Origin of the sequence: Paenibacillus sp. FSL K6-3182 (genome assembly GCF_037976325.1) — a bacterium.
Lineage (GTDB): Bacteria > Bacillota > Bacilli > Paenibacillales > Paenibacillaceae > Pristimantibacillus.
On record NZ_CP150265.1, the window covers coordinates 3,336,832 to 3,394,502 of the forward strand.

The 57,671-nt window shown below is 44.4% G+C and carries 56 protein-coding genes (2 of these 56 only partly in view); all 56 read left to right on the top strand.

The window, feature by feature from the left end; all coding sequences use genetic code 11:
• On the top strand, positions 1-242 hold the 3' portion of the coding sequence (locus MHH56_RS14475; protein ID WP_076269158.1) for a response regulator. 121 nt of this gene lie to the left of the window's left edge; 242 of the gene's 363 nt are visible here — the last part of the coding sequence; the start codon falls outside the window, past its left edge; the stop codon is at positions 240-242.
• A 57-nt stretch (positions 243-299) separates the two neighbouring features.
• On the top strand, positions 300-899 hold the full coding sequence (locus MHH56_RS14480) for a flagellar biosynthetic protein FliO (RefSeq protein WP_339208925.1): 600 nt from the start codon (positions 300-302) through the stop codon (positions 897-899).
• Positions 889-1,644 (top strand): flagellar type III secretion system pore protein FliP, encoded by a 756-nt coding sequence (fliP, locus tag MHH56_RS14485; RefSeq protein ID WP_339209596.1) that lies wholly within the window; start codon positions 889-891, stop codon positions 1,642-1,644. Before MHH56_RS14480 ends, fliP begins: the two co-directional genes overlap by 11 nt.
• A 22-nt stretch (positions 1,645-1,666) precedes the next feature.
• Positions 1,667-1,936 carry a flagellar biosynthesis protein FliQ gene (fliQ, locus tag MHH56_RS14490; protein WP_054028974.1) on the top strand — a complete coding sequence of 90 codons (270 nt, stop codon included), beginning with the start codon at positions 1,667-1,669 and terminating at the stop codon, positions 1,934-1,936.
• An 11-nt stretch (positions 1,937-1,947) separates the two neighbouring features.
• Complete coding sequence (fliR, locus tag MHH56_RS14495; protein WP_339208927.1) at positions 1,948-2,745, top strand: flagellar biosynthetic protein FliR; 798 nt, start codon at positions 1,948-1,950, stop codon at positions 2,743-2,745.
• A 13-nt stretch (positions 2,746-2,758) separates the two neighbouring features.
• Positions 2,759-3,853, top strand: coding sequence for a flagellar biosynthesis protein FlhB (flhB, locus tag MHH56_RS14500; protein ID WP_076269161.1), 1,095 nt, complete (start codon positions 2,759-2,761; stop codon positions 3,851-3,853).
• Positions 3,854-3,875: 22 nt separating this feature from the next.
• On the top strand, positions 3,876-5,906 hold the full coding sequence (gene flhA / locus MHH56_RS14505) for a flagellar biosynthesis protein FlhA (RefSeq protein ID WP_339208929.1): 2,031 nt from the start codon (positions 3,876-3,878) through the stop codon (positions 5,904-5,906).
• Positions 5,903-7,123, top strand: a complete 1,221-nt coding sequence (gene flhF / locus MHH56_RS14510) for a flagellar biosynthesis protein FlhF (protein WP_339208930.1) — start codon at positions 5,903-5,905, stop codon at positions 7,121-7,123. The genes flhA and flhF overlap by 4 nt, the downstream gene beginning before the upstream one ends.
• The gene (locus MHH56_RS14515) at positions 7,120-7,989 is read left to right on the top strand and encodes a MinD/ParA family protein (protein WP_339208931.1); all 870 of its coding nucleotides are present in this window, start codon (positions 7,120-7,122) and stop codon (positions 7,987-7,989) included. Before flhF ends, MHH56_RS14515 begins: the two co-directional genes overlap by 4 nt.
• Positions 7,990-8,015: 26 nt before the next feature.
• Positions 8,016-9,377, top strand: coding sequence for a chemotaxis response regulator protein-glutamate methylesterase (locus MHH56_RS14520; protein WP_339208933.1), 1,362 nt, complete (start codon positions 8,016-8,018; stop codon positions 9,375-9,377).
• Positions 9,378-9,421: 44 nt separating this feature from the next.
• Positions 9,422-11,506: a chemotaxis protein CheA gene (locus MHH56_RS14525; RefSeq protein WP_339208934.1), complete on the top strand. Its 2,085-nt coding sequence runs from the start codon at positions 9,422-9,424 to the stop codon at positions 11,504-11,506.
• A 13-nt stretch (positions 11,507-11,519) separates the two neighbouring features.
• Positions 11,520-11,981, top strand: coding sequence for a chemotaxis protein CheW (locus tag MHH56_RS14530; protein WP_076269167.1), 462 nt, complete (start codon positions 11,520-11,522; stop codon positions 11,979-11,981).
• A gap of 3 nt (positions 11,982-11,984) precedes the next feature.
• Positions 11,985-12,605 (top strand): chemotaxis protein CheC, encoded by a 621-nt coding sequence (locus MHH56_RS14535; protein ID WP_339208935.1) that lies wholly within the window; start codon positions 11,985-11,987, stop codon positions 12,603-12,605.
• Entirely contained in the window at positions 12,602-13,096 is a 495-nt protein-coding gene (locus MHH56_RS14540; protein WP_339208937.1) for a chemotaxis protein CheD, read from the top strand. Before MHH56_RS14535 ends, MHH56_RS14540 begins: the two co-directional genes overlap by 4 nt.
• Position 13,097: 1 nt before the next feature.
• A complete protein-coding gene (locus tag MHH56_RS14545; RefSeq protein ID WP_339208938.1) occupies positions 13,098-13,535 on the top strand; it encodes a hypothetical protein in 438 nt (145 codons plus the stop codon).
• Positions 13,536-13,539: 4 nt separating this feature from the next.
• Entirely contained in the window at positions 13,540-14,325 is a 786-nt protein-coding gene (locus tag MHH56_RS14550; RefSeq protein ID WP_339208940.1) for a FliA/WhiG family RNA polymerase sigma factor, read from the top strand.
• Positions 14,326-14,339: 14 nt separating this feature from the next.
• Entirely contained in the window at positions 14,340-15,746 is a 1,407-nt protein-coding gene (locus MHH56_RS14555) for a FapA family protein (protein WP_339208942.1), read from the top strand.
• 39 nt (positions 15,747-15,785) lie between these two features.
• Positions 15,786-16,112 carry a hypothetical protein gene (locus tag MHH56_RS14560; RefSeq protein WP_339208944.1) on the top strand — a complete coding sequence of 109 codons (327 nt, stop codon included), beginning with the start codon at positions 15,786-15,788 and terminating at the stop codon, positions 16,110-16,112.
• Positions 16,113-16,147: 35 nt separating this feature from the next.
• Positions 16,148-16,714, top strand: coding sequence for a hypothetical protein (locus MHH56_RS14565; protein ID WP_339208946.1), 567 nt, complete (start codon positions 16,148-16,150; stop codon positions 16,712-16,714).
• Positions 16,707-17,282, top strand: coding sequence for a hypothetical protein (locus MHH56_RS14570; protein ID WP_339208947.1), 576 nt, complete (start codon positions 16,707-16,709; stop codon positions 17,280-17,282). Before MHH56_RS14565 ends, MHH56_RS14570 begins: the two co-directional genes overlap by 8 nt.
• Before the next feature lie 183 nt (positions 17,283-17,465).
• On the top strand, positions 17,466-18,164 hold the full coding sequence (rpsB, locus tag MHH56_RS14575; protein ID WP_054028957.1) for a 30S ribosomal protein S2: 699 nt from the start codon (positions 17,466-17,468) through the stop codon (positions 18,162-18,164).
• A gap of 120 nt (positions 18,165-18,284) precedes the next feature.
• Positions 18,285-18,959, top strand: coding sequence for a translation elongation factor Ts (tsf, locus tag MHH56_RS14580; protein WP_339208950.1), 675 nt, complete (start codon positions 18,285-18,287; stop codon positions 18,957-18,959).
• 103 nt (positions 18,960-19,062) lie between these two features.
• Positions 19,063-19,791 (top strand): UMP kinase, encoded by a 729-nt coding sequence (pyrH, locus tag MHH56_RS14585; protein ID WP_053377774.1) that lies wholly within the window; start codon positions 19,063-19,065, stop codon positions 19,789-19,791.
• Positions 19,791-20,345 (top strand): ribosome recycling factor, encoded by a 555-nt coding sequence (gene frr / locus MHH56_RS14590; RefSeq protein WP_339208952.1) that lies wholly within the window; start codon positions 19,791-19,793, stop codon positions 20,343-20,345. The genes pyrH and frr overlap by 1 nt, the downstream gene beginning before the upstream one ends.
• Positions 20,346-20,406: 61 nt before the next feature.
• Entirely contained in the window at positions 20,407-21,171 is a 765-nt protein-coding gene (locus MHH56_RS14595) for an isoprenyl transferase (RefSeq protein WP_076269177.1), read from the top strand.
• 27 nt (positions 21,172-21,198) lie between these two features.
• Positions 21,199-21,993, top strand: a complete 795-nt coding sequence (locus tag MHH56_RS14600; protein WP_339208953.1) for a phosphatidate cytidylyltransferase — start codon at positions 21,199-21,201, stop codon at positions 21,991-21,993.
• Positions 21,994-22,009: 16 nt separating this feature from the next.
• Complete coding sequence (locus MHH56_RS14605; protein WP_339208954.1) at positions 22,010-23,149, top strand: 1-deoxy-D-xylulose-5-phosphate reductoisomerase; 1,140 nt, start codon at positions 22,010-22,012, stop codon at positions 23,147-23,149.
• Between the two features lie 88 nt (positions 23,150-23,237).
• Positions 23,238-24,512, top strand: coding sequence for an RIP metalloprotease RseP (gene rseP, locus MHH56_RS14610; RefSeq protein WP_076269180.1), 1,275 nt, complete (start codon positions 23,238-23,240; stop codon positions 24,510-24,512).
• A gap of 10 nt (positions 24,513-24,522) precedes the next feature.
• A complete protein-coding gene (gene proS, locus MHH56_RS14615; RefSeq protein ID WP_339208955.1) occupies positions 24,523-25,971 on the top strand; it encodes a proline--tRNA ligase in 1,449 nt (482 codons plus the stop codon).
• Positions 25,972-26,014: 43 nt separating this feature from the next.
• On the top strand, positions 26,015-30,322 hold the full coding sequence (locus MHH56_RS14620; protein ID WP_339208957.1) for a PolC-type DNA polymerase III: 4,308 nt from the start codon (positions 26,015-26,017) through the stop codon (positions 30,320-30,322).
• A gap of 169 nt (positions 30,323-30,491) precedes the next feature.
• On the top strand, positions 30,492-30,953 hold the full coding sequence (gene rimP, locus MHH56_RS14625; protein WP_339208958.1) for a ribosome maturation factor RimP: 462 nt from the start codon (positions 30,492-30,494) through the stop codon (positions 30,951-30,953).
• A 38-nt stretch (positions 30,954-30,991) separates the two neighbouring features.
• Entirely contained in the window at positions 30,992-32,089 is a 1,098-nt protein-coding gene (nusA, locus tag MHH56_RS14630; protein ID WP_054028947.1) for a transcription termination factor NusA, read from the top strand.
• Between the two features lie 54 nt (positions 32,090-32,143).
• A complete protein-coding gene (locus MHH56_RS14635; RefSeq protein ID WP_076269184.1) occupies positions 32,144-32,458 on the top strand; it encodes a YlxR family protein in 315 nt (104 codons plus the stop codon).
• Positions 32,445-32,777 (top strand): ribosomal L7Ae/L30e/S12e/Gadd45 family protein, encoded by a 333-nt coding sequence (locus MHH56_RS14640; RefSeq protein WP_054028945.1) that lies wholly within the window; start codon positions 32,445-32,447, stop codon positions 32,775-32,777. The genes MHH56_RS14635 and MHH56_RS14640 overlap by 14 nt, the downstream gene beginning before the upstream one ends.
• Positions 32,767-35,400 (top strand): translation initiation factor IF-2, encoded by a 2,634-nt coding sequence (gene infB / locus MHH56_RS14645; protein ID WP_339208959.1) that lies wholly within the window; start codon positions 32,767-32,769, stop codon positions 35,398-35,400. Before MHH56_RS14640 ends, infB begins: the two co-directional genes overlap by 11 nt.
• A gap of 7 nt (positions 35,401-35,407) precedes the next feature.
• On the top strand, positions 35,408-35,764 hold the full coding sequence (rbfA, locus tag MHH56_RS14650; RefSeq protein ID WP_054028943.1) for a 30S ribosome-binding factor RbfA: 357 nt from the start codon (positions 35,408-35,410) through the stop codon (positions 35,762-35,764).
• On the top strand, positions 35,761-36,750 hold the full coding sequence (locus MHH56_RS14655) for a bifunctional oligoribonuclease/PAP phosphatase NrnA (protein WP_339208960.1): 990 nt from the start codon (positions 35,761-35,763) through the stop codon (positions 36,748-36,750). Before rbfA ends, MHH56_RS14655 begins: the two co-directional genes overlap by 4 nt.
• A 3-nt stretch (positions 36,751-36,753) precedes the next feature.
• Complete coding sequence (gene truB / locus MHH56_RS14660) at positions 36,754-37,668, top strand: tRNA pseudouridine(55) synthase TruB (protein ID WP_339208961.1); 915 nt, start codon at positions 36,754-36,756, stop codon at positions 37,666-37,668.
• 44 nt (positions 37,669-37,712) lie between these two features.
• Positions 37,713-38,660, top strand: coding sequence for a bifunctional riboflavin kinase/FAD synthetase (locus MHH56_RS14665; RefSeq protein WP_339208962.1), 948 nt, complete (start codon positions 37,713-37,715; stop codon positions 38,658-38,660).
• 213 nt (positions 38,661-38,873) lie between these two features.
• A complete protein-coding gene (gene rpsO, locus MHH56_RS14670; RefSeq protein WP_053375765.1) occupies positions 38,874-39,143 on the top strand; it encodes a 30S ribosomal protein S15 in 270 nt (89 codons plus the stop codon).
• A 152-nt stretch (positions 39,144-39,295) separates the two neighbouring features.
• On the top strand, positions 39,296-41,395 hold the full coding sequence (gene pnp / locus MHH56_RS14675; protein ID WP_076269189.1) for a polyribonucleotide nucleotidyltransferase: 2,100 nt from the start codon (positions 39,296-39,298) through the stop codon (positions 41,393-41,395).
• Positions 41,396-41,597: 202 nt separating this feature from the next.
• The gene (locus MHH56_RS14680; RefSeq protein WP_339208963.1) at positions 41,598-42,593 is read left to right on the top strand and encodes a polysaccharide deacetylase family protein; all 996 of its coding nucleotides are present in this window, start codon (positions 41,598-41,600) and stop codon (positions 42,591-42,593) included.
• 123 nt (positions 42,594-42,716) lie between these two features.
• Positions 42,717-43,985: a pitrilysin family protein gene (locus MHH56_RS14685; protein ID WP_339208964.1), complete on the top strand. Its 1,269-nt coding sequence runs from the start codon at positions 42,717-42,719 to the stop codon at positions 43,983-43,985.
• Positions 43,966-44,409 (top strand): dUTP diphosphatase, encoded by a 444-nt coding sequence (dut, locus tag MHH56_RS14690; RefSeq protein ID WP_339208965.1) that lies wholly within the window; start codon positions 43,966-43,968, stop codon positions 44,407-44,409. Before MHH56_RS14685 ends, dut begins: the two co-directional genes overlap by 20 nt.
• A gap of 128 nt (positions 44,410-44,537) precedes the next feature.
• Positions 44,538-45,437 (top strand): dipicolinate synthase subunit DpsA, encoded by a 900-nt coding sequence (dpsA, locus tag MHH56_RS14695; protein WP_339208966.1) that lies wholly within the window; start codon positions 44,538-44,540, stop codon positions 45,435-45,437.
• Positions 45,434-46,024, top strand: a complete 591-nt coding sequence (locus MHH56_RS14700; protein WP_339208967.1) for a dipicolinate synthase subunit B — start codon at positions 45,434-45,436, stop codon at positions 46,022-46,024. The genes dpsA and MHH56_RS14700 overlap by 4 nt, the downstream gene beginning before the upstream one ends.
• A gap of 28 nt (positions 46,025-46,052) precedes the next feature.
• Entirely contained in the window at positions 46,053-47,087 is a 1,035-nt protein-coding gene (gene asd / locus MHH56_RS14705; RefSeq protein WP_339208968.1) for an aspartate-semialdehyde dehydrogenase, read from the top strand.
• Between the two features lie 62 nt (positions 47,088-47,149).
• Positions 47,150-48,364: an aspartate kinase gene (gene dapG / locus MHH56_RS14710; RefSeq protein ID WP_339208970.1), complete on the top strand. Its 1,215-nt coding sequence runs from the start codon at positions 47,150-47,152 to the stop codon at positions 48,362-48,364.
• Between the two features lie 25 nt (positions 48,365-48,389).
• Positions 48,390-49,265 carry a 4-hydroxy-tetrahydrodipicolinate synthase gene (gene dapA / locus MHH56_RS14715; RefSeq protein ID WP_076269197.1) on the top strand — a complete coding sequence of 292 codons (876 nt, stop codon included), beginning with the start codon at positions 48,390-48,392 and terminating at the stop codon, positions 49,263-49,265.
• A gap of 433 nt (positions 49,266-49,698) precedes the next feature.
• Entirely contained in the window at positions 49,699-51,378 is a 1,680-nt protein-coding gene (locus MHH56_RS14720; RefSeq protein ID WP_053375776.1) for a ribonuclease J, read from the top strand.
• A gap of 198 nt (positions 51,379-51,576) precedes the next feature.
• Positions 51,577-52,332, top strand: coding sequence for a ClpP family protease (locus tag MHH56_RS14725; protein WP_339208971.1), 756 nt, complete (start codon positions 51,577-51,579; stop codon positions 52,330-52,332).
• Entirely contained in the window at positions 52,329-52,541 is a 213-nt protein-coding gene (locus tag MHH56_RS14730) for a YlzJ-like family protein (protein WP_339208972.1), read from the top strand. The genes MHH56_RS14725 and MHH56_RS14730 overlap by 4 nt, the downstream gene beginning before the upstream one ends.
• Positions 52,542-52,622: 81 nt before the next feature.
• The gene (locus tag MHH56_RS14735; RefSeq protein WP_339208973.1) at positions 52,623-55,298 is read left to right on the top strand and encodes a DNA translocase FtsK; all 2,676 of its coding nucleotides are present in this window, start codon (positions 52,623-52,625) and stop codon (positions 55,296-55,298) included.
• Between the two features lie 118 nt (positions 55,299-55,416).
• A complete protein-coding gene (gene sleB, locus MHH56_RS14740; protein ID WP_076269200.1) occupies positions 55,417-56,202 on the top strand; it encodes a spore cortex-lytic enzyme in 786 nt (261 codons plus the stop codon).
• Positions 56,203-56,349: 147 nt separating this feature from the next.
• A complete protein-coding gene (locus MHH56_RS14745; protein ID WP_339208974.1) occupies positions 56,350-57,624 on the top strand; it encodes a pitrilysin family protein in 1,275 nt (424 codons plus the stop codon).
• Positions 57,625-57,627: 3 nt separating this feature from the next.
• Positions 57,628-57,671, top strand: partial view of a pitrilysin family protein gene (locus MHH56_RS14750; RefSeq protein ID WP_339208975.1) — the start only. Its footprint extends 1,243 nt past the window's final position; 44 of the gene's 1,287 nt are visible here — the first part of the coding sequence; it begins with the start codon at positions 57,628-57,630; the stop codon falls past the right edge of the window.

Sequence of the window (57,671 nt, forward strand, 5' to 3'; positions counted from 1 at the left end):
AGAAGTACAAGGAATTGAAACCAGATTTGACAACAATGGATATTACGATGCCTGAGATGGACGGAATCTCCGCTCTGAAAGAAATTAAAAAAATTGATAGCAATGCTAAAGTAATTATGTGTTCAGCAATGGGTCAGCAAGCAATGGTAATTGATGCGATTCAAGCAGGCGCAAAGGACTTCATCGTCAAACCGTTCCAAGCTGATCGTGTAATTGAAGCGATCAAGAAAACACTCGGATAACGGTTAGACATTATGTTTAACATAGCTTCGCGCATTTCAATGGTGTCTGCTCTTGGGATGGCGATTTGGCCACAATTTGCGGCTGCTGCGGCACAAGGCGGCAGCAGCGCAAACGATGAAGGACAAATGATGTTTACCGGAACAAATGATCTAGCGGGAAACATGATTTGGGTTATCGTATCGCTTGCCATCGTTATCGTATTAATTATTTTAGTCATTAAATGGTTGTCGCAGCGCAATCGCATGTGGGGAACGAATCGATCGCTTCGTTCACTCGGCGGTATTGCGCTAGGACAGAATAACTCGTTACAGGTCGTCGAGATTGCAGGTCGGATTTATATCGTTGGCGTCGGCGAGAACATAACTCTAATTGACAAGCTAGATGATCCTGAGCAAGCAAGTGCTGTTATTTCAGCGCTGGAGCGTCAACAGGAATCGGCTCGGTCAAAGGATTTAGTCTCACAAATACTTAAGAAGTTCAAAGATCGCAACAATCCGAATGGCTCTGATCCTACGAACGAGCAGTGGAACAAGACGTCTTCCTTTCAGGATTTGTTGCAAAGTAAGCTTAGTCAGCAAGCTGACCGCAAGCAGCAATTGGAATCGTTATTGCATGAATCTAAATCAAATGAACGGTTGATGGATGATGAAAAATAAGTGGTGGATATCAATCGTTGTTGTTCAATTGCTTGCGATGTTATTACATAATCAAGCATTTGCCGAGCCGTTACCCGACGTATCCATCAATATTGGCAACGGAAGCGGTGACACGCCCGATACTAGCGCATTATCCATTCTTCTATTAATTACAGTACTAAGTATCGCACCAGCGATTATGGTGCTAATGACAAGCTTTACTAGGATCGTTATCGTTCTGGGCTTTGTAAGAACATCGCTTGGAACACAGCAAATGCCACCCAATCAAGTGTTGATTGGACTGGCAATGTTCCTAACCTTCTTTATCATGGCTCCAACGTTCTCACAAGTAAATGATGTTGCATTGCAGCCTTATTTAAAAGGTCAAATCTCTCAAACAGAAGCCTTTAAAGAAGCCTCAATCCCGATGAAAGAGTTTATGTTCTCTCATACAAGGGAAAAGGACTTAATGCTTTTTATGAATTATACGAAAACAGAGAAGCCAGCTTCAGTTGAAGACATTCCGATCACAGTAATAATACCTGCATATGCCATAAGCGAGCTGAAAACAGCTTTTATAATGGGGTTTATGATATTCATTCCGTTTCTAGTCATCGATATGATTGTCGCAAGCACATTGATGGCAATGGGGATGATGATGCTGCCTCCTGTTATGATTTCCTTGCCGTTTAAGATACTGCTATTTGTATTAGTAGATGGATGGTATTTGATCGTAAAATCTTTGTTATTAAGTTTCAACACGTGATACTAGCAGGGAGGGACTTTTGATGAGTACTGATTTCATAATCGGGTTGGCCAGCCAGGCCGTATTCGTTGTTTTGAAAGCCAGTGCACCAATGCTCGTTCTTGCTTTGGTCGTAGGGTTACTAGTCAGCATATTTCAAGCAACAACACAGATTCAGGAGCAGACGCTGGCATTTGTTCCGAAAATTGTAGCGGTTTTCGTGTCCATCATCATTTTTGGCCCATGGATTCTAAATACGGTTATCGACTTCACTTACAATCTGCTGAACAATCTTCATAATTACATCGGTTAGGTTGTGAGTGTATGAACGCGATCGTACAGGGTTTCCCTATTTTTTTGTTAATCTTTTGTCGAATAACTGCGTTTTTCGTCGTAGCGCCTGTTTTTTCGTCGCGAGGCGTGCCGAATGTTTTCAAAATTGGGCTCGGATTTTTTATCTCGTTTATCGTTTTCTTAACGTACGGCGTGAAGCAGACGATGGTTCCGGACGCTGAATATATTTTGGTTCTGGTTCGAGAAATATTGGTCGGCGTACTGCTTGGGTATGTAGTCTACTTGTTCTTCACGGTCGTTCAGACCGCGGGAGCCTTAATGGATATGCAGGTTGGTTTTGCAATGGCAAATATCGTAGATCCCCATACAGGTACGTCAGCCCCATTGCTCGGAAATTTTAAATACATGATGATCTTAGTTGTTTTCTTAATGATGAACGGTCATCATTTTTTATTAACAGGCCTTATGGACAGTTATGAATGGATGCCTTTGTCCAATGATTTATTTAGCCGAATAATGAGCGGCAGCATTACTGATTTTTTAACAAGAACATTCGCAAACACGTTTTTGCTGGCCATCCAAGTGTCAGCGCCGTTAGTAGTAGCGATGTTTCTGACGGATGTTGGCTTAGGCTTCTTAACCAAAACCGCTCCTCAGTTCAATGTTTTTGTAATCGGGATACCTCTAAAGCTAATTATAGGCATGATTTTGCTAGTGTTGTTAATGCCAAGTCTTGCTGGCATATTCGAAAGATTGTTTTCCATCATGTTTGATGCTTTGGAGCAGTTATTCGGTATCGTGCAAGGACCGCCGCCTGACGTGAAATAGGAGGAAGCTTCCCATGCGAAATTACCGTCTAGAGCTTGATTTGCAGCTTTTCAGTCAAGAGAAGACTGAGGAAGCAACTCCGAAGAAAAAGGATGAAGCAAGAAAAAAGGGTCAAATTGCGAGATCGGCTGATTTACCGGGTTCATTAATATTAATTTTTGTTTTTATGAGCTTCATTATGATGGGCAATTATTTCAAGACACATATCATGATGCTCTTCGGCAATCTGTTTGAAGACTGGCTGTTGATGGATGTTACGACAGGCAACATTATGTCGCTATTCAATGATGTGGCAATTGAAATGCTGCTAATCTTACTGCCAATCTTTGCGGTAACCGTTCTTGTCGGTGTCCTCGGCAACGTTGTACAGTACGGTTTTTTGCTAACCGGTGATCCTCTAAAAATGAAATTAAGCAAATTGAACCCGATCAACGGCTTTAAGCAAATTTTTTCAGCTAAAACAGTAGTCGAATTTTTGAAAAGTGTTTTAAAACTGCTTATTGTAGCAGTGCTTGTATATATGACCATATCCAAAGAATGGAACCGTATATTAGTGCTTGCTAGCTTGCCAATCCAACAAATATTTAGTTTTACCGCGGGTTTAACGATAAAACTAGGTATAGAAATTGGTGTGGTGCTCGCTGTACTCGCATTAGCAGATTTTTTCTATCAGCGTTATGAGCATAACAAAAGTTTGAGAATGTCTAAGCAGGATATTAAGGATGAATACAAAAAATCTGAGGGTGACCCGATCATTAAGAGCCGCATTCGTGAGCGTCAACGCAAAATGGCCATGCAGCGTATGATGCAAGAGGTTCCTAAAGCGGATGTCATCATTACCAACCCTACACACTTCGCTATTGCATTGAAATATGATGCAACCAAAATGGAAGCGCCAAGAATCATCGCCAAAGGGATGGATCATGTAGCGCTTCGCATTAGAGAAATAGCGAAAGAAAACGGTGTTGTGACAATGGAAAATAAACCGCTTGCCAGAGCGCTTTATGAACGAGCGGAGATTGGGGATGTCATACCTCCAGATCTGTTCCAAGCTGTGGCTGAGGTGCTCGCATATGTATATAAGATGAAAGGCCGATTGAAATCATAACACTACGGGAGGTGGAGGCGTCATGAAAGCAAAGGACTTTGTAATACTATTTGGCGTAATTGGAATTGTACTCATGATGATAATCCCGATCCCAGTCCTACTACTCGATGTACTCATCATTTTAAACATTTCGATAGCATTGATGATATTACTTATTGCAATGAATACAAAGGAAGCTCTTGATTTCTCTATATTTCCGGCAATTCTACTAATCACTACCTTATTCCGACTTGCGCTTAACGTTTCTACTACTAGAAATATTTTGTCACATGCGGAAGCAGGGGAAGTCGTAGCTACGTTTGGCAGCTGGGTTGGCGGTGGAGAAATTGCAATTGGATTTATCGTCTTCCTCATTCTCGTAGTCGTGCAGTTCATCGTTATTACGAAAGGTTCTGAACGGGTAGCGGAAGTTGCAGCACGATTCACGCTCGACGCGATGCCGGGTAAACAAATGAGTATTGATGCAGATTTGAATGCTGGTTTGATTAATGAACATCAAGCGAAAGCACGTCGTTCCAAAATCGAACGTGAAGCGGACTTTTACGGGGCAATGGATGGTGCCAGCAAGTTTGTAAAGGGTGATGCAATTGCTTCCATTATCATTCTAGTCATCAACTTAGTTGGCGGATTTATCATTGGTATGGCGATTCATGGCTTGAGCTTTGGCGAGTCGCTTTCGACGTTCTCGATCCTTACGATAGGTGATGGTCTCGTCAGTCAAATACCTGCATTGCTTATTTCCACAGCTGCTGGTCTTATTGTAACTAGAGCGGCATCAGAGGGGAACTTGGCAGAGGATGTAACCGCTCAGCTATTCAAATACCCGAAGCTGCTATTTATTGCAGCTGGAACAATCGCTTTGCTAGGCCTTACACCTATCGGTCCATTAAGGACTTGGCCATTCGCTATTATGCTAGCCTTTGGCGGCTGGTATATGCAGAAAGCTATACATAAGCAACAAGAGCAAGAGGAAATGCTTGTCGAAGAACAGCAAATCGAAGAGGTTCGCAGTCCAGAGAGTGTAATTAGCCTCTTGCAGGTCGATCCGATTGAATTTGAGTTTGGTTATGGTCTTATCCCGCTTGCGGATACGCAGCAGGGAGGAGATTTGCTTGATCGAATCATCATGATACGTAGGCAATGTGCGCTGGAGCTTGGGCTCGTCGTTCCAGTCATCCGAATAAGGGATAACATTCAACTAAAGCCAAATGAGTATGTCATCAAAATTAAAGGCAACACCGTTGCTCGCGGCGATTTGCTGCTTAATCATTATTTGGCCATGAGCCCTGGATTTGAGGACGATTCGGTCGTTGGTATTGAAACAACAGAGCCAGCCTTCGGATTGCCTGCGATTTGGATTGACGAGCAAATGAAGGAACGTGCCGAACTTTCCGGCTATACAGTCGTTGACCCGCCTTCTGTCGTTGCTACGCATTTAACTGAGATTATTAAACGACACGCACATGAGCTGATTGGACGTCAAGAAACGAAGCAGCTCGTAGAAAATGTAAAAGAGTCTTATCCTGCGCTTATTGATGAACTTATACCGTCTATTCTTACTATTGGCGACGTACAAAAAGTGTTGTCGAAGCTTCTAAGAGAAAAGGTGTCTATACGAGATCTAGTTACCATCTTTGAAGCATTAGCGGATCATGGAAACTATACGAAAGACCCTGATATATTGACAGAGTATGTACGTCAGTCGCTATCAAGACAAATTACACAGCAGTTTTCATCTGGTAGCGATACGTTACGAGTGATAACAGTAGGACCGCAGCTTGAGAAAAAAATTGCTGAATCTGTGCAGCAATCGGATCAAGGCAGCTATATTGCACTAGATCCTGTTTCCACTCAACAAATTTACCAGAAGCTCAATGAGCATGTAAATCGTCAGATTCAAGCGGGCCAACAGCCTGTTGTACTCGCATCACCTACCATTCGAATGTATTTGAGACAAATTGTGGAGAGAACGATGCAGGATGTACCCGTTCTTTCTTATAGTGAACTTGAACCAAATATTGAAGTTCAGAGTGTCGGGGTGGTGAATCTATGAGAGTAAAACGATATGTCGTCAGTGCATTGCCAGAAGCGGTCTCTCTGATTCGAAGCGAGCTTGGGAAAGATGCAGTTATATTGAATACGAAGGAAATTAAAGTAGGCGGCTTTATGGGGATGTTTCGTAAGAAAAAGATGGAGGTTATCGCCGCTATCGAATCGAATCAATCGAATCCCCAAGCAAAACCTCAGCGAAACCCGGATCCTCAAGTGGATGCGGTCGTTGAGCAAATTTTGCAAACGGCGCAGCGAACAGCAACGGCTGTAATGGAACCGCCAAGCGTTCAAGCAATTTCTTCAGTACCGATTGCAGAGCCTCAGAAGGACAAAATAGAACGAGAGCAATTCATCATCGATGAGATTCGAGATTTAAGAGAATACATGTTAAAACTCTCGAAACAGCAAAACAATCTTATTTCTATGTCAGAGCACTTGATTGCACTGAGAGAACATTTGATAGAACAAGAAATGGAATTGCAATGGATCGAGCGTTTGATACAAGCTATTTCTGACAAAGAATCCGAAGGAAAAATCGTTTTTTCAAAGGAACAAATATGGGAGCATGCGGCAGAGCTGCTGCAAGAGTGGCTGCAACCCTACAGTGGCAGCAGTATCAGCAGTCATGTAAGAGTGGTTCATTTTGTTGGTCCAACCGGAGTTGGCAAGACGACGACTATTGCGAAGCTTGCAGCTGAACAAACAATCAAGCAGGGCAGAAAAGTGGGGTTCATTACTTCGGACACCTACCGAATTGCAGCTGTGGATCAGCTAAGGACCTATGCCAACATCTTGAACGTGCCGCTAGAGGTCGTTTTCTCGCAGATGGATTTGCCCCGTGCTTTCAAGCAGCTTGAAGAGCGAGAGCTCATTTATATGGATACAGCTGGGAGAAACTTCCGTAGTGAGCTTCATGTATCTGAGGTCAACAGCTTGCTTCAAACGACCGAGGCTAACGAAACGGTGCTTGTGCTTAGCATGACTGGCAAGACGAAGGATATGTCGGCAGTAGCCAATCATTTTTGCAAATACGGCGTTCGAAAAGTGTTGTTTACAAAGCTTGATGAAACTTCGGTTTACGGAGCAATATTCAATCTCATTATGAATTTTGAATTGCTTCCTACCTATATGGCGAGTGGGCAGACCGTTCCAGACGATATAGAGAAGTTTCAAGTGGATTCATACGTTAAACAGCTGCTCGGGAGCAATAGTTTATGATGGATCAAGCTGAAGCATTACGTAATTTAGTCAAGCAGCAGGAGCTTCAAGATGAAGGCCGCACGACTCGTGTAGTGACGGTAACGAGCGGTAAGGGCGGAGTTGGAAAGTCGAATTTCAGCTTGAATTTTGCATTAGCGCTCCAACGATTGGGTAAAAAAGTGCTCGTTTTTGATGCAGATATCGGAATGGCCAACATTGATGTGCTTATGGGCGTTTCGTCCACGTACAATTTGTATCATCTGCTCAAGCAGGAGAAAACAATTTGGGAAATCGTGCAGGAAGGTCCGGAAGGGCTGAACTTTATTGCAGGTGGATCTGGTTTTAGAGATTTGATGGATTTGTCTACAGAGCAGCTTGACCGTTTCGCTGATGAGATTAGCAAGCTGCATGGCAGGTATGATGTGATCTTGTTTGATACTGGCGCAGGCCTATCGAAGGAAACGGTTAAATTTATAACTGCAGCGCAAGAAACAATCGTTGTGACAACGCCTGAACCTACTTCAATTACAGATGCTTACGCCTTAATTAAAATGGTTAAAGCGATGGAGGTGGATGTTCACTTCAAATTAATTGTCAATCGAGCCGCTGATTTCCGTGAAGGAAAACAAACCGCTGATAAAATTAGCATGGTTGCACACAGGTTTCTTCAATCCGATTTGCCTCATCTTGGTATTTTGCCGGATGACCCAAATGTGTCAAAAGCTGTGAAGCGTCAAGTGCCCTTTACTGTAGCCTATCCTGGAAGCGAAGCATCCGTTGCTATTGACCGGATCGCAAAGCAATTTCTTGAAATACCACAGAATACTGCAATTAACGGCGGTGTCAAAGGATTTCTGCATAAAATGTTCAGACTCTCAAGATAATCCTTTGGAAGTGAGGAGGAAATGGAATGGTTCCTTATCGCGTACTAGTTGTAGATGATTCCGCATTTATGCGAAAGATCATTAGTGATTTAATCATTCAGGATTCACAGTTCAAGATCGTAGCAACAGCTAAAAACGGTCATGAAGCAATAGAAGCGGTTCGTGAATGGAAACCGGATGTCGTTACCTTAGATCTTGAAATGCCGTTAATGAACGGAATTGACGCATTGCAGATTATTATGAAGGATCATCCAACTCCTGTCATTATGCTCTCGGGTATAAGTGAAGACAATACAAGAGAAACGATTAAAGCACTGCAATTTGGTGCATTCGACTTCATTAGAAAACCTTCAGCAACGATCTCTAATGATATTCGACAAGTTGGAGAGGTTCTGCTTGAGAAATTGCGTATCGCAGTATTAACGAAGCGTTATCAGCCAGTAATTACGATCGCAGAGAAACAAGAAACAAAAGCAGAAGATAGCAGCTTGCCAAAAGCGAAAAAAGAAGTAGTTTCGAACAACATTTTACACCATGAGGAGCTGCCGTTTGAAGCCTTGTCTACTCCTGCTAAAGATCGGAACAAATTGCCGTTCAAGAAAACGGAAGATAAACAAGGGCAACAGCGCTCGGTTCCCCCTTTACATAATAAGCTTACAAGCAATATGCAAGATGAAGCAAAGCCTAACGATGCCAAATCTAAGATTGCACCTCGCAAATCAGTCGAAAAGGTACCGCAGGCTGAACCTAAATCTCATTTTTCTGAGCCACCTTCAACAAAAAAAACAAAGACAGTTCAGACAGCTTCTACCTTTAAACATATCGTAGCCATTGGAACTTCGACAGGCGGTCCTAGAGCTTTGCATGAGGTAATTACTTCTTTGCCAGCTGATTTCCCAGCACCGGTGCTTATTGTTCAGCATATGCCTCCCAAGTTCACCAAATCGTTAGCACAGCGGCTGGACAGCTTTAGCGAGATTCATGTCGTAGAAGCAGAGCAGGGAGAGAAAGTAGTTGCTGGCGTTGCCTATATCGCACCTGGCGGCTATCATATGGAGCTTGTCAAAGATGCTTCCAGCTACTCGATTGCGCTCACTGAACAGCCGCAGCGCAACGGACATCGTCCTTCTGTAGATGTATTGTTTGAATCCTTGGCTGAATATCGCGAACTGAAGCGTCATGCGGTCATAATGACAGGCATGGGCAGTGATGGGGCGAAGGGAATGAAGCTGTTATCCGAATGTGGAATTGAAACGACCATAGCAGAAGCAGAAGAGACCTGTGTCGTTTATGGAATGCCGAGATCGGCTGTTGAAGCTGGATGTGTGAGTAAAGTATTGCCACTGCAGCATATTGCATCGCAACTGAAGCAAGCAGTGCTGAAATAGATAGGCTAGAATGGCTTCACCATACTAACAGGAGGTGCTAGGAAATGGATATGAATGCCTATTTATCGATGTTTATCGATGAATCTAATGATCACCTGCAATCCTTGAATGAAAATTTGCTTCGTCTGGAAAGCGAGCCTGAGGAGCTTAGTATCGTTCAAAATATATTCCGTTCAGCGCATACGCTCAAAGGAATGTCAGCTACGATGGGTTTTGAAGATTTAGCAGCGCTGACGCATGAAATGGAAAATGTGCTTGACCTCGTTCGCAACAGCAAGTTAAAAATGGACAGCTTTATTTTTGACACTTTGTTTAAAGGGTTAGATGCGCTTGAAGCAATGGTTCAGGATATTGTGGACGGCGGTACAGGGAAAGCGGACGTTACCTCGATCGTTGAATCGCTGCAAATCATCTTGAAAAGTGATTATAGCGCAAGCAAAGCGACTCAGGCTCCAACCGTAGCGGCTAATGCACCAAGTGCTGCAGAATCAAGCGCATCAGGAGCGATGCTGCTTGACGAGTTTCAATCTTCGATTTTGCTTCAGTCGATAGAAACAGGACATAACGTTTTTCATATTCAAATCGCTATTCGCGATAATTGCTTGCTAAAAGCCGTTCGTGCTTATATGGTATTTGATTTGCTAGAGCGCAATGGTGAAGTTATTAAATCAGATCCATCCGTTCAAGACATTGAACAAGAAAAATTCAATTTCACTTTTACGGTATTTACGATTTCACGCTTGCAGCAGGAAGATCTTCAAGCGCAGCTGCTTAATATTTCAGAAATTGAATCCGCGGTTGTAACTGCTTTGGATGCAGAGTCATTAGCCGTGCTTGGCCAATCTAACGCAGCTGCGGCAGTAGAGGTTGTCGAAGTTGCTGAAACGGCTGCGCCGCAATCCGAAGCGGCAGTTACATCTGTTGAAGCAGCAAAAGGACAAGCTCGATCGGCACCTGCTGCTAGCACACCAGCTAATGTGTCGAAGACGATTCGTGTAGACATTGAGAGGCTCGATACGCTCATGAACTTGTTTAGCGAATTGCTTATTGACCGAGTTAGGCTGGAACAGCTCTCTAGTGAAATCAAACGCAGTGATTTGACTGAAACTGTGGAACATATGGCGCGCGTAAGCTCTGATCTTCAAAGTATTGTACTTAAGCTTCGCATGGTACCTGTGGATTCGGTATTCAATCGTTTCCCTCGTATGATTAGAGATTTAGCTAAATCGCTAGACAAAAAAATCGATCTTGTTATTACGGGAGCCGATACGGAACTTGACCGTACGGTTATCGACGAAATTGGAGATCCGCTTGTTCATCTATTGCGCAACTCGGTTGATCATGGAATCGAAACGGTGGAAGAGAGAATTGCAGCAGGCAAGCCAGAAACCGGTACGATTTTCTTGCGCGCGTTTCATAGCGGAAATCATGTCTTCATTGAAGTGGAAGAGGATGGCCGTGGCATACACCATGAACGAGTACTAAAAACAGCGATTAAAAATGGCGTCGTCACGGCTGACGAAGCAAAACTGCTGACGCCGGATGAAATTAATATGCTTATTTTTGCGGCAGGCTTCAGCACTGCAGATAAAATTTCGGACATATCCGGACGCGGTGTTGGTCTAGACGTCGTTCGATCAAAAATTACTTCTCTAGGCGGAAACGTAACGATAGATTCTGCATTTGGTAGAGGAACGAAGTTTTCTGTTCAATTGCCACTTACGCTATCCATTATTTCCGCAATGCTGATCAAGCTGGGATCGGAGAAGTATGCTATCCCATTGTCTTCGATCGTTGAGACAGGCATTATCCGCAAAGAACAAATTCTTCAAGTGCATGGCAACAAAATGATTGAGTTCAGAAATACCATCATACCTCTAGTATCGCTAAGCAAAGTGCTTGACTCTCCTGATTTTAATGAGAATGACGAGCTTGAAACGGAAATTGTAGTCGTTCGAAAAGGCGAGAAGTGGGCAGCTGTAATGGTCGATGAATTTATTGGTCAAAGTGAAATCGTGCTAAAAACGCTGGGCAAATATTTAACGAATATTAAAGCAATTTCCGGCGCAACGATACTTGGCGATGGTTATGTCGCATTGATAATCGATCCGAATGCACTTATCAAATAGGGAGGTTTTTACGATGGGAGAAGAATTAAAGGTTATCGTGTTTGCACTAGGCAGCGAAGAGTATGGAATTGAAGTAGACAAGGTCCGTACGATTGAAAGATTGTCTCCAATTACACGCGTTCCGAAAACAGCTACTTTTATTAAAGGGGTTATTAATCTTCGCGGTGTGGTCGTTCCTGTCATTGACCTAAGAGGCAGATTCAATCTAACGGAAACGGCAACTACAGAAAACTCAAGAATCATTGTTGTTTCAGTGGCTGACATCGAAGTTGGATTCATCGTAGATTCGGCGAATGATGTCATCGACATCGATACAGATACGATTGATTTGCCGCCCGAAATTGTTGGAGGCATTAAAGCTAAATACTTAAGAGGCATTGCAAAGCTTGGTGAAGGTCGACTTCTCATCATGCTGAACTTGTCCGAAGTGCTCAACAAGAATGAAATTATTCAACTTGAGCAGCTTGAGGTATAACTTGTGAACCTTTTTAACCGCTTTGAAGCATTTGAATTAGATGTATTGAAAGAAGTCGGCAATATTGGAGCAGGCAATGCTGCTACTGCATTATCCCGTTTGTTAGATAAGCCAGTTGATATGGCGGTGCCGAAGGTAAGTTTGCTTCCATTTGAAGAAGTTGCAGAGCGTGTTGGCGGTTCCGAAAAAATCGTCATTGCTGTTTTTCTTCGAGTGGAAGGAGAAGCTCCCGGCAACATGTTTTTTATCATTGAAGAAGATTCGGCAAGGCGATTGTTGCGTCAGCTGCTTTCCTTAAATATTGAAGAGCAGGACGGTTATTCAGAAATGGAGCTGTCTGCTCTTTGTGAGATTGGCAATATTTTAGCAGGCTCTTATTTATCTTCATTAGCTGATTTCACTCATTTAGCAATGGCCCCCTCCGTACCCGCTATAGCAGTAGATATGGCAGGTGCCGTGCTTAGCTACGGTTTAATGCAATACGGAGAAATGGGGGACTCGGCCCTACTTATTGAAACGACCTTTTTGGAGGATTGTCAGTCGCTTGAAGGACATTTTTTCCTCATTCCAGATCCAGAGTCGTTTGAGAAAATTTTTAGGGCTTTGGGAGTCGTTAGCGAATGATACAACAAAATTTGGTCAAAGTCGGCATGGCAGATTTAAATATTGCAACGGATGGGGCGATACTCAAAACGACCGGCTTAGGTTCATGTGTTGGACTTACTTTGTATGATCCAACGCGAAAAATAGCCGGTATGGCACATGTCATGCTGCCATCTTCAGACATTGCCCGTGAGACCAAAATGAATCTAGCTAAATATGCAGATACCGCCATACCCGAGCTGCTTGATCGAATGATAGCAGCAGGTGCACACATTGAACGCATGAAAGCTAAGATGGCTGGTGGAGCTCAAATGTTTGCTATGTCTGGACACAGTGATTCGCTAAGAATTGGCCCGCGCAATGTTGAATCCTGTACAGAAATGCTTAGAAGATTCAAAATTCCGATTATTTCTCAAGATACGGGCGGGAATTTTGGTAGAACGATAGAGTTTGACAGTACTAGCGGAATGCTTTCCATAAGAAGTGTGCAATTTGGAACAAAGGAGATTTAAAATGTTCGGAACATGGCGATGGAATGTCGTATTTGGAATTTTCGGCACCGTGCTTACGGTAGCTTTCTCAATCGGTAACAATCCGATTACTGTTATGCTGCTTAGAAGTATGTATGCTTTCATCGCTTTTTTTGTTCTTGCGTATGGAGTACGGGCAATATTGGCATACATCCTTCAACCGCCAGCACTAATAGGCTCGGAAATTGAAGATGAAGAAGGAAAAGGCAGTCAGCTAGATTTACAGACACCTGACGAATCAGAAGATATCAATCAATTGTTGAAATCACAGATTAAAGATGGTGCCGGCAAGCAGCCAATGGAAACTCAGAAAAATGATGCAAGCGATTTTCGTCCGTTAAATCCTCCGCAATTGTTAAATACAAAAAATACACAGCCTGAAGAATTGGTTAAAGCCATTCGTCACCTGACAGGAGAGTGAGTCGATGATTGAGCAGAAGACCCCTCATTTGACAAACTTGCAGATGTGGCAAGCCTGGAGAGAACAAGGCGATTTGGAAGCGAAAAAGACGTTGATTGAACAATATTTGCCGCTGGTTGATTATGTAACGAATCGAATGGCCATTGGACTCCCGAAAAACGTCATTAGAGATGACCTTGCAAGCAATGGCGTAATGGGTCTTATTGATGCAATTGAAAAATTTGATTACGGCCGCGGCTTGCAGTTTGAAACGTATGCGTCATGGCGCATTCGCGGCGCTATTATAGATGGCTTAAGACAAGGTGACTGGGTCCCGCGTTCTGTGCGAGAAAAGGCCAAACGAGTAGAAGAGGCATATCAGCATTTAGAGCAGCAGTACTTGCGTTCTGTGACAGATGCAGAAATTAGCCGCTATCTTGATGTAACGGAGAAAGAATTCATTAATATGCTGCAAGATATTGCGGTAACAACGGTCTGTTCATTGGAGGACCCGATTCGTGAAGAGGAATCGGAGACAAGAATGTCTTTGCTAGTGGACGATAAGGCGAAAAACCCGGATCATAAGGTTCATGAGTTTTATTTGAAAGAATCATTGGTTAAAGGGATTGAAAAACTTACGGAAAAGGAACGAACAGTCGTTTCTCTCTTCTATTATGAGGAATTATCATTAAGTGAAATTGCTGAAGTAATGTCACTATCACCGTCGAGAATATCCCAGCTCCATTCTAAAGCGATTTTGAGGCTGCGAGGAGCTTTGGCTAAGCATAAAGATCAACTCATGCAACATTAAAAGGGGGGAGCTACGTGGAAAATCTTCAATTAGAATCATACCTACGCATACAGACATCTGCCGATAATTTGTCTGCATTTTTAACCTTTAGCAGGATTTCGGACGAATTCGAATGTAACGGCGATGAGCTAGAACGATTCTTGCATAGCAAGGGGATCGTTTTTGGCCTTCGTAAAGAAGTTCTGAGTCAGATTGGCACTAATCCTCTCGCATATTTCAAAGAACAAACACTTGTTGCGCAAGGGCAGTCTCCCACACCTGGTAAAGACGGATATGTGAAGCTAGTTTATGATATGGATAAAAATGTGAACGCCCCAACGGAGCTCGAAGATGGGAAGGTTGACTTTAAAGAAGTTGTTCAGTTGAAGAACGTCAAGCGTGGACAATTGATTGCTGAGCGATTCGAGCCTACAGCGGGACCTGTTGGCAGGACGGTAACGGGAGAGGAAATTGCTCCTAGGCTCGGCAAGCACGTTAGATTTAAAGTAGGCAAAAATGTCGTTTTGAACAATGAGCAGACGGCTATGTATTCGGCAATTGACGGCTTGATTTCACTTACTGAAAAAGAAAAAATTAATGTGTTTCCTGTTTACGAAGTAAACGGCGATGTGGATTATAGTGTCGGCAATATTGATTTTGTTGGTACAGTAGTCATCAGAGGCAATGTTCTTAGCGGATTCAGGGTTAAAGCTTCGGGCGATATCCGAGTTATTGGCGGAGTTGAAGGGGCAGAAATCGAATCAGAAGGCTCTGTTGAAATTACAGGCGGAATATTGGGAAGCAATAAAGGTTTTGTAAAAGCTGGACGAAACGTCCGGAGCTCATTTATACAAGAAGGCAATGTTATCGCGGGCGAAGAGGTGCTGGTATCTCAGAGCATCATGCATTCGCATGTAAAAGCCGGAAAAAATGTTGTGTGCTCAGGTGCTAAAGGATTGATCGTAGGCGGACTTGTACAAGCAGGTGACCTTGTCAGCGCGCGAACCATTGGCAACTCGATGTCCACAGCCACAACCATTGAAGTAGGCGTAAACCCTGAATCTCGTTCGGAGCTGCTCGAGCTAAGAACGAGGCTAAGGCAGAATATGGATAATTTAGATAAAACGGATAAAGCGCTTGTTATTTTGGATCAATTAGCTGTGACAGGGAAATTAACTCCTGAGAAGCTGGCATTGCGCGTTAAGCTGACCGCCACAAAACGTCAGACCGTGCTTGAGAATGATGAGACGAGAAGCCGTATTCTTGAGATAGAGAAAACGCTGGAGAACACAGATCGATCAAAGATCGATGTCAGCAATATTGTATTTGGCGGAACAAAAATTGTAATTGGCAGGTACACAAAGTTTGTGAAGGATTCAGCACAGCGTGTGACCTTCCGTTATTCCGAAGGGGATATCGTCTTAGTTCCTTATACCAAATAATGCTTGAAATTGATGAATGGCGCAAAGGGGTGAGCAGATATGACGTTCAAATCCATTGATTTGCAGATGTCTGTACCACGAACGCAAGAATTCAGCGGCATGCATGGACAAGCGATGCATAAACCTGTAGCTGATCAGAATACGTTGGCCAATCAGTCCGCCAAACAAACAGAGCTTTTAAGAGGGAAAAACACAGCGATCGAGCAATCAAACGGACTTCATATTCGCAGTGATCAAGAAGGTCAGCAAGGTAATGCTTATCAGCAGGCAAAACGTAAGCGTACACAGTTATCTTTGGATGTTGATGAACAGGAGGCGGCTCCGACACATCCGTACAAAGGCCATAGGCTTGATATTAAGTTATAAAATAAAGGCATCAAATGAAAGGCAGGCTATGAACGATGCAGCCATACTTGCAATATATCGTATTACTAGGAGCGGTTGTTATTGTCGGTGCCTTTGTAATGCCTCGTAAGAAGCAGGATACAGCTCTACCGTCACAATCGATGCAAAACATGGAAACCGCGCTGGAGCAGTTTATGGAGAACATGGAGAAGGACAATGAGGATCTCGTGCTCCTCGTTAGAACTGCTCAGCAAGAATCGAAATTAGATGCGGATCGCAAGGAGCAGCGTATTTTAGAATTGGAGCGGAAATGCGAACAGCTCACAGAGCAGCTGCAAAAGAAAATGTCCGAGTCCACGGCCTACGTGCGTTCAGTGGAAACCCCCTTACCAGCGGTCTCAATAAATTCGAATGAACAATTTGTTAAAGATGCGCTTATTGTTGAACATATTATAGAAGAGACAGTGCGGATGAACACAATCCAGGACAGATATAAAGAGCTGTTTACACTTTATGAGCAAGGGAAATCGATCGAAGCGATATCCAAAAAGCTTGGTATGAACAAAGGTGAGGTACAGCTTATTATACAACTCGCTAAGCAGGAGGATTCTGTCCATGCTTAAAAGTCGAGTATTTCTTATGGGATTAGGTGCAGGTATCATCATTGGCGCTTTGTTGTTCCAGCTGATGCTCTCTGGCGAGCAAAGCAGGCAAAGGCTAAGTGACTTAGGAAAAGAGTCAGATGAGAAGCTTTACACTCAACTAGAAGTTGATGCTTTGTTAAAGGCAAATCAAGACTCGCTTCAGCTTAATAAGGACAACACAGGGGGACAGGAGACTAAGGCTGCTGCTGATTCTGACAAAGCTAAGGAGCAGACAAGCGAGGCGAAGACTGATAAAGCTGCGCCTACGGCTACGGCAGTCCCTGTTCAGGAACAGTCTGAGATCAAGCATGTTATTAGAATTAAAGCAGGCTCTAGCCTGACGAATACAGCAGTGCTGCTTGCTTCGAATAATATTATTAAAGATAAAACCGCTTTTGTATCAAAAATGAAAAAGTCAAAGAAGCTGGTTCGCGCCGGTTATTTTTTGTTTCATGAGGAGATAACGGTTGAAGAAGCCATTCGCATCGTAACCGGCGAGCCTTTGACATCTTCAGAAGTAAATCTTCTAACTGCCAACAAAAAATAGCTATCCTATCTTTTCTGAAACGATTGTTGCATGCGATGTGTATTTATGGTATATTAATTCACGGTGTTAAAAACGCACGCAGGTCAATTTTGTCAAACGGTGCTTCCGCCCGGCGGAAGTTTTGACGAAAGATGCGACTAGCGGAGGAGCACTAAAAAAACCATTATAGGAGGTGTTGGAGAAATGGCGGTTATTTCCATGAAACAGCTACTAGAAGCTGGGGTACACTTCGGTCATCAGACTCGTCGTTGGAACCCGAAGATGGATCGTTATATCTTCACAGAAAGAAACGGGATTTACATTATTGATTTGCAAAAAACGGTGAAAAAAGTTGACGAAGCATACAACTTTGTTAAATCGATCGCTGCAGACGGCGGCACTATGCTGTTCGTAGGTACGAAAAAACAAGCTCAAGATTCCGTTAAAGAAGAAGCAGAGCGTTGCGGCAACTTCTACATCAACCAACGTTGGTTGGGCGGTACTTTGACTAACTTCCAAACGATTCAAAAACGTATTGATCGTTTGAAACAACTTGAAAAATGGGCTGAGGACGGCACTTTCGAGGTTCTACCTAAGAAAGAAGTTATCATCCTTAACAAAGAAAAAGACCGTTTGGAAAAATTCCTTGGCGGTATTAAAGGAATGAAAGGTTTGCCAAGCGCGTTGTTCATTATCGACCCACGCAAAGAGCGTATTGCTGTTGCAGAAGCTCGCAAACTTGGTATCCCAATCGTTGGTATCGTTGATACGAACTGTGATCCAGACGAAATTGACTACGTAATCCCAGGTAACGATGATGCAATTCGTGCCGTTAAGTTGTTGACTTCGAAAATGGCTGATGCAATCGTTGAAGCTAACCAAGGCGAACAAACAACGGCTTAATTTAAAGGCTTTAATTAGTCAACAAAGGGTGGTCAGATGGTGATAAACCTCTCACTGCCCTTTTTTTGAATGTAAATCACTAAAAAAACAATTAATGATTCTCGAAGCTACATAGACTTCGTGAAACCTATAGGAGGGCTTACAATGGCAGTTAGTGCTAGCGCGGTAAAAGAGCTTCGTGAAAGAACTGGAGCTGGAATGCTTGATTGCAAGAAAGCTTTGGACGAAACAAACAATGACGTTGAAAAAGCAATTGCAGTACTTCGTGAAAAAGGTTTGGCGGCAGCAGCAAATAAAGCTGGTCGTATTGCAACCGAAGGCGTAGTTGAATCGTATATTCATGCAGGCGGCCGTATCGGCGTTATCGTTGAAGTAAACTGTGAAACGGATTTCGTTGCAAAAACGGATCAATTCCGTGAGTTTGCAAGAGACGTAGCTATGCAAATCGCTGCAGCTAACCCTAAATTCGTTAGCCGTGACGAGGTTTCTTCTGAAGAGCTTGAAAAAGAGCGCGAAATTTTGAAAGCTCAAGCACTTAACGAAGGCAAGCCTGAAAAAATCGTTGAAAAAATGGTTGAGGGCCGTATCTCGAAATACTACGAAGAGTTCTGTCTTCTTGAGCAATCGTTCATTAAAGACCCAGACAAAACAATCTCCGTATTGCTTAATGAAAAAATCAGCAAAATTGGTGAAAACATTTCCATCCGTCGCTTCGTTCGTTATGAGCTTGGTGAAGGCCTAGAGAAAAAAGTTGACAATTTCGTTGAAGAAGTTATGGCTCAAGTTAAACATTAATCCGAACGCACAGGCGGGGCGGGGCGTCCGCCCCGCCTGCTTGTATGATTAGAACATATTTGAAGGACCTCATTTACTGAGGTGCATGATGGAGGTATTAACGTTGGAGCATCCTGTGTATAAACGTATCGTTTTGAAAGTAAGCGGTGAATCATTGTCTGGTCAGGAAGGTTATGGCATTGAAGCGACGGTCATATCTTCAATTGCTGATCAGGTGAAGGAAGTCGTAGCACTTGGCATAGAAGTGGCCATCGTTGTCGGAGGCGGCAACATTTGGCGTGGAATTGCAGGTTCTGCAAAAGGCATAGACCGTGCAACAGCTGATTACATGGGAATGCTGGCTACTCTTATGAATTCACTTGCACTTCAAGATGCACTGGAACAAATCGATGTACCTACTCGCGTACAAACATCGATCGCGATGCAACAAATCGCTGAACCGTACATCAGACGTCGTGCTATCCGTCATTTGGAAAAAGGACGCGTCGTAATCTTTGCTGCAGGAACTGGTAATCCATTTTTCTCAACAGATACAACAGCAGCGCTTCGCGCAGCTGAGATCGAAGCAGAAGTAATATTAATGGCGAAAAACAAAGTGGATGGCGTATATTCTGCTGATCCATTTAAAGATAGCACAGCTGAGAAATTTGAGGAGCTTACATACCTCGACATGCTTAACCGTAATCTAGGCGTAATGGATTCAACCGCAGCTTCACTTTGCATGGATAATAATATTCCTCTTATCGTATTTGCGATTACAGAGAAAGGGAATATTAAACGCGTCGTGCTGGGTGAGAAAATCGGAACGATAGTGAGAGGAAGTGCGAAATAATGCCACAAGAGCTGAAAAAAAACGCAGAAGAACGTATGGATAAAGCAATTTCCGCGCTAAAACGTGATTTGTCGTCTTTGCGCGCTGGTAAAGCTAATTCATCTTTGCTTGACCGTATTCAAGTGGAATACTACGGCGCAATGACGCCTGTCAATCAACTTGCTAACATCAGTACGCCAGACTCTCGTACGTTGTTCATTCAACCATGGGACAAATCGTCGATGTCGGCAATCGAGAAAGCGATTATGAAATCGGATCTTGGACTGACACCTTCCAATGACGGTGCATCGATTCGTCTTTCTATCCCACCGCTTACAGAAGAGCGCCGGGCAGAGCTTGTGAAAACTTCGAAAAAGCTTGGCGAAGAAGCAAAGGTAGCTATTCGCAATATTCGTCGGGATGCTAACGACAGCGTGAAAAAACTTGAGAAAACAACAATTTCTGAAGATGAATCACGTGGTCACCAAGAGGATATTCAGAAGGCAACTGATAAATTTATTGCTGAAGTAGATAAAGTGCTTGTTGCCAAAGAAAAAGAAATTATGGAAGTATAATAATCTCTGGGCCCCTCCGATAGGTGGGGTTTGGTTTTGATTTCGGTTGGGAGGAAGTAAGATGATCGAGCGACTTTGGGCCAAATTAGGCAAATCGTCCTTACAGCCGACTGATTCTGTGGCCTCAGAAAATGTGCCTGAGCATGTTGCAATTATAATGGATGGGAACGGCCGTTGGGCTAAAGATCGTGGATTGCCACGTATGGCTGGTCATCATTCCGGCATGAAAGCGGTCAAACGTATTACCATTGCAGCGGATCGGTTAGGCGTCAAATATTTGACGTTATATGCGTTTTCAACGGAAAACTGGAAGAGACCTAAAGCTGAAGTGGATTTTCTTATGAAGCTTCCGCAGCAATTTCTTGAAATTGAATTAGAAGAATTGATAGCCAACAACGTGCAGGTTCGCATGATGGGACATAAAGAGGATTTGCCTTCATTTACGATCAGTGCAGTTGAAGAAGCCATTATAAAGACCGCTAACAATACAGGGCTAGTTCTAAACTTTGCCTTAAACTATGGAAGCCGTAAGGAAATGCTTGAAGCTGTGAAAAGCATCGCATCAGAGGTTCAGCAAGGAAATCTTGCAATCGATGATATCGATGATAAAGTAATGGCTGATCGTTTGCTTACAAGTGGATTGCCCGATCCAGATTTGCTCATTCGTACAAGCGGTGAATTGCGATTAAGTAATTTTATGATGTGGCAGCTTGCTTATAGTGAATTGTGGTTTACGGATGTGTATTGGCCTGAATTTACGGAAGCGCATTTTCAAGAAGCGATTTTGGAGTATCAGCGCCGCGCGCGTCGATATGGTGGATTGTAGCTTCAAGCGACGGAGTGTGACTTTTCATTGAGACAACGATTGATTACTGGAATTGTAGCAGGTGCAGGCTTCATAGGTTTAACAATAGCAGGCGGATGGTTGTATACAACTCTCCTCGTATTGCTAGCTATTATTGGTTTTACTGAATATGCGCGAATGAATGGTGTAGCATGGTCGCATCCGTCAACTTTGCTCGGATATGCGGGTGTGCTACTGTTTGTGCTTCCATGGTCTGATTGGGGAATTGTTATTCCATCTTTCCTGACTATTGTTTGGATGCTGGCCTTCTTACTGCTTGCCCTAACCGTGATTACCAAAAATAAAACGACAATTGATGGCGCCGCACTTATGTTGCTAGGCGCTTTATATGTAGGTTACGGCTTTTCAGCAATGGGAGAAGCTCGTCAAATTGCGGAGCATGGCCTATTGTGGACGTTTTTGTCCTTTGGCTGTATTTGGGCTTCGGATATCGGTGCTTATTTTACTGGACGAGCCATTGGGAAAACGAAGCTATGGCCTTCAATCAGCCCGAACAAAACGATCGAAGGCGCCTTAGGCGGCGTATTGTTATCCTTAATCGTATCGGCAGTATTCGCACTCACGATGCCCGATTTTATAGATTTGCCAAAAGCTTTGCTAATCGGTTTAATTGCCGCTGTAGCTGGACAGTTTGGGGATTTGATTCAATCTGCTTATAAACGTGTGAGAGATATAAAGGATACAGGTACGCTTCTGCCAGGACATGGCGGAGTGCTCGACCGATGCGATAGCTGGCTAATCGTATTTCCGCTGTTAGTGCTTACCGGGCTGCTGCCTGTATAAGTCAGGAGGATTTTGTGTGAAAAAAATAAGTATATTAGGTTCGACAGGTTCAGTCGGAACACAGACACTGGACGTTATTGCCCATGATCCTGATCGCTATCAGGTTGTTGGCTTGTCCGCTGGTGCGAATGTCGATTTGATTATAGAGCAAGCCAAACAATTTAATCCTTCGGTCGTTAGCTTGGCTTCCAAAGCAGACGCAGAGGCCGCTCGTCCCCATATGCCGCCTGGAACTAAGGTTGTCTATGGCGAAGAAGGACTTGTTGAAGTAGCCGCTGGGACGGACGCTGATGTCGTTGTAACAGCGATCGTGGGAAGCAGAGGGCTGCCGGCAACACTAGCAGCGATTGATGCGGGGAAAATGATCGGTTTGGCGAACAAAGAGACACTCGTAACGGCAGGTCATATCGTAATGGAACGTGCGAAAAAGCGCGGAGTATCGATTTTGCCGATAGACAGTGAACACTCGGCGATTTTTCAATGCTTAAACGGCGAAGATCGCAAATCTATCAATCAAATTACATTAACAGCCTCCGGCGGCTCCTTTCGTGATCGCACAAGAGAACAGCTTGAGGGTGTAACCGTAGCTGAAGCGCTAAATCATCCCAATTGGTCGATGGGCGCAAAAATTACGATTGATTCGGCGACTATGGTTAATAAAGGGCTAGAAGTTATTGAGGCAAGATGGCTGTTCGATGTTACATACGATCAAATAGGTGTCATTATTCATCCGGAGAGCATCATTCATTCTTATGTGGAGTTTACCGATCACAGCATAATCGCGCAGCTTGGAATGCCGGATATGCGAGTACCGATTCAATATGCGTTGTCATATCCGGAACGGAATGTAACCCCGACAAGCAGGCTGAACCTGGCACAAATCGGAAAGCTGCATTTTCGCGAGATGGATTTTGAAAGATATCCATGTCTAAGGCTGGCATTCGAGTGCGGGAAGCTAGGTCAATCAGCTCCTGCAGTATACAATGCTGCAAACGAGGTTGCGGTGGCACGGTTTTTGAAGGGTGAAATTACGTTTCTTGACATTGAACGGATATTGGAAACGGTCGTTGGCAAGCACGAAGCAGCTGATATCAATGATTTGCAGATGATCTCAGAAGTGGACGCTTGGGCAAGACAGCTGGCCCAATCGGTATAATATCGGTTAAATTCCGGTTCTCTTGTATCGGACGGGAGAATAATGATAATCTATGTACAGGCCGTAACGAACAGGAGGCTTCAGCTTAATGCACATGATTCAAGTTGTTTTCTTGACCATACTCGTTTTTTTCGTGATCGTAACGATCCATGAATGGGGTCATTACTATTTCGCAAAACGCGCAGGCATATTGGTGAGAGAATTCGCAATTGGCTTCGGGCCGAAGCTTTTTTCGGTAAAACGTGGCGAGACGAGATATACGCTTCGATTAATACCTGCCGGCGGTTTCGTTCGAATGGCGGGAGAAGATCCAGAAATCGTTGATGTCCAGCCCGGTCAAACGATCGCGGTTCGTCTGAAAGACAATAAAGTGACTAGACTTTATTTGGATCGTCTTGATGACCGCAGCGGTGTTATTCGCGGAGAAATCGTGGCGATCGATCTTGAGCGCAAGCTATCAGTTACACTTGACGTAGAAGGGGAAAACGAGATTTTCTCGGTACACCCTACTGCTTTGATGATCACAAAAGGCAAAGAAACACAAATCGCGCCGCTCGACAGACAATTTGGCAGTAAAACAGTAGCGCAGCGTGCACTTGCTATTTTTGCTGGCCCTATGATGAACTTTGTGCTCGCATTTGTATTGTTTGCTACCTACATTCAGCTAGCAGGTGTTCCTGTTGAGTCGCCTGATAAGCTGCTTGTTAATGAAATATCAGAAGGCATGCCAGCTGATAAAGTAGATTTGAAAAAGGGCGATGTCATCGATGCAGTCAACGGTATCAAAATCGGAGCTGATTTTGATAAAATGATCGCGATTATCGGCAAATCACCGAATGTTCCTGTTAAAATGGATATAATTCGTGACGGCAAAGCTCAGCAAGTTGTTATAACACCTGAACCGAACAAAGAGGGTGTAGGCAAGGTTGGAATCAGTGCCGCATTGCCAACACGTCCGGCTACTTTCTCTGAAACGTTCACAGGCGCAGGCAAGCTCATGAAAAACATGACAGTAAGCATTTTTGAAGGCTTCAAGAAGCTTATTTTCGGAGAGTTCAAGCTTGATGATCTTGGCGGACCTGTGCGAACAGCAGAAGTAACGAGCCAGATTGCTCAGCAAGGCATTGCTCAGTTAACATCATGGACAGCACTGCTAAGCTTGTATTTAGGAATATTTAATTTGCTGCCGATTCCTGCCCTTGATGGAAGCCGCCTCATATTCCTCGGAATTGAAGCGATTAGACGCCGGCCGATTGATCCGAACCGTGAGAGCATGGTACATTTTGTCGGTTTCGCGCTCATCATGTTATTAATGCTCGTAGTAACTTATAATGATATTTTACGATTGGTAAAAGGGGAGTAAATAGTCGCTTATGTCTAAGGATAAACAGTTTGTTACAGAAATCACGCCTCAAAGCGAGGATTTCTCCAGATGGTATATTGATGTTATTAAAAAAGCCGAGCTTATGGATTATTCGCCTGTAAGAGGCTGTATTGTGTTCCGTCCTGAGGGCTATGAGCTTTGGGAAAATATTCAGCGTGATCTGGATCGCCGCTTTAAGGAGACGGGACATCGCAATGCGTATTTCCCGCTCTTTATTCCAGAGAGCTTTTTCCAGAAAGAAAAAGAGCATGTTGAAGGCTTTAATCCCGAGCTGCCTTGGGTAACTGAAGCAGCTGGCGAGAAGCTCGAAGAACGCCTTGCTATTCGTCCAACATCGGAAACGATGTTTGGGCATATGTATTCGAAATGGATTCAATCGTACCGCGATCTTCCGCTGCTCATTAACCAATGGGCAAACGTCGTTCGCTGGGAGAAGCGCACAATGCCATTCCTTCGTACGAGTGAGTTTTTGTGGCAAGAAGGCCATACTGCGCATGAAACAGAAGAGGAAGCGCGTCAAGAGACGATGCAGATGCTTGATGTTTACACGCAATTCGTTGAAGAATTCCTTGCTATCCCTGTAATCAAAGGTGAAAAAACGCCTTCTGAGCGGTTCGCTGGTGCGGTTGATACGTATTCGATCGAAGCGATGATGAAGGACGGGAAGGCTGTTCAAGCCGGAACATCGCATTATTTGGGTACGAAGTTTGCAGTCGCTTTTGATATTAAATTCCTTGATCGTGAGAATACATTGCAATTCGCTCATACAACTTCTTGGGGCGTGAGCACAAGACTAATTGGCGCCCTTATTATGGTTCACGGCGATGATCGTGGTCTGGTGCTACCTCCAAAAGTTGCTCCAACACAAGTGGTTATGATTCCAATTGGCCCTGCAAAAATGCGCGAGCAGGTTGTTGGCCGTGTGGATGAGCTTTATGCAGACCTTAAGAAAGCTGGTATTCGCGTACGTGTGGACGATCGTGCTGACGTGAGCCCAGGCTGGAAGTTCAACGAATATGAGATGCGCGGTGTTCCACTACGCCTTGAACTTGGACCGCGTGATATGGAAAATGGACAAGTTGTGCTTGTTTCCAGAGTTACTGGAGAGAAGCGTATTGTACAGCAAGCTAATCTTCTTGCAGAAATAGAAGCTATGCTTGAAGAAACGCATCAAGAAATGTTTAATCGTGCGAAGCAGTTCCGTATTGACAACTCTCGTTCGGTTGAAACGCTTGATGAAATGAAAAGCTTTTTGGAAGAACAGCGCGGCTTCGTAGAAGCTGGCTGGTGCGGTTCTGCTGCTTGTGAGAAGCAGGTTAAGGAAGAAACTGGAGCAACAAGCCGAAATATTCCATTTGCCCCTGAATCGCACAAAGAAACATGTCTCGTATGTGGAGATCCATCCAAACATACTGTTGTATTTGCAAGAGCTTATTAAGGACTGAAGCTAGTTCGGTTCGGATCTTAAGGAGTGGTATTTTATGAGCCAAACCGCAAAAAAACGGCAGAGTTTTGAAATGCTTTTACAGCATATTCAGCTGCCGCAAGAACTTATACAAAACTATTTTCAAGATGGATATATTGATCAAGTTATCGTTAGCAACAGCAATCAAGAATGGACGTTTTGCATACGCAAAACGTCCATGGTGCCTTTACAGGCCTATAATGGGCTTTGCCAGGCGGCTAGAATGAAGTTTGAGTCTATCGCTGCAGTCAGTTTTTTGATGATTTATGATCCTGTTGTAGAGACTGAATCCATTGTGATGCAATACTGGGGCTTGTTCATGGAGTGGGCACAGCGCGAGATCGCTTCCGTAAATGGATGGCTGCAGAAATCTTCGATCACGGTTGAAGGTGATTTGCTAACGCTGTCTCTCCTTGACAATACGGGACTGGACCTTGCTCGGAAGAAACGATTGGATGATGAAATTATTCGTTTCTTTAATGAAAATTTCCAGCGCGCATGCAAAGTAAAAATGATCGTCAGCGAATCCAGGCAAGAAATTTTGGATGAATTCTCCCTTCGGATGGTGCAGGAAGAGCGGGAATATGTGCAGGAGCTGATGGCGAGCGCGCAATCCGAGTCTGAGCTCGTCGATGAGAGCGAAATCAAGCTGGCGGTTGGTTATGATATTCGGGAAGAGCCGATTCCATTGATGAATATCATCGAAGAAGAGAAAAAAATTACAGTACAAGGCGCGGTATTCGGCCTCGAAGTGAAAGAGCTTCGTAACGGAAGCACATTGTTTACGTTCAACGTGACTGACTTCTCCGACTCTATCGCGATGAAGATGTTTGCGAAGACGAAGGACGATGTGAAAATATTGAACCAGCTTGCTAATGGCAAGTGGGTCAAAGCTCGCGGCCGCATTGAATATGATCGATTCATGCAAGAACCGGAGCTTGTGATGATGCCGAATGATTTGCATGAGGTCAGAACACCTGCTGAGCGTATGGATAAAGCGGAAGAAAAGCGCGTGGAATTTCATCTTCATACAACCATGAGCGCTATGGATGCGGTAACTCCGGTAGATGTCTATGTAAAGACAGCTGCCAAATGGGGACATAAGGCGATTGCAGTAACGGACCATAGCAATGTTCAATGTTATCCGGATGCGAATAAGTCGGCTAAAAAACACGGCATAAAAGTGCTTTTTGGTGTTGAAGCAAACATCGTGAACGATGCAGTGCCAATGGTGCTGGAATCAAGACCTGAGCCGCTTGCGACAGCAACTTATATTGTTTTCGATATAGAGACAACGGGCCTTTCCGTTATTAATAACAAAATTATCGAGCTTGCCGGCGTTAAAATGCGTGATGGCAAAGAGATTGATCGTTTCTCTACCCTTATTGATCCGCATGAAAAAATTCCTTACCACATTACGCAGTTGACTAACATCAATGATGATATGGTAAAAGGGCAGCCGGATATTGAGCCTAAGCTTAGAGAATTTATTGAATTCATTGGTGATGATGTTCTTGTCGCCCACAATGCAAGATTTGATATTGGCTTTATTCAAGCCAACTGCAAAGCTTTCGGCATGCCGGAAGTGAAAAATCCAGTGCTCGATACACTGGAGCTCGCTCGATTTATTTTTCCAACGCTCAAAAATCATCGTTTGAATACGTTAGCAGATAAATATAAGGTTAGTCTCGACAACCATCACCGCGCTGTAGACGATTCCCTTGCACTTGGCGGCGTATTGTATGGCTTGATTGCAGATGCAGCTGAGCGAAATATTACGAATCTACATCAGCTAAATGACTATGTAGGTATTGATTTATCTAATTCTCGGCCTTTCCACAGCAATATTTATGCACTTAATGCTGTTGGGAAGAAAAATTTATTCAAGCTTATTTCCATCTCGCATACAGAGCATTTCAAACGTGTAGCTACAATTCCAAAAACGAAGCTTGTTGCACACCGTGAAGGCTTGCTCGTTATTTCTGGTTGTGAGAAAGGTGAATTTTTCGAAACGGTTCTAAATAAATCGTACGAGGAAGCGCTTGAGGTTGCACGTTTCTATGATGTCCTTGAAATCCAGCCGATTGATTTCTACATGCACTTAGTTGAGAAGGGGCTAGTAGGCAGCCGAGCGGAGATTGAGCAGGCGCATCGCAGGATTTGCCAAATCGGGGATGAGCTGGGCAAGCCGGTTATTGCTACAGGAAACGTTCATTACTTGAATCCGCGCGACAAAATGTATCGTGACATAACGATTCATGGGATCACTGGTTTTAGCCCGCTTAAGAGTATACGCAAACCAGATGCTCATTTCCGTACAACGGAAGAAATGCTGGAGGAATTTGCATTTTTAGGGGAAGCTAGAGCACGTGAGGTCGTCATTACGAATACAGTAGAGCTTGCTGATCGCTTTGAGCCGTATGACATGTTCCCGACGGGACTATTTGCTCCAATTATTGAGGGTGCCGACGAGGAAATTCGCAACACCTGTTATGACACAGCAAAGTCGATGTATGGGGAAGATCTTCCTCAGGTCGTTATCGACAGGCTGGAGAAAGAACTTATTCCTATTATCAAATTTAAGTTCTCTGCCAACTACTTGATCTCGGAGAAGCTTGTTAAGAAATCCAATGCAGATGGTTATTTGGTCGGATCAAGGGGATCGGTTGGCTCCTCGGTCGTTGCGACATTCCTGGGTATCTCAGAGGTTAATCCACTGCCGGCCCATTACTTGTGCAAAAACTCGGATTGCAAGCATAGCGAATGGTTTTTGGACGGAAGCATTCCGAGTGGATTCGATTTGCCGGACAAATTATGCCCGAAATGCGAGAAGCCAATGAAAGGTGAAGGACAGGATATTCCGTTCGAAACCTTCCTAGGATTCAAAGGCGATAAAGTTCCCGATATCGATTTGAACTTCTCAGGGGACTATCAACCGATTGCCCATAACTATACGAAAGTATTGTTTAGCGAGAAGTGTGTGTTCCGTGCAGGCACGATTGGAACGGTTGCAGAAAAAACAGCTTATGGCTTCGCGAAGAAATATGAGGAAGAACATAGCAAGAAATGGCGCGGAGCGGAGCTTGCGAGGCTTGCGAGCGGCTGTACCGGCGTAAAACGAAGCACGGGACAGCATCCAGGCGGTATCGTCGTTGTTCCCGATTATATCGATGTTGAAGATATAACGCCTGTTCAATTTCCAGCAGACGATGTGAATGCGGAATGGAAGACAACTCATTTTGACTATCACGCGTTTGATGAAAACTTGCTTAAGCTCGATATTCTGGGGCACGATGATCCGACAATGATGCGGATGCTGCAGGATTTGACCGGCGTTGATCCAACGTCAATTCCGATGAATGATCCTAAAGTCATGAGCATGTTCAACTCCACCAAAGCACTTAACGTGCCGGGCGAGCAAATTCGCTCTTCGGTAGCTACTTACGGAGTGCCGGAAATGGGAACGAAGTTCGTTCGTCAAATGCTTCAAGAGACGCAGCCTTCTTCGTTTGCCGATTTGCTGCAAATTTCCGGATTGTCTCATGGAACGGGAGTTTGGCTAGGAAATGCACAAGAGCTGATCAAGAACGGCACTTGCAACATCAAGACGGTAATTGGTTGCCGGGATGATATCATGTTGTTCTTGATCTATAAAGCTGGAATGGACGCTGGACTTGCATTCAAAATTACGGAAAGTGTTCGTAAAGGTAAAGGGTTGACGCCAGAGTGGATCGAAGAGATGAAGCGGTGCAAGGTGCCGCAGTGGTACATTGATTCTTGCCTGCGCATCGAGTATATGTTCCCGAAAGCCCATGCCGCGGCCTACGTCATATCGGCAGTTCGCACCGCCTATTTCAAGCTTTATCATCCAATAGAGTATTATGCTACTTACTTTACAGTAAGAGCGGACGATTTTGATTTGGAACTGCTTTGCCAAGGATATGATGCGATTTTGCGTAAGCTGATCGAGATCGAAGCTAAAGGGTTTAATGCGCTCCCTAAAGAGAAAAACATGGTGTCGCAGCTGGAAATGTCACTTGAGATGACAGCGCGCGGCTTCTCCTTTAAGCCGATCGATCTATATCGTTCTGACGCGACGAAGTTTCTTGTTGATGGGGATTCCCTTATTCCGCCATTTGCTGCCATTGCGGGAATTGGCGATAACGCCGCACGTAATATCGCAGCCTCAAGAGACGATGGCGAGTACTTGTCAATCGAGGATTTCCAAATGAAATCGAAGGCTACAAAAACGATTATTGAGGTTCTTGGAAACATGGGCTGCTTCCGTGGATTGCCTGAATCTAATCAGCTTTCTCTGTTCTAGAAGCGGCTTGAATAGAAAAGATTTCTTGTCACTATAGTGCGGTTATGTTATAATTTTTCTGGCAATGATGATTATAAAGACTTTGATGCAGAAGAGTGGGGAAACCCACTCTTTACGTTTTGTTAATGGCAAAATGGCATAGTGCGTATAAACAGGAGGTCAACTGAATTTGAGTACATCCAAAATCAAAGCCGCTGTCCAGGAAATGGTATTACCATACCTCAGCAGCAATGGATTTGAACTGGTTGATATTGAGTATGTAAAAGAAGGAAGCAATTATTTCCTTCGTATTTTCGTAGATAAAGAAGGCGGCATCGACATCGATGACTGCGGTCGTATCAGCGAATTCATAAGTGAGCAATTGGACAAAAACGATCCAATTACAGATGTTTATTTCTTGGAAGTATCTTCCCCAGGAGCAGAAAGACCGCTTCGGAATGAAGATGAAGTACGTAAAGCAATCGGTAAGCACGTTTACATAACGACATATGAACCGATTAGCGGCGCTAAAGAATTTGAGGGGCTGCTACTTGCATTTGATGGAGAAAATGCAGTCGTTCGTACAGCCAAAAAGGAATATACCATTCCTTATGATAAGGTGGCTGGCGCCAGACTCGCAATCGTGTTCTAAATATTCGTTTCTATATTGAAAGGGGGAAATCCAGTCCAATGAGTATGGATTTTATTGAAGCACTACAAGAAATAGAAAGAGACAAAGGGATTACCAAGGATGTGCTCCTTGAAGCCATTGAGGCTGCTCTTATCTCCAGCTACAAAAGAAATTTTAATACCGCTCAAAATGTACGCGTCGATATCAACCGTCATACTGGTGTTATCAAAGTATACGCCCGCAAGACTGTAGTTGATGAAGTACTAGATCCGCGTCTGGAAATTACAGTGGAGGCTTCAAGAGAAATCAATCCTCATTATCAGCTTGACGATATTGCGGATATTGAAGTTACGCCGCGTGATTTCGGACGTATCGCTGCTCAAACAGCGAAGCAGGTTGTTACTCAGCGTATTCGTGAGGCTGAGCGCGGACTGATTTATAATGCTTTTATCGATAAAGAGGAAGATATCGTTAACGGTATCGTTCAACGTCAGGATGTTCGCAATTTATTTGTGGATCTAGGCAAGGTTGAGGCTGTATTGCCTTTGACTGAGCTTATGCCAACTGATAAGTTTAAGCATGGTGACCGCGTGAAGTCGTATATCACGAAAGTTGAGAACACGACTAAAGGTCCTCAAATCATTTTATCCCGCACGCATCCTGGCCTTTTAAAACGTTTGTTCGAGCTTGAAGTGCCTGAGATCTATGACGGAGTAGTAGAAATTCGTTCGGTTGCTCGTGAAGCTGGCTTCCGTTCAAAGATTGCGGTTCATTCCCGTAACTCCGAGGTTGATCCAGTCGGTTCATGTGTTGGCCAAAAAGGACTGCGCGTTCAGACGATCGTAAACGAGCTTAAAGGTGAAAAAATCGATATCGTTCGTTGGTCTGAAAGCGTGGATGAATATGTTGCGAATGCACTTAGCCCTTCAAAGGTGCTAGAGGTTATCGTATTCGAACAAGAGAAGATGGCCAGAGTAATCGTGCCGGATTACCAACTATCGCTTGCGATCGGTATTAAAGGTCAGAATGCAAGGCTTGCTGCCAAGCTGACTGGCTGGAAAATCGATATCAAGAGCGAAACGCAGGCAGAGCAGGAGTATGGACGTCCGAAATCAATGACTACGGTCATGCATCAGGATTCAGTTTCCATCGACTAATCTGAATTTTTCAACAGATACGCGTCAATTCAGCTGGCAGAGGAGGGGTGTACAATGAGACCGAGAAAAGTACCGCTTCGCAAATGCGTCGCTTGTCAGGACATGATGCCGAAGAAGGAACTCATTCGGATTGTGCGGACACCGGCCGAAGAGGTGCAGATTGACCTGAAAGGCAAACAAGCTGGCCGCGGTGCATATTTATGCGGTAAAGTCAGTTGCTTTAAATTAGCGAAGAAATCCAAGGCGCTTGATCGAGCACTGAAACAGCATGTTGGTGAACACATTTACGATCAACTTGAGCAGGATTTTATAGCGGTAGAGGAACAGTTTATTGCTGGTAAGGAGCTGATAAGCGATGAAGCAGAATAAGAGCTTATCACAGCTTGGCATGGCAATGCGTGCCGGAAAGCTGATTACAGGCGATGAAATTGTCCTCAAAGCTGTAAGAAATAAACAAGTGCATCTCGTTATCCTTGCAGGAGATGCTTCAGACAATACGAAAAAAAAGTTTCGTGACAAATGCAACACCTACGGAATACAACTCGCCGAAGCATTCGACCGTGAGCAACTAGGAAAGGCGATTGGTAAGCCAGAACGGGTTGTAATAGCGGTAACCGATGCGCAATTCGGAAAAATGATTGCGAGTCATCTGAGCCATAATACGGAGGTGGATCATATTGGACAATAAACAAGACAGCAAGGACAATAAAGATAAGCTGCGCGTTTACGAGTATGCCAAGTCACTTAATATGAGCAGCAAAGAAATCATAACGATTCTAAAAAGACTTGATTTGCCAGTCAATAACCATATGAGTGTCATGGAAAACGAAATGGTAAATAAGGTTGAAGGTTTTTTCCGCAATATTAAACAAAATGCAGCTGCAAAGCGCGCGCAAGAAACAACAAATGTAACGGTTTCTTCCGCTCAACCTACTGCCAACAAGCCGCAATCGCAGCAGCCGCAGCAGCAGGAGAAGAAGCCGCAGCCAGTACAAGAAAATAAAAATACGAATCAAGACAGACAGGGGCCTATGAATTCTATTAATACGAAACCACAAACAACCCAACAGCAGTCAGAACAAAGACCAGCAGGACAACAAACAAGTCGTCCAGCATCACAATCAAGCAGCAACCGTCCTTCACAAGGCAGTTCTAATTCGAGCCGTCCAAGCCAAGGACAAGGCGGACAAGGTAATCGCCCAGCGGGTTCTAACGCGGGTTCAAGCCGTCCATCACAAGGTCAAGGCGGTCAAAGCAGTCGTCCAGCATCATCTGGACAAAGCCGTCCTTCACAAGGCGGACAAAGCAATACAGGCAGCCGTCCAAGCGCTCCGCGTTCAGACGCAAGCAGCCGTCCAGCATCATCAGGCCAAAGTCGTTTCGACTCTAAGCCAGCACAAGGACAAGCGCGCGGTAACGACAACAGAAACGCAAGACCTGGCCAAAAGAGATTTGAAGACGGCAAACCAGGCGGCTTCAGAGGCAACAATGGCCGTGGTGGTCAAAAAGGGCGCGGCGGCAAGTTCCAACAACAACCGCCACGCGAGAAAATTGACAATACGCCAAAGAAAATTATTGTACGCGGTACAATGACTGTTGGCGAATTGGCAAAATTACTGCATAAGGATGCATCAGAAGTTATTAAAAAACTGATTTTCCTTGGCGTAATGGCTACGATCAACCAAGAAATCGATATGGATGCGATTCATTTGATCGCAACAGACTACGGGGTAGAGGTTGAAGTGAAAATTCCTGTTGAGGAAGATTCCTTCGAAACCGTAGAAGAAACAGACGAAGATGAAAATTTGGTAACACGTCCACCGGTTGTGACTATTATGGGTCACGTTGACCACGGTAAAACAACTTTGCTTGATGCCATTCGCAAAACGAATGTAACTGGCGGAGAAGCCGGCGGAATTACACAGCACATCGGTGCTTACCAAGTTGAAATTAACCATAAAAAAATTACGTTCCTCGATACACCTGGTCACGAAGCGTTTACGCTTATGCGTGCACGCGGTGCGCAGGTTACGGACATTACGATCATCGTAGTAGCAGCTGATGACGGCATCATGCCGCAAACTGTTGAAGCCATCAACCATGCAAAAGCAGCTGGCGTTCCTATTATCGTAGCGGTTAACAAAATCGATAAACCAGAAGCGAATACAGAGAAAATCAAACAAGAAATGACTGAATATGAACTCGTTCCGGAAGAGTGGGGCGGCGACACTATTTTCGTCGAAGTTTCCGCTAAACAAAGAATTGGTCTTGAAGGCCTTCTTGAAATGATTTTGCTCGTTGCTGAGATGAATGACTACAAAGCTAACCCGAACAAACGCGCTCGCGCTACTGTTATCGAAGCTGAGCTTGATAAAGGTAAAGGTCCTGTTGCACGTATTCTCGTTCAACACGGCACTTTGAAAATTGGGGATGCTTTTGTTGCAGGTAACTGCTTCGGCCGTATTAGAGCAATGGTTAATGATAAAGGCCGTCGCTTAAAAGAAGCAGGTCCTTCTACGCCAGTAGAAATTACTGGTCTAACAGAAGTTCCATTAGCGGGAGATCCGTTCATGGTATTTGAAGATGAGCGCAAAGCCCGTGATATTGCTGATCGTCGTTCCATTAAACAGCGTCAATCGGATATGGGTGCGAATACACGCGTAACGCTTGATGATCTGTATAACCATATCAAAGATGGTGAAATTAAAGACCTGAACGTTATTATCAAATCCGACGTTCAAGGTTCTTCCGAAGCACTTAAAGGCTCGCTCGCAAAAATTGAAATCGAAGGCGTTCGCGTAAAAATCATCCACAGCGGTGTTGGCGCGATTACAGAATCGGATATCATTTTGGCGTCAGCTTCCAATGCTATCGTAATCGGATTTAACGTTCGTCCTGATCCACAAGCAGAAGCAACGATTGCACAAGAAAAGGTTGACGTTCGTATGCACCGCGTCATCTACAACGTAATCGATGAGATTGAACAAGCAATGAAAGGCATGCTTGATCCAATCTACAAAGAGGTTGTTATTGGCCACGCTGAAGTTCGTAACGTATTTAAAGTGACTAAAGTTGGCGCAATTGCAGGTTGTATGATTACTGACGGTAAAATTTCTCGTAACGCTGAAGCACGTTTGGTTCGTAGCGGTATCGTTGTCTTCACAGGCAAAATTGAATCCCTAAAACGTTTCAAAGACGATGCTAAAGAAGTTGCAGCAGGTTATGAGTGTGGTATCACGCTTGATCGTTTCAACGATGTTCGTGAAGGCGATATTATCGAAGCGTTTGTCATGGAATCAGTAGAGAGGTGAGTAAAGCATGGCAAAAATCCGAGTAGGACGGGTCGGCGAACAGATTAAAAAAGAGCTGAGCCAAATTATACAAACAGAGCTGAAAGATCCTAGAATCGGATTCATTACTGTAACAGGTGTTGAAACATCGAGTGATCTCTCACAAGCAAAAGTGTATTTAAGCGTGCTTGGCAGCGAAGAGCAGAAGGAAGCGACGCTTAAGGCACTAGCGAGCGGAACAGGATTTATTCGCACAGAGCTTGGCAAGCGCATGCGCCTTCGCCATACACCCGTATTGCTGTTCAAGTTTGACAGCAGTATTGAATATGGCAGCCGCATCGAGGCATTGCTTGAAAACATCAACAATGGGAATTCAGCTCGATGATAAATCAAAGCAGCTATTCGATGCAGCTAGATGAAGCGCTGGCGTTCATGAAAACTTACGATCATTTTTTGGTCGTATCGCATGTACAGCCTGACGGTGACGCTATTAGTTCTACTGTTGTCGTAGGCTGGATGCTTGAGAAACTTGGGAAGTCGGCAGTACTGATTAATGAAAGCGAGCTGCCGTCCAGACTTCGTTTCTTGCATCAATTTGATTCCATTCTCAATTACAAGCGCGATGTAACTCAGCAAACATTTGATGCCATTATTTCGGTCGATTGTGCGGATTTCAAACGTATTGGAGAGGTAGCGAGCAGCTTTGCACCAGATGCAAAGCTGCTTAATATCGATCATCATCCAACAAACAATGGATTTGGCACCGTAAATGTTATACGAGCAGAAGCTGCGGCTACTGTTGAAATATTGTATGATTTAATCGAGAGAGCAGAAATCGCATTAGATGTGAACTGTGCAACAGCAATCTACACTGGTTTATTGACCGATACAGGCGGGTTTCGTTATTCCAACACGAGTCCGCGTGTCATGGAGATTGCCTCGCATTTGCTCGCTTTAGGCGTGTCCGGCAATGAGCTCGCTGATCATCTTCTTGAGAAAATGACTATGGCTAAGCTCAAGCTTCTCCAGCTCGCACTCAATCGCCTCACATTTACGGATAACTTAGAGATCGGCTGGGTCTATATTGGCAAAGATGATTTGCGCAATACAGGTGCAGTTCCTGAAGATCTAGAAGGAATCGTGAATTATGCGCTTAATGTGGATGGAGTTGAAGTCGGCATTCTATTTAAAGAAACGGAAGACGGTGCAGTCAAAGCAAGCATGCGTTCAGCAGGCAAAGCCAATGTAGCTGCAATTGCGCAAGCATTCGGTGGTGGCGGTCATGTGCGTGCAGCAGGATGCCGGATTGAAGGTTCTTTAACGACCTCGATTGAAGAGCTAGTGGAAGCAGTCAGAAAGGCGTTGATTTAAGCGATGGACGGCATTTTGGCAGTTTGGAAGCCTGAAGGCTGGACTTCTCATGATGTGGTTGCAAAAGTACGCCGAGTGCTGAAGATGAAGCGAATTGGTCATACAGGAACGCTTGATCCTATGGTAACGGGTGTATTGCCGCTATGTCTTGGGCGTGCAACGAGAGTAGTCGAATATGTGCAAGAGCGGCCTAAGTCATATGAAGCTGTATTGCAGCTTGGAATTGCAACAGATACAGAGGACATAACGGGTACAGTTATTGCGCGGCAATCGCCAATATCGGTTACAGAAGAAGATGTTCGCCATACACTGTCGCAATTTATAGGCGAGATCGATCAAGTTCCTCCCATGTATTCCGCTGTCAAAGTTGATGGCAAGCGATTGTACGAGTTAGCTAGAGAAGGAAAGACCGTTGAGCGGAAATCGAGAAAAGTAACGATTCATCAAATAGATCTCATTGACACTCAGCTCGATCTTGATCTGCCTCAGATTTCGTTTTCTGTCGTTTGTTCAAAAGGTACATACATTCGCACGTTATGTGTGGACATCGGCAAAGCGCTAGGTGTTCCTGCTACGATGGCCCATTTGACTCGAACGATGTCAGGCGGTATTACAAAGGAAAGCTGCTTGACGCTTGAGCAAATCGAGCAATTGCAGCAATCCGGTGAATTAAGCGGACATATCATTTCCGCCGATGAAGCCGTTACACATTTGGATCGTGTGACGATTCCAGAATCGTTTGGGAAACTTGCACTGCAAGGACAGAAAGTTAGTCTCAGCCATTCCATCGAACATGCAGCATTGACTTTAGATGGACAGCTTATACGTCTTTATAATGATCAAAGCTCGTTTCTAGGTATTTTTCAGATTGATTTGAATGCAAATGTTTTCAAGCCAATCAAAGTGTTTTCAGCTTAGCTTATCGTTGTAGAAAGTTAATAGGAAATGCAGGTGCTTCAGCGTTGGAAATTATTCCATTAAGTTTTCCTTTAAACGGTTTGTCCACGTTGTCGCTGGACAAACCGCTTTCCATAGCAATCGGTCATTTTGACGGGGTTCATCGTGGACATCAGAACGTGATTCGCCAAGCTGTAAATGCGGCGAAGGAATCCGAGATGCTATCAGCGGTTTTGACATTTGATCCTCATCCGAAGGAAGTTCTCGGGCAAGGTGAGCAATATTATCGTTGCCTTACGCCTTTTGATGCGAAGACAGCGTTATTTGCAGAGCTTGGCGTAGATCTTGTATTCATAATGAAGTTTGATCTTGAGTTTGCTTCAGTATCACCTGAGCGCTTCGTCAATGAGGTTCTGCGCACACTCCGTGCTAAGCAGGTCGTTGTAGGCTTTGATTTCAACTTCGGCCACAAAGGCTCAGGTAATGCAGAGACTTTGAAGCAGCTAGCAGAGCCTGATATTTCTGTTCATATCATTGAGCCTTTGATCGAGAACGGGGTAAAAGTAAGCAGTACTTATATCCGTGAAGCACTTGAGCAAGGTGATCTTGAACTGGCAGAACGATTGCTTGGCAGGCCATATGAAGTTGAAGGGATCGTTGTCCATGGGGACAAAAGAGGTCGTACGATCGGGTTCCCAACAGCAAACCTGCAATTTAATGCCCCATATATCGCGCCAAGGCTTGGCGTTTATGCGGTAATGGCTTGGATTGGTGATACCTCATACCCTGGTGTTTTAAACTATGGTTTAAAACCAACCTTTAATAAAGATGAGCTGAAACCTGTAATGGAAGCTCATTTGTTTGACTTCAACAGCGATATATACGGTGAGCATATGCGTTTGCAATTGCTATCGTTTATCCGTTCGGAGAAAAAATTTAATTCCATTGCCGAGCTTGTTGAGCAGATTGGATCTGATTCTGAGCAAGCGAAGGCGATCCATGGTTACAACTAACTGATCGTATCAACCATTCGTGTGAAAACGGATGTTGGGCATTGTTTATTTATGATCCTCGACATTCGTCCACCTTATGTGTTATACTATACAACGTTGTAAGTAGTCATACATTTTGTGTGACATACGGACAAACTTAACCTTAGCTTGGATGTCCGATCTCACCGACGGCTTCGAGGCTAATGGCGATTATCAAGAAGGAGGTGAATTAGGATGGCAATTACACAAGTACGTAAAAACGAACTGATTGAGACGCATAAGACACATGCAACTGACACGGGTTCCCCGGAAGTTCAAGTGGCTATCCTGACTGAAAACATCGTTAACTTGACTCAACATTTGCGGGAGCACAAGAAAGATCATCATTCCCGTCGTGGTTTGCTCAAGATGGTAGGTCAGCGCCGTAAGCTGCTTGCATACCTTAAAAACAATGATGTTAGACGTTACAGCGCATTGATCGAAAAACTCGGCCTACGCCGCTAAAACATGCGTAAAGAAAAGCAACCTGGTTGTCCAGCCGTCCGGGAATAACGGATGAGCGGATTCGGGTTGCTTTTTGTAATAGGGAAACACTCGGTATAAACTGCCAATTAGCAGTGAAATAGACTAATCGAATAACTATTAGGAGGGATAAAATGGTACAACGAATTGAGATGATGGTAGGCGGAAGACCGCTATCCATTGAAACCGGCCGCCTTGCGAAGCAGGCGAATGCAGCAGTCACTGTTCAGTATGGTGATACTGTCGTATTGTGTACGGTAACAGCGTCAGCAGGTCCGAAGGATCTGGATTTCTTCCCATTGACTGTTAACTATGAAGAACGTTTGTATGCTGTTGGTAAAATTCCAGGTGGATTCATTAAACGTGAAGGCCGTCCAAGCGAGAAGGCGATTTTGTCCAGCCGACTTACGGACAGGCCTATTCGTCCGTTATTCCCAGAAGGTTTCCGGAATGACGTTCAAGTCATGAACATTGTAATGAGCGTGGATCAGGATTGTTCGCCAGAAATTGCGGCTATGATCGGTACTTCTGCTGCACTATCCATTTCTGACGTTCCTTTTGACGGTCCAATTGGCGGAGTAAACGTTGGACGTGTTAATGGCGAATTCATTATTAATCCGACGGTAGAGCAAAGCGTAGAAACGGATATTTTTGTAGTTGTCGCAGGAACGAAAGATGCGATCATGATGGTGGAAGCAGAAGCAAACGAAGTTTCTGAAGCAGTAATGCTTGAAGCGATTATGTTTGGTCATGACGAAATCAAAAAGATCGTAGCAAAAATAGAAGAGCTGCAAGCTGTAGCCGGCAAACCGAAAATGGAAGTTAAGCTACATACTGTAAATGAGCAAGTGAATGCTGATGTTCGTGCTTATGCTTCTGCTGGTTTGGTTGAAGCGATTAAGGTTGAAGAAAAGCATGCTCGTCAAGAAGCAATTGACGCAGTTAACAGCGCAGCAGTTGCTCACTTTGAAGAGCAATATATCGATACGCCTGAACTTCTCTCTGATGTTAAAGAAGTTCTTTATGACATCGTGAAGGAAGAAGTACGTCGACTTATTTCTCATGATAAAGTTCGTCCAGATGGCCGTTCGCTTGATGAAATTCGTCCAATCGATTGTGATGTGGCAATTTTGCCTCGCACACATGGAACAGGGCTGTTTACTCGTGGACAAACACAAGCACTAAGTATTTGTACGCTTGGCGCAATGGGCGACGTTCAAATTTTGGATGGCATTTCGCCTGAAGAAACAAAACGTTTCATGCATCACTATAACTTCCCGCCGTTCAGCGTTGGTGAAGCTCGTCCGCTTCGTCCGCCAGGCCGTCGTGAAATCGGGCATGGTGCTCTCGGAGAACGTGCACTTTCCAAAGTTATTCCATCTGAAGCTGAATTCCCTTACACGATTCGTCTTGTTTCGGAAGTTTTGGAATCTAACGGTTCTTCTTCACAAGCAAGCATTTGCGCAAGCACACTTGCTATGATGGATGCAGGGGTACCAATCAAAGCGCCAGTAGCTGGTATTGCTATGGGTCTCATTAAAGATGGCGATCACTTTGCAATTCTTTCTGATATTCAAGGGATGGAAGATCATCTCGGCGATATGGACTTTAAAGTTGCAGGTACAGCTGAAGGCGTTACAGCTATTCAAATGGATATCAAGATTGCCGGCATCAACCGCGCTATTTTGGAGCAATCGCTTGAACAAGCTCGCCAAGGCCGTATTTTCATCCTAGGTAAAATGCTCGAAAGCTTGCCGACTACTCGTCCAAACTTATCGAAGTATGCACCGAAAATTTTGACGCTTCGCATTAATCCGGACAAAATCCGTGATGTTATTGGCGCAGGCGGAAAAATCATCAACAAAATCATTGAAGAAACTGGCGTGAAAATCGATATCGAGCAAGACGGAATGGTATTTATCGCTTCTTCAAACGAAGAGATGAACCAAAAAGCTAAATCGATTATCGAAGGTATCGTTAAAGAAGTGGTTGTTGGTGAAATTTATATGGGTACGGTTAAGCGCGTTGAGAAGTTCGGTGCTTTTGTTGAAATTTTGCCGAACAAAGATGGACTTGTCCATATTTCTCAATTGTCGAATGAACGTGTTGCAAAAACAGAGGATGTCGTTAACATTGGCGACCAAATCAAAGTTAAAGTAACCGAAATTGACGGACAAGGCCGTATTAACTTGTCTGCCAAAATTTTGATGACGCCAGAAGCATCGCCGCAATAAGCTTTTATTGCTTGGCGGTCATATAAATAAGAAGAAAAGAGACAGATTTGATCTGGCTCTTTTTGTTTTTTAAAGCGACATCTGGTCACCATCTTGCCCAGCCGCAGCATATTCTCGTCCTACTTTTCATACATATGAATTAACATGCCGAAATAAGGTCAAGCTTAGGAAGCGTGCGAGGACTTATATGGGAGTGGGAATAATGATGCTTAGAAAAGCAGCTGCAATTGTGGCAAGCATGCTTCTAGTGCTTGCATTCGTCAGTATGAACGACGACATATCAAAATTTCTCTCTTCTTTAAAATATGATAGTAAAATGGTTTATGCACAATATTCTTATACGCAATCGGAGAAGCAGAGGCTGCTGAACATTATTTCGGAAGAAGCAGATAAGCGAAATATTGCACCAGTAGACGCGCGGATTGATCGCGTTTGGAGAGCTATTCCAGGGTACAACGGTTTGGAAGTCGATGTCGATAAAACGCTCGAAGCTGCTTTGATTGCTCCGCCTTCTCAAACCATTCCTTATGTATATAAAGAGGTTGAACCCAAAATCAGTCTTAATGATCTTGGTCCACATCCGATTTTTCGCGGCAACCCCAACAAAAAGATGATATCGCTTATGATCAATGTTGCTTGGGGCAATGAGTACATAGATTCCATATTAAAAACACTTAACCGTGAGAAGGTGAAAGCTACCTTTTTCCTTGATGGCAGCTGGCTAAGTAAAAACGCTGATGTTGCTAAGCAAATACAAGCTGAAGGACATGAAATGTCTAATCATGCGTATACTCATCCTGACATGAGTGCGATTAGCAGGGAAGCGCAGTACACTCAAATATCCAAAACCGAAGCCTTATTAAAATCGAGCTTGAACGTGAACAACAAATGGTTTGCTCCGCCGTCGGGTTCTTTTAATCAAGCTACTGTCCAGATTGCCGAGGAGCAGGGGTTAAAAACGGTGCTGTGGACCATTGATACGGTTGATTGGCAGAAACCGCCTGCAGATGCCGTTGTGCGCAAAATTGCATCGAAATTAGAGCCAGGAGCGCTAATATTAATGCATCCTACAGCCACAACACGAGATGCGCTGCCTGGCATAATTGCTACAGCTAAATCAAAAGGCTACGCGATAGGAACGGTTAGTGAGACGCTTTCCTCCAAGCGGATTCCCGTTGAAGTTGAGGGAGCGGACTGATTCTGCTATAGTAAAAACATTCATGTTTAGAGTCACATGTATATGATGTCAGTTTTGTAAGGCAAAATGATGAGACGTATAATAATGATCATTTTGCTGCACAAAACATGAGGAGGACTACTGATGAACAAATACACACTTAGCAATGGATTGCGTGTTGTCGTTGAATACATACCGACAGTAAGATCAGTATCGTTTGGCATATGGGTCAAAACGGGCTCACGCAATGAGACGCCTGAAAATAACGGCATCTCCCATTTCATTGAACACATGCTGTTCAAAGGCACAGAAAGCCGTACTTCAAAGGACATAGCGGATTTATTCGACGGTATAGGCGGAAATGTCAATGCGTTTACCTCGAAGGAATATACGTGTTATTTTGCCAAGGTGCTTGATGAGCATTTGCCGCTTGCCGTAGACGCTCTCTCGGATATGTTTTTTAATTCCCAATTTGATCCGGAGGAATTGGCGAAGGAAAAAAATGTTATTCTTGAGGAAATCTCGATGTATGAGGATACGCCAGATGATAAGGTGCATGACGAAGCTTCTCGCGCAGCATTCGGTGAACACCCGCTTGCTTATTCGATATTGGGGCTTGAGGATCGTTTGACTGCCATGACCTCCGATACGCTCCGCGGGTATATGAATGATACGTATACACTTGAGAATGTAGTAATCAGCGTTGCGGGCAATGTTGAAGAGCAGAGCTTGCTTGCGTTAATGGAACAATATTTTGGAAGCTTTAAGAATAGCAAGCCAGCCTCATCCATCATTACGCCTCCGACATTTCATGGCGATTATTTGTTTTACAAAAAGAAAACAGAGCAAAACCATCTATGTGTTTCTTTCCCAGGGTGCTCGATAACCGATTCAAATTTGTATGCCATGATTCTTCTTAACAATGCTATAGGGGGCGGAATGAGCTCGAGGCTGTTCCAAGAAATAAGAGAGAAGCGCGGACTCGCGTATTCGGTCTATTCCTATCACACTTCCTATGCGGATACTGGCTTGTTTACTTTATATGCTGGAACGGCGCCTAAGCAAACGAAGGAAGTACTTGATTTAACGATGGAGCAGATGAACGAGCTGTCCGTAAAAGGATTAGGCGAGGATGAACTGCACCGCGGCAAGGAGCAATTGAAGGGCAGCTTGATTTTGAGCTTGGAGAGCACGAGCAGCAGAATGAATCGATTGGGCAAAAACGAGTTGATGCTCGGTCATCATTACACGCTTGATGAGCTGTTGAAGCGTATCGATTCGGTGCAGATGTCAGATGTAGTTGATGTTACGAAGCGTATGTTAGCTGCTCCTTTCTCCGTTGCAATGGTCGGAACGAATGATAAAGCAGCAGCAGAGCTCAGGAGGGATCAATTTGTATCAAGTTCAGTTTAAACGATTAGAAGGAAATGAAGATATAGCCATTCCGAAAAAAATGTCCGAATGGGCAGCTGGCTTTGATCTGCAAGCTTCTGTAGGAGAGCCTGTAGTATTGCAGCCAGGCGAGCGTAAGCTTATTCCTACCGGCTTTGCAATGGCAATGCCCGGGGAGCTGGAGGCGCAAATTAGACCGCGCAGCGGCCTTGCGTATAAGCATGGCATTACTTGCTTGAATTCACCAGGAACGATTGATGCGGACTACCGAGGAGAAGTGAAAGTGCTGCTCGTTAATTTAGGCGATCAGCCGTTTACAATTACGCGCGGGGAAAGAATAGCTCAAATGGTATTCCAACTCGTGCCGGCAGTTACGATTATAGAAGCTGACGAGCTGCCTGACACCGTAAGAGGTGCCGGCGGGTTTGGACATACTGGCGTTTAAGCGAATTGAATTCATAAATTAGTATTAAGAAGATCGGGCAAATGCCCGATCTTTTTTTCTTTTTCACCCCGCTCTGGGCGCAAGCATAAGATGATCTAGAGCTATTAGCAAGAAAGGAGTGAAGCTTAATGCTAACAGGCGTTCAAGTGCTGCTGCTTGGTGGTGATGCAAGGCAGCTGGAGGTAATTAGAAAGCTGACTGAGCTTGATGCAACTGTCACAGTTTCGGGTTTTGACGGCTTGCATTCGTCACTCGACGGAGCGGTACAGGCGGAGTTCGAGGAACAGCTTTTTGAATCCGTCGATGCGTTGTTGTTGCCTGCCGTAGGCACTGATGATCATGGGATCATCCAGAGTGTTTTTAGTGACCGACAAATGCAGCTGGCAGACAGCCATTTTGCAAAGCTGCCAAAACATTGCACAGTATATACAGGGATGGCGAAGCCTTATTTGCGTCAGCTATGCGAGCAGCATTCCCTGTCGCTCGTTGAGCTGTTTGACCGTGATGATGTTGCCATATACAATTCAATTCCGACAGCGGAAGGCGCCTTAATGATGGCCATTCAAAATACGGATATTACGATTCATGGGTCTTCTTCTATGGTGCTTGGTTTCGGTAGAACAGGCTTTACAATGGCACGAACGCTTCAAGGTTTGGGGTCCAAAGTGAAGGTCGGTGTACGGCGTTCAGAGCAGTTCGCAAGAGCGGCAGAGATGGGTTTTGAGCCTTTTTACATCAGTGGTTTATTGCATCATGTGAGCAATATTGACTTGCTTTTTAATACAATTCCGACTATGATAGTCACAGCACAAATTATCGCAAATTTACCTTCGCGAGCCGTCATTATTGACCTCGCATCGAAGCCTGGCGGGACAGATTTCCGCTTCGCTGAGAAGCGTGGCATTAAAGCGATGCTCGCACCCGGACTACCCGGTATCGTCGCACCGAAAACAGCTGGACGTATCATAGCGGATTGCTTATCTCAGTTGATTTTGGACGATACGATTAAGCGGGGGAATGGGATATGAATTGGGCTGGAATTACGGTGGGTTATGCATTGTCAGGCTCACATTGTACGTTTGCTGAAGTTATGCCTGAAATTAAGCGGTTCGTCGATGCGGGGGCCAATGTGGTGCCGATCGTTTCGAATACACTTATGACAACGGACACTAGATTTGGAAAGTCCGAGGATTGGCAAACACAGTTAAAAGCGATTACCGGAAATGAACTTATTTCGACCATTGTGCAGGCGGAGCCACTTGGGCCTTCTAAGCTGCTGGACGTTCTCGTCATAGCACCTTGCACAGGAAATACGACAAGCCGACTTGCAAATGCGATTACGGACAGCGCAGTACTTATGGCTGCAAAAGCCCAAATGCGCAACGGCCGTCCGCTGGTTCTTGCTATTTCGACAAATGATGGACTTGGTTTAAATGCCGCTAACATAGCGAAGCTATTAGTGGCTAAACATATTTATTTTGTACCGTTCGGCCAAGATAACCCGGTGCAGAAGCCTAATTCGCTTGTTGCCAGAATGGATTTGGTCTTGGAAGCATGCGAAGCTGCCCTATCTGGCAAACAGCTGCAGCCTCTGCTTGTCGAACGTCATTCATGACACACGGTTAGAGGGGAGACGACAACAGATGTCGTATCAGAAATTGTTTAACGTTGCAGTTGTTGGTGCAACAGGCGCAGTAGGAGAACAAATACTGAAATTACTTGCTTCCAGAAACTTCCCGATCCGAAAGCTTAAGCTGTTATCGTCTGCTCGCTCAGCCGGCACAAAAATTACATTTAAAGATCAGGAGCTTACGGTTGAAGAAGCAAAACCGGAAAGCTTCGAAGGTATCGACATCGCTTTGTTTAGTGCAGGAGGCGATGTTACTAAAGCATTGGCTCCACATGCGGTTAAACATGGTGCAGTATGTATTGATAACACCAATGCATACCGCATGGACGAAAACACACCGCTTGTCGTTCCTGAGGTAAATATTGAGAAGGTTAGCGAGCATAAGGGCATAATCGCTAATCCGAACTGCTCAACCATTCAAATGGTAGTAGCTCTTAAACCGCTACAAGACCGTTTTGGCATTTCGCGTATTATCGTTTCCACCTATCAAGCGGTTTCTGGTGCTGGAAATCTTGCCATTGATGAGATGCTTCGTCAAACTACAGCTTCACTTCAGGGTGAAGAGGTAAACCCAGCTATTCTTCCAGTAGGAGCACTGCCGGTTAAGCATCAAATTGCATTTAACGCGATTCCGCAAATTGATAAGTTTCAAGAGAATGGTTATACGCTTGAGGAAATGAAAATGGTTCGCGAAACGAAAAAAATTATGGGTGACGAGTCTATCCAGGTTACAGCTACATGCGTGCGAATTCCTGTCGTTTACGGTCACTCGGAATCTCTATATGTTGAGCTCAAAAACGACTACGATTTGGAAGAGGTTAAGCAGCTGCTTGCAGATGCACCGGGCGTTACGCTCGTTGATGATCCTGCTAATCAGCAATACCCGCTTGCGACTGATGCTGCCGGTAAGCCGGATGTTTTTGTTGGTCGCTTGAGACGTGATCTTGGTTCGGATCGCGGACTTAATATGTGGATCGTCTCCGATAACCTGCTCAAAGGAGCAGCATGGAATGCTGTTCAAATCGCTGAACATATCGCAAGAGGTTAATGTATTAAGTAAAAGGTAGTAAAGCTTGCTTCTTCCCTGGATCGATCATGGAGGATTATAATATGCGCATCCTGATTCAAAAATTCGGGGGCACCTCTCTTTCTACCGATCATGCCAGAGAACACGTAATTAGTCATATTACCAGAGAACGCAGCAGTGGCCTTGCTGTAGTCGTAGTCGTATCTGCTATGGGGCGTAAGGGCGATCCTTACGCAACGGATACCTTGCTTCAGGTTATACGTGATAATGGCGACAGGCTGCCAGCGCGTGAGCGAGATATGCTGCTAGGCTGCGGAGAAATTATTTCCGCAGCCGCTTTATGCAGCTTGCTCATTGCGAGCGGCATTCCTTCCGTTGTCCTAACCGGAGGACAGGCGGGCATGATTACTGACGAGCAGTATGGGCAAGCCCGAATCAAAGAGATTCGGCCAGATAAGGTGCTTCATCATTTACGTGAAGGAACCGTTGTAATCGTAACAGGTTTTCAAGGAAGCACTGCATTAGGAGATACGACAACACTTGGCCGCGGCGGAAGCGATACTTCAGCTACAGCATTAGGTGCCGCGCTTCGCGCTGAAATGGTCGATATTTATACGGATGTTAACGGGATTTTAACGGCGGACCCTAGATTAGTCGAGGAGGCGAAACCGCTTCCTGTCGTAAGCTATGCTGAAATATGCAACATGGCAAGACAAGGAGCTAAGGTTATCCATCCTCGTGCCGTTGAGATTGCTCAGCAGGCTCGTATACCGCTCCGAGTTCGTTCTACCTTCTCAAGTGAAACAGGCACATTAGTAACTGATTCAGCTGAGCTTAAGGCTGAGCTGGCGGTTAAGGATCGTCATGTTACAGGAATTGCCCATGCAGCAGGGATTACTCAAATATCTGTAAAGGCTATTGAAGGCCGAAATGATGTGCAGCTGCAAGTGTTTCAATCTATGGCTAAACATCATATTAGTGTTGATTTTATTAATGTAACGCCAAGCGGTGCAGTTTATACCGTATTTGATCATGATGCTAAACGTGCAGTTGATGTACTGAAGGAATGCGGCTTTGCACCTTCAGCTATTAAAGGCTGTGCTAAAGTATCCGTCATCGGCGGTGGTATGAATGGAGAGCCAGGCGTTATGGCGCGTATCGTGGAAGCGCTGACGGAGCAGGGCATTTCAATCATGCAATCGGCTGATTCTAATACAACGATATGGGTGCTCGTTCGTGAAGCGGATATGGTAGAGGCACTTCGTTCTCTGCACGCGAAGTTCGAGCTTCATCGATAGAGCAACTTTTTTGGGAGGAATTCAGATGGAATTTGGAAGACTAATTACCGCAATGGTAACCCCATTTGATGCGGACGGTCATATTGATTGGGAAACGACAGCAAAATTAATTGATTATTTGATTGAGGAGCAGCAAAGCGATAGTCTTGTCGTTTCAGGCACGACTGGCGAATCACCTACGCTCTCCGATGAAGAGAAACTGGAACTGTTCCGATTTGCTGTTAAGCATGCGAATGGTCGTTGCAAAATCATTGCTGGTACGGGCAGCAACAACACAGCCCATTCCATCCATCTGACAAAAGACGCAGAAGCAGCGGGCGTTGATGGCATTTTGCTTGTCGCTCCGTATTATAACCGTCCTAGTCAAGAAGGACTTTATCAGCACTTTAAGGCTATTGCTGAAGCAACAAAATTGCCTATTCTTTTGTATAATGTGGAAGGTCGTACGGGAGTCAACATCTCTGTCGAAACGACGCTTCGCTTAGCACAAATCGACAATGTTGTGGCGACAAAAGATTGTGCTTCAACAGATCAATTAACTCAAATTATTAGTGGTGCTCCTGCAGGATTTAAAGTATACAGCGGGGACGACAGTGCTACACTGCCTGCTTTGGCTATTGGCGCTTACGGAATCGTTAGCGTTGCGGGACATGTCGTTGGCGCGCAAATGAAACAATTAATCGAAGCCTATGTGAACGGAAATGTTCAGGAAGCTGCTCGAATAAATGGTATTTTACATCCAATTTTCAGAGGTTTATTCTATTGTCCTCATCCTGTACCTAATCCTGTGGCCGTGAAATTTGCACTTGGCTTAAAAGGTTTGCCAGTTGGAGGAGTTAGACTTCCGCTTGTTACTGTGACCGAGGCTGAGGCCGCATTCTTACGCAATTTACTGGTGTAAATACACGTAATCGTTGATTGCAGCCGGTGCATCCAGCATCGGTTTTATTTTTTTGGGAAGCATATTGCATAATAGCAATATCGTGTTTCACTTGTATTCCAGCTTTTTCTTCATGTATAATGATTTCAAGTGACTGGGTGCGGCAAATATTTGGAAATGAAATTAACGTCAGAGCGGCATCTGACGATAACAACGCATAGGTAAACAATGTTCGGCATTAATTACCTGTGGATCCGTACAAAATAAATATTGCTTTTCCATATTACGACAATACTTACGAGGCCATTATAGCTTCGCAATAATAATTAGATGCTTACGGAGCCGATCGCTTCGAAATATTTAAGAAAATGCTTACAAAGCTATTTTGCTTCGAAAATTAACCCAATGATTACGAAGCGAATTTCGCTTCGCAAAATTTTAAGGAGGAAAACACTTGTCTAAGAAGAACAACCAGGATAAATTGCTCATTTTTGCACTAGGCGGAGTTGGCGAGATCGGGAAAAACATGTACGTCATCCAATATAACAATGATATCGTTGTAGTTGACTCAGGACTTAAGTTCCCTGAAGAGGACATGCTCGGAATCGATATTGTTATCCCTGACATCTCTTACCTAACGGAAAATCGCGACAAAGTTCGCGGAATTATTATTACACATGGTCACGAGGATCATATTGGCGGTTTGCCTTATGTACTAAAAAGCTTAAATGTGCCATTATATGCAACAAAACTAACACTCGGACTTATCGAAGGAAAATTGAAGGAAGCGGGCTTGCTCGGAGAAACGAAACGTATTCTCATCAATGCAGATAGCGAAATTCAATTGGGCACGATTCGTGCATCCTTCTTCAGAACGAACCACAGTATTCCAGATTCCGTAGGTGTCAGCTTGGATACACCGGAAGGTACTGTCGTTCATACAGGTGACTTTAAATTTGACCATACGCCGGTGAATGAGCAATTTGCTGACTTGCAGCGTATCGCTGAGATTGGCAAGCGCGGCGTTTTGGCGCTATTGTCAGACAGTACAAATGCAGAACGTCCAGGGTACACGCCATCTGAAGCACAAGTTGGCGACAATCTAGAGGATATTTTCCGCAAATCGTCACAGCGCGTTGTCGTAGCAACTTTTGCTTCCAACGTACACCGGATTCAACAAATTATAAATGCTGCTATTGCAACAAAACGTAAGATTGCGGTTGTTGGCCGCAGTATGGTTAACGTTGTAGGTATTGCTTCTGATCTTGGCTACTTGAATATTCCAGAGGGAATGATTATTGAGCCGGAAGAAGTAAACAAATTAGCTGCTGATCGTGTTGTTATTTTGTGTACAGGCAGTCAAGGCGAGCCGATGTCGGCGCTTACTCGCATGGCACGTTCGACACATCGCAAAGTTGATATTTTACCAGGCGACACCGTCATTATTGCGGCAACACCAATACCGGGCAACGAAAGATATGTTGGTCGTACTGTTGATGAATTATTCCGCCTTGGTGCAAATGTTATTTACGGAAATGGTTCCGTTTCAGGTGTTCACGTATCTGGTCACGGCAGCCAAGAAGAACTTAAGCTTATGCTTAACTTGATTAAGCCAAAATACTTCATTCCTATCCACGGTGAATATCGTATGCTTCGTCAGCATGCGAAGCTTGGAGAAGCAATCGGGATTGAACGCGAGAACATCTTCGTTATTGATAACGGTGATACAGTTGAGTTCCAGAACGGCAGCGGCCGCAAAGGCTCGAAAGTACAAGCAGGAAATGTATTGATTGATGGATTGGGCGTAGGCGATGTTGGTAACATTGTATTGCGTGACCGCAAGCTTTTGTCGCAAGATGGCATTTTGGTCGTTGTTGTTACATTAAGCAAGCAAGATGGCGCGATCTTGTCTGGTCCAGATATTATTTCTCGCGGTTTCGTTTATGTTCGTGAATCCGAAGGTCTTCTTGATGAAGCCAATCGCATCGTAACATCGACGCTTACACGTTTGATGAATGATAAAGTAAATGAATGGGCATCGCTCAAAACGAATGTGAAGGATGCGCTTGGTCGTTTCTTGTACGAGCAGACTCGTCGTCGTCCAATGATTTTGCCAATCATTATGGAAGTTTAACATATAAATAATTAATGAAAAGAATCGCTTGTCCTATCCGCAATTGCCGCGGCGGACACAAGCGATTCTTTTTTTATGTAAGAACAGAAGACTTTTCTGCTTGGTTTGTCAAATCAAGAGATCTAGACTGTATTTTGTATAAATTTTTGACCAGACCTCATACTATGACGAGCATCATCATAAGAGGGGGATATTTAAATGAATGGTCACACAAACATGCAGTTTACTTCAGAGCAGCCTGAACAACCTATTCCAGACGATAAAAAAAAGGCGAATGCTGTTGTCGAAACGATTCAGCAGCTTGGTCAGACAGCGGCTCCTGCATTAACGGAATCCAATATCTTTTGTATGACCATCATTGGGCAAGTGGAGGGACATCTCGTTTTGCCTCCGCAAAATAAAACGACTAAATATGAGCATCTTATTCCACAACTCGTAGCAGCTGAACAAAATCATAAAATTGAAGGTGTGTTTATCGTTCTGAATACAGTAGGCGGCGATGTCGAGGCAGGACTCGCAATAGCTGAAATGATTTCATCACTCAGCAAGCCAACAGTAACGCTCGTGCTTGGCGGAGGACATTCCATAGGTGTTCCGATTGCCGTAGCTGGCGATATGTCGTTTATTGCAGAGACAGCAACGATGACGATACATCCCATTCGTCTAAACGGTTTAGTAATCGGTGTACCACAAACCTTTGAATATTTGGATAAAATGCAGGAGCGCGTCGTACGTTTTGTAACCTCGCACTCGAACGTGACGGAACATACATTTAAAGAGCTTATGTTCAAGACGGGGGAGCTTACACGGGATATAGGAACTACGGTTATTGGGTCTGATGCAGTCAAGCATGGTCTGATTGATGCCGTTGGCGGCTTGGGTGAGGCGTTAAAGGAATTAAACCGAAGAATTGAGGCCTCCAAGCTCGGCAGAATTGAGGTGAATATCCAATGACACTTTATACGAATATGCCTCTTGAGGTTGTTCTGGAGGGCTTCAATGACGAAATGGAGCAATCGCAAGAGGTATGGTCAAATGGTGTAAAGATGCAGGTGACTCCCATCGCACCGGGAATGGGGAAAATTATTCGTTTAATAGATTGCAGCCTCGACGACTATCTCAATCCAAATTTAATGCCGGGCACGATTGTGAATTATAAATAATGAACAAACAAATGTTCGTGCAAATGTCTCATAGGAACATTTGCCCACCTATGGTATAATCTTTTACCAGAGGTGACGGATTTGGCAAAGAAAAAGAGACGAAAAAAATCAATTGGCACAAACTTAAAATATGAAGTATATGGAATTTTGCTTATTACAATATCAATTATTGCCCTCTCTGGAGAGGCGGCTGTCGGGCGCTCGTTATCCAAGCTATTTGGGCTTGTGCTCGGCAAGTTTTATTTTGTATTAGCACTAATTGGGATTGTCATTGGACTTGCAGTCATGATCAAACGCACTTGGCCTAAAGGATGGACGAACAAGCGAACAGGCTTGTTTATTATGGTACTTGCGTTTACACTTATGAGCTCCATATCTGAAATTGATCAAAAGCTGAGCCCTACGGCTGATTTGACAGGGTCTTTGATTTTTAAGCAGCTTAGCAGTGATTTGCAATTATCTTTAATAAGTGTACCAGCCGAAAATGATTTACCGATCAGAGACAAAGAAATAAGTGGTGGTTTTGTAGGCGCTATTCAATATTCATTATTTTTCTCTTTGTTCGGGTATTATGGCGCGAAGCTTATTATGTTTGTTATGTTCGCGATCTCTATCATGCTTATGACAGGTAAGTCGTATGTGGAGTTAGGGCGATTGGTTACGACCCGTGGCAATCGTATGTTCAAGCTGCTTGCAGCTAAATGGGAGAAGCGAGCTTCCCTGCGTGCTGCCGCAGCAGCACAAGCGAGTGCCAATGTTGGACAGGCTGATTTCGATGATGATGATGAAACAATTGATGACGATCATGAAAGTTATGTTGCTGCTCCTCCTAAGAAGAAGAAAAGAAGATCCTTGTTTTTCTCTTGGAGACAGGATCAAGATGAGGAAGAGTCTGATATATCCAGTCATCCACAGGATGAATGGGTGTTCGAGCCAAATGGAACGGATACGCTTGCAAGCGCGAAGCCTGCCTGGCAAAATGATATCGAACCGCCTTGGGAGAAATCCGGCGCTGATTTACATACAGAATTGAATCCAGATATTCATGAGCATGACAGCACGCCGCCATGGGAAAATGCTGGTGATGGTCTTATAATCGACCATGAGCCGCTTGTGCCTAATCATGATGAAGCATGGGACCAAACGAATCCTATTCAGGAATTAGCTAATTCAGATCTGCTTAACGATACTCTGGAAGAGGCTGAGGATGATACAGATTTATTGGAGCCTGAAATAATCGCGGCTGGTGCTAATTCTTCAGAAGCGCTTGTGTATGAGGAAGATACGGAGCAACCGATTCCGAAACGTCCTATTGCCGAAGCAAACGCACCTAAGCCTTACCTGCTGCCGCCTTTTACGCTGCTTACTAAACCGAATTTAATGAGTAAAAATGCAGATGCATCCGACATGTACGACTCTCGCCGAAAGCTGGAAGCAACGCTGGAAAGCTTTGGCGTACGTGCTAAGGTACTGGATGTTGTTCGCGGTCCAGCAGTAACTCGTTATGAAGTTCAGCCGGCAACGGGCGTTAAAGTAAGCCGAATTGTTGGTTTAACGGATGATATTGCTCTTGCGTTAGCGGCTAAGGATATCCGTATGGAGGCACCGATTCCGGGGAAATCAGCTATAGGGATAGAAGTACCAAATATGGAGGTTTCCGTCGTAACAATGCGAGAGGTAATGGAAACCACTGCGTTTCAAAATGCTGCGTCCAAATTGTCTATCGCGTTCGGCCGAGATATATCGGGACAGACGATTGTAGGCAACTTAGCCAAAATGCCCCATTTGCTTGTAGCAGGTGCTACAGGTTCCGGTAAATCCGTTTGTATTAACGGCATTATTACGAGTATTTTGTATAAGGCTGCGCCAGACGAGGTTAAATTTCTTATGATTGACCCAAAAATGGTTGAGCTGAACGTATACAATGGGATTCCGCATTTGCTCGCTCCTGTTGTTACGAATCCAAAGCGTGCTTCTCTGGCTCTAAAGAAAATTGTTGTTGAGATGGAAAGCCGCTATGAGCTTTTCTCCAAATCCGCAACTCGCAATATCGAAGGCTACAACAATTTAATGGCCGATAACCCTGCAGCTGTTCTACCTTATATCGTTGTTATTGTGGACGAGCTTGCTGACTTGATGATGGTTGCTGCAAACGATGTAGAGGACTCCATTGCAAGGCTTGCTCAAATGGCGCGTGCAGCTGGTATTCATCTTATCATTGCAACGCAGCGGCCATCAGTCGATGTCATTACGGGCGTTATTAAAGCGAACATTCCATCCCGTATTGCTTTTGGTGTATCTTCTCAGGTAGACTCTCGGACCATTCTTGATATGGTAGGAGCGGAAAAGCTGCTTGGTCGCGGTGATATGCTTTTCTTGCCGGTTGGGATGTCAAAGCCGATCAGGGTGCAAGGGGCCTTTTTATCCGATCAAGAAGTAGAATCATTAGTAAACTACGCACGCGGTCAAGCCGAAGCGCAGTATAAAGAGGATCTTGTACCGGAAGTTGAGGAGGAATCAACGGATGGGAACGAAATGCTGGATGAGCTTTATGATCAGGCCGTACAAGTGATATTGGAAGCGAAGCAGGCATCGGTTTCCTTGCTGCAGCGGCGGATGAGAATTGGCTATACTAGAGCGGCAAGATTGATTGACCAAATGGAGGCTCGCTCTATTGTTGGTCCTTATGAAGGCAGTAAGCCGCGGGAAGTGCTAATTACACTCGATCAATTTCAAGCTGGAAGAGCTAGCTCATAATTTCCGAAGTTTGCAGAAAACGGAACGAAGTGCATAGAAGTGGGATCAACTTCTCATACTAAAGTTAGGTAACGCTACCTTAAGCGAACTAACTTGCAAGAGAAAGGCAGATCCCATCATGAGAAATCGTTTGATTTTGGTGACCTCGATTATCGTGCTGTTGTTGTTCGGTTCCTTTTCGTTACTGAGTGGAAAGCATGACGGAGTAAAGGAAACGTTCAGCAACGCCACCTTAACGGTAGGCTCAACTGGACAAGACGTAAAAGAATTGCAAGGACGGCTAAAGCACCTCGGTTATTTTAAAGGTGATATAGACGGTAAGTTTGGATCGAGCACAAAAAATGCGGTCACTTGGTTTCAATGGAAGTTTGGGCTTAAATCGGACGGTATTGTCGGTGCCAAAACAAAGCTGAAGCTTTGGGAAGCAACAAAAAAATGGACGCCATCAGCAGCAGCCCCGCCTGCTTCCGGTTCTAATTCTGGCGGTAAAGAAGATGCTGGTTCTTCCGGCAATAAGGCACCCATTGGAGGTTCCAACCGATTAGGCTTGTCGGAAAATGACATACAGATTATGGCTAATGCCGTATACGGTGAAGCAAGAGGCGAGCCGTATGAAGGTCAAATCGCAGTTGCTGCGGTTATTATTAACCGTATGAAGTCTCAAAGTTTCCCTAACACGATTTATGGTGTCATCTTCCAGCCTGGTGCCTTTACAGCGGTTGCTGACGGGCAAATTTGGCTTACGCCTAATGCGAAAGCGCGCGAGGCAGTAATGGATGCCATTAACGGCCAAGATCCTTCCGGCGGTTGTCTTTATTATTTCAATCCAGAAACAGCAACCTCAAAATGGATCTGGACAAGAACACAAATTAAAACAATCGGCAAGCATATATTCTGTATGTAACTATAAGCCATTCTCGAAAGGAAGCAGCCGTTACTGCCTAGTGCAGCAGTGGTTGCTTCTTCCATTTCCTATAGGTTAGAATGGTATAGTGATTTGTTTAATGGAATAGATTTACTCTATAACGCGCCGTTGAAAGGAGCAAACCGAGTGTCCACATTTGAAAGAGGGCAGCTGCAGCGCATTCGTCTGCATGTATTGCCTACAAAACGATTCAAAACGTTTGCCATTTCGTTATTTGCGGGACTTTCACTTGAAGAAGCAACAGTAACACCGGTTGCTCTTATTCCGTTTGTACTGAGAAGAGGCACGGCGAAATTACCAGAAACGATTACTTTTCGTGAGAAGCTTGACGATTTATATGGCGCAGGCTTTGGGTTTGATGTATATAAAAGAGGCGACTCTCAGATTGTCCAATTTCGAATGGATGTCATAAATGATGAGTTTGTTTCATCCGATACTCCACTTCTTGCAGAATCGCTGCAATTTCTAGGTGATGTAATAACAGATCCGCTCATAGATCAGAATGGTTTCCATCAGAAGTATGTAGATGCCGAAAAAACGACCCTCAAAAAACGTTTAGAGGCGATCGTAAATGATAAAATTCGATACGCCGCTGAGCGCTGCTTGGAAGAAATGTGCGCGGATGAGCCTTATCGTTTGCATCCACTAGGCAAGCTTGCTGAAATCGAATCCATTACCTCATCGTCACTATATGAATCCTATTTGCAGTGGCTGGATAATGCTGCGCTTGACTTGTATGTCGTTGGAGATACGACGCTTGAGGAAGTAACGAAGCTTGTGTCGAGCGCCTTCAAGTTGAAGGATGGTTCACCATCTGCTTATTCCACTCCTAATATCCACCACCCTGTTAAGGAAGTGAAACAGGTTACAGAACGGATGGAGGTCAGTCAAGGCAAGCTGAATTTAGGGCTTCGTACGGGAGTCGGGTATGTTGATGATGCTTATCCAGCTGCATTAATGTACAACGGCATCTTGGGCGGATACCCTCATTCTAAGCTTTTCTTGAATGTGCGCGAGAAAGAGAGCTTGGCTTATTATGCTGCATCCCGTCTTGATGGACATAAAGGGCTATGCACAATTCAATCCGGAATTGAGTTTGCAAATTACGAGCGAGCAGTTGTGATTATTAAAGAGCAGCTTGAAAGCATGCGTCAAGGAAAGCTCTCGGAGCTTGAGATGAATCAAACCAAGGCGATGATATCCAATCACCTCCGTGAGCTTCAAGACTCAGCGTATGAGATGATCGCTTATGATTTTAATGGCGTGTTAACGGGTAAAGATCGAAGTGCAGAGCAGCTGCTTGAGCAGGTTCAAGCGGTAACAGCTGAGGATATCGTTAAGGTTGCAGAGCAAGTACAGCTCGATACGATTTACTTTTTGCGCGATCGAAAGGAGGCATAAAAGGTGCAAACCCTAAATTATCCAAATGTTCAGGAAACCTTGTATCG

Bases quoted from the DNA above. Each gene is read 5' to 3' on its own strand.
- MHH56_RS14480 (WP_339208925.1), top strand. From the start codon at position 300: ATGGCGATTTGGCCACAATTTGCGGCTGCTGCGGCACAAGGCGGCAGC.
- fliP (WP_339209596.1), top strand. From the start codon at position 889: ATGAAAAATAAGTGGTGGATATCAATCGTTGTTGTTCAATTGCTTGCG.
- fliQ (WP_054028974.1), top strand. From the start codon at position 1,667: ATGAGTACTGATTTCATAATCGGGTTGGCCAGCCAGGCCGTATTCGTT.
- fliR (WP_339208927.1), top strand. From the start codon at position 1,948: ATGAACGCGATCGTACAGGGTTTCCCTATTTTTTTGTTAATCTTTTGT.
- flhB (WP_076269161.1), top strand. From the start codon at position 2,759: ATGCGAAATTACCGTCTAGAGCTTGATTTGCAGCTTTTCAGTCAAGAG.
- flhA (WP_339208929.1), top strand. From the start codon at position 3,876: ATGAAAGCAAAGGACTTTGTAATACTATTTGGCGTAATTGGAATTGTA.
- flhF (WP_339208930.1), top strand. From the start codon at position 5,903: ATGAGAGTAAAACGATATGTCGTCAGTGCATTGCCAGAAGCGGTCTCT.
- MHH56_RS14515 (WP_339208931.1), top strand. From the start codon at position 7,120: ATGATGGATCAAGCTGAAGCATTACGTAATTTAGTCAAGCAGCAGGAG.
- MHH56_RS14520 (WP_339208933.1), top strand. From the start codon at position 8,016: ATGGTTCCTTATCGCGTACTAGTTGTAGATGATTCCGCATTTATGCGA.
- MHH56_RS14525 (WP_339208934.1), top strand. From the start codon at position 9,422: ATGGATATGAATGCCTATTTATCGATGTTTATCGATGAATCTAATGAT.
- MHH56_RS14530 (WP_076269167.1), top strand. From the start codon at position 11,520: ATGGGAGAAGAATTAAAGGTTATCGTGTTTGCACTAGGCAGCGAAGAG.
- MHH56_RS14540 (WP_339208937.1), top strand. From the start codon at position 12,602: ATGATACAACAAAATTTGGTCAAAGTCGGCATGGCAGATTTAAATATT.
- MHH56_RS14545 (WP_339208938.1), top strand. From the start codon at position 13,098: ATGTTCGGAACATGGCGATGGAATGTCGTATTTGGAATTTTCGGCACC.
- MHH56_RS14550 (WP_339208940.1), top strand. From the start codon at position 13,540: ATGATTGAGCAGAAGACCCCTCATTTGACAAACTTGCAGATGTGGCAA.
- MHH56_RS14560 (WP_339208944.1), top strand. From the start codon at position 15,786: ATGACGTTCAAATCCATTGATTTGCAGATGTCTGTACCACGAACGCAA.
- MHH56_RS14565 (WP_339208946.1), top strand. From the start codon at position 16,148: ATGCAGCCATACTTGCAATATATCGTATTACTAGGAGCGGTTGTTATT.
- MHH56_RS14570 (WP_339208947.1), top strand. From the start codon at position 16,707: ATGCTTAAAAGTCGAGTATTTCTTATGGGATTAGGTGCAGGTATCATC.
- rpsB (WP_054028957.1), top strand. From the start codon at position 17,466: ATGGCGGTTATTTCCATGAAACAGCTACTAGAAGCTGGGGTACACTTC.
- frr (WP_339208952.1), top strand. From the start codon at position 19,791: ATGCCACAAGAGCTGAAAAAAAACGCAGAAGAACGTATGGATAAAGCA.
- MHH56_RS14595 (WP_076269177.1), top strand. From the start codon at position 20,407: ATGATCGAGCGACTTTGGGCCAAATTAGGCAAATCGTCCTTACAGCCG.
- rseP (WP_076269180.1), top strand. From the start codon at position 23,238: ATGCACATGATTCAAGTTGTTTTCTTGACCATACTCGTTTTTTTCGTG.
- proS (WP_339208955.1), top strand. From the start codon at position 24,523: ATGTCTAAGGATAAACAGTTTGTTACAGAAATCACGCCTCAAAGCGAG.
- MHH56_RS14620 (WP_339208957.1), top strand. From the start codon at position 26,015: ATGAGCCAAACCGCAAAAAAACGGCAGAGTTTTGAAATGCTTTTACAG.
- nusA (WP_054028947.1), top strand. From the start codon at position 30,992: ATGAGTATGGATTTTATTGAAGCACTACAAGAAATAGAAAGAGACAAA.
- MHH56_RS14635 (WP_076269184.1), top strand. From the start codon at position 32,144: ATGAGACCGAGAAAAGTACCGCTTCGCAAATGCGTCGCTTGTCAGGAC.
- MHH56_RS14640 (WP_054028945.1), top strand. From the start codon at position 32,445: ATGAAGCAGAATAAGAGCTTATCACAGCTTGGCATGGCAATGCGTGCC.
- rbfA (WP_054028943.1), top strand. From the start codon at position 35,408: ATGGCAAAAATCCGAGTAGGACGGGTCGGCGAACAGATTAAAAAAGAG.
- MHH56_RS14655 (WP_339208960.1), top strand. From the start codon at position 35,761: ATGATAAATCAAAGCAGCTATTCGATGCAGCTAGATGAAGCGCTGGCG.
- truB (WP_339208961.1), top strand. From the start codon at position 36,754: ATGGACGGCATTTTGGCAGTTTGGAAGCCTGAAGGCTGGACTTCTCAT.
- rpsO (WP_053375765.1), top strand. From the start codon at position 38,874: ATGGCAATTACACAAGTACGTAAAAACGAACTGATTGAGACGCATAAG.
- pnp (WP_076269189.1), top strand. From the start codon at position 39,296: ATGGTACAACGAATTGAGATGATGGTAGGCGGAAGACCGCTATCCATT.
- MHH56_RS14680 (WP_339208963.1), top strand. From the start codon at position 41,598: ATGATGCTTAGAAAAGCAGCTGCAATTGTGGCAAGCATGCTTCTAGTG.
- MHH56_RS14685 (WP_339208964.1), top strand. From the start codon at position 42,717: ATGAACAAATACACACTTAGCAATGGATTGCGTGTTGTCGTTGAATAC.
- dpsA (WP_339208966.1), top strand. From the start codon at position 44,538: ATGCTAACAGGCGTTCAAGTGCTGCTGCTTGGTGGTGATGCAAGGCAG.
- MHH56_RS14700 (WP_339208967.1), top strand. From the start codon at position 45,434: ATGAATTGGGCTGGAATTACGGTGGGTTATGCATTGTCAGGCTCACAT.
- asd (WP_339208968.1), top strand. From the start codon at position 46,053: ATGTCGTATCAGAAATTGTTTAACGTTGCAGTTGTTGGTGCAACAGGC.
- dapG (WP_339208970.1), top strand. From the start codon at position 47,150: ATGCGCATCCTGATTCAAAAATTCGGGGGCACCTCTCTTTCTACCGAT.
- dapA (WP_076269197.1), top strand. From the start codon at position 48,390: ATGGAATTTGGAAGACTAATTACCGCAATGGTAACCCCATTTGATGCG.
- MHH56_RS14725 (WP_339208971.1), top strand. From the start codon at position 51,577: ATGAATGGTCACACAAACATGCAGTTTACTTCAGAGCAGCCTGAACAA.
- MHH56_RS14730 (WP_339208972.1), top strand. From the start codon at position 52,329: ATGACACTTTATACGAATATGCCTCTTGAGGTTGTTCTGGAGGGCTTC.
- sleB (WP_076269200.1), top strand. From the start codon at position 55,417: ATGAGAAATCGTTTGATTTTGGTGACCTCGATTATCGTGCTGTTGTTG.